Annotated in this window: 52 protein-coding genes and 4 pseudogenes (1 of these 56 running past the window's edge); 23 read left to right on the plus strand and 33 right to left on the minus strand. The window is 62.3% G+C overall.

Features of this window, described 5'->3' with window-relative positions:
- Window positions 1-322, plus strand: a pseudogene (locus BLR03_RS24475) (integrase); the annotation flags it as partial.
- A gap of 742 nt (window positions 323-1064) precedes the next feature.
- Here the strand turns inward: BLR03_RS24475 and BLR03_RS24070 are convergent.
- The 6 genes and pseudogenes from BLR03_RS24070 to BLR03_RS16235 form a co-directional block, all read right to left on the minus strand.
- Window positions 1065-1940, minus strand: a complete 876-nt coding sequence (locus BLR03_RS24070) for a hypothetical protein (protein ID WP_139184577.1) — start codon at window positions 1938-1940, stop codon at window positions 1065-1067.
- A 107-nt stretch (window positions 1941-2047) separates the two neighbouring features.
- Window positions 2048-2488: a site-specific integrase gene (locus tag BLR03_RS16215; RefSeq protein ID WP_175460589.1), complete on the minus strand. Its 441-nt coding sequence runs from the start codon at window positions 2486-2488 to the stop codon at window positions 2048-2050.
- A 38-nt stretch (window positions 2489-2526) separates the two neighbouring features.
- Window positions 2527-3744 carry a competence protein CoiA gene (locus tag BLR03_RS16220; protein ID WP_175460590.1) on the minus strand — a complete coding sequence of 406 codons (1218 nt, stop codon included), beginning with the start codon at window positions 3742-3744 and terminating at the stop codon, window positions 2527-2529.
- 244 nt (window positions 3745-3988) lie between these two features.
- Window positions 3989-4331: pseudogene (locus tag BLR03_RS16225) on the minus strand (DDE-type integrase/transposase/recombinase); the annotation flags it as partial.
- A gap of 64 nt (window positions 4332-4395) precedes the next feature.
- Window positions 4396-5304, minus strand: a complete 909-nt coding sequence (locus BLR03_RS16230; protein WP_091254630.1) for a toll/interleukin-1 receptor domain-containing protein — start codon at window positions 5302-5304, stop codon at window positions 4396-4398.
- 52 nt (window positions 5305-5356) lie between these two features.
- Window positions 5357-6085 (minus strand): hypothetical protein, encoded by a 729-nt coding sequence (locus tag BLR03_RS16235; RefSeq protein WP_139184578.1) that lies wholly within the window; start codon window positions 6083-6085, stop codon window positions 5357-5359.
- Window positions 6086-7731: 1646 nt separating this feature from the next.
- On the opposite strand from BLR03_RS16235, the pseudogene BLR03_RS16240 reads away from it, so the two are divergent.
- Window positions 7732-8372: pseudogene (locus tag BLR03_RS16240) on the plus strand (IS256 family transposase); the annotation flags it as partial.
- Between the two features lie 192 nt (window positions 8373-8564).
- Here the strand turns inward: BLR03_RS16240 and BLR03_RS16245 are convergent.
- From BLR03_RS16245 to BLR03_RS16255, 4 genes are all read right to left on the minus strand, one after another.
- Window positions 8565-9728, minus strand: coding sequence for an MFS transporter (locus tag BLR03_RS16245; RefSeq protein ID WP_091254780.1), 1164 nt, complete (start codon window positions 9726-9728; stop codon window positions 8565-8567).
- Between the two features lie 315 nt (window positions 9729-10043).
- Window positions 10044-10178 carry a hypothetical protein gene (locus BLR03_RS24965; RefSeq protein ID WP_254788547.1) on the minus strand — a complete coding sequence of 45 codons (135 nt, stop codon included), beginning with the start codon at window positions 10176-10178 and terminating at the stop codon, window positions 10044-10046.
- Window positions 10118-10384, minus strand: a complete 267-nt coding sequence (locus tag BLR03_RS24970; RefSeq protein ID WP_254788556.1) for a hypothetical protein — start codon at window positions 10382-10384, stop codon at window positions 10118-10120. The genes BLR03_RS24965 and BLR03_RS24970 overlap by 61 nt, the downstream gene beginning before the upstream one ends.
- A gap of 167 nt (window positions 10385-10551) precedes the next feature.
- Window positions 10552-11436 (minus strand): helix-turn-helix transcriptional regulator, encoded by an 885-nt coding sequence (locus BLR03_RS16255; RefSeq protein WP_091254635.1) that lies wholly within the window; start codon window positions 11434-11436, stop codon window positions 10552-10554.
- A gap of 155 nt (window positions 11437-11591) precedes the next feature.
- Between BLR03_RS16255 and BLR03_RS16260 the strand changes: the two genes are divergently transcribed.
- The 8 genes from BLR03_RS16260 to BLR03_RS16295 all read left to right on the plus strand — a co-directional run bounded on the left by BLR03_RS16260 (window position 11592) and on the right by BLR03_RS16295 (window position 18410).
- Window positions 11592-12830 carry an MFS transporter gene (locus BLR03_RS16260; RefSeq protein WP_091254637.1) on the plus strand — a complete coding sequence of 413 codons (1239 nt, stop codon included), beginning with the start codon at window positions 11592-11594 and terminating at the stop codon, window positions 12828-12830.
- 42 nt (window positions 12831-12872) lie between these two features.
- Window positions 12873-13724 carry an SDR family NAD(P)-dependent oxidoreductase gene (locus BLR03_RS16265; RefSeq protein WP_091254640.1) on the plus strand — a complete coding sequence of 284 codons (852 nt, stop codon included), beginning with the start codon at window positions 12873-12875 and terminating at the stop codon, window positions 13722-13724.
- A 28-nt stretch (window positions 13725-13752) separates the two neighbouring features.
- Complete coding sequence (locus BLR03_RS16270) at window positions 13753-14082, plus strand: carboxymuconolactone decarboxylase family protein (RefSeq protein ID WP_091254642.1); 330 nt, start codon at window positions 13753-13755, stop codon at window positions 14080-14082.
- A 24-nt stretch (window positions 14083-14106) separates the two neighbouring features.
- Window positions 14107-14991 (plus strand): aldo/keto reductase, encoded by an 885-nt coding sequence (locus tag BLR03_RS16275; RefSeq protein WP_091254645.1) that lies wholly within the window; start codon window positions 14107-14109, stop codon window positions 14989-14991.
- A gap of 81 nt (window positions 14992-15072) precedes the next feature.
- The gene (locus BLR03_RS16280) at window positions 15073-15840 is read left to right on the plus strand and encodes an SDR family NAD(P)-dependent oxidoreductase (protein WP_091254647.1); all 768 of its coding nucleotides are present in this window, start codon (window positions 15073-15075) and stop codon (window positions 15838-15840) included.
- A gap of 29 nt (window positions 15841-15869) precedes the next feature.
- Entirely contained in the window at window positions 15870-16634 is a 765-nt protein-coding gene (locus BLR03_RS16285; RefSeq protein WP_091254650.1) for an SDR family oxidoreductase, read from the plus strand.
- Window positions 16635-16712: 78 nt separating this feature from the next.
- A complete protein-coding gene (locus BLR03_RS16290) occupies window positions 16713-17876 on the plus strand; it encodes an FAD-dependent monooxygenase (RefSeq protein WP_217639805.1) in 1164 nt (387 codons plus the stop codon).
- 132 nt (window positions 17877-18008) lie between these two features.
- Window positions 18009-18410 (plus strand): cupin domain-containing protein, encoded by a 402-nt coding sequence (locus tag BLR03_RS16295; RefSeq protein WP_091254653.1) that lies wholly within the window; start codon window positions 18009-18011, stop codon window positions 18408-18410.
- A 196-nt stretch (window positions 18411-18606) separates the two neighbouring features.
- Here the strand turns inward: BLR03_RS16295 and BLR03_RS16300 are convergent, their stop codons facing one another.
- The 3 genes and pseudogenes from BLR03_RS16300 to BLR03_RS16310 all read right to left on the minus strand — a co-directional run bounded on the left by BLR03_RS16300 (window position 18607) and on the right by BLR03_RS16310 (window position 19975).
- On the minus strand, window positions 18607-18804 hold the full coding sequence (locus BLR03_RS16300) for a helix-turn-helix domain-containing protein (protein WP_368086979.1): 198 nt from the start codon (window positions 18802-18804) through the stop codon (window positions 18607-18609).
- 13 nt (window positions 18805-18817) lie between these two features.
- A pseudogene (locus BLR03_RS16305) lies at window positions 18818-19072 on the minus strand (hypothetical protein); the annotation flags it as partial.
- Between the two features lie 51 nt (window positions 19073-19123).
- On the minus strand, window positions 19124-19975 hold the full coding sequence (locus BLR03_RS16310; RefSeq protein WP_091254656.1) for an MBL fold metallo-hydrolase: 852 nt from the start codon (window positions 19973-19975) through the stop codon (window positions 19124-19126).
- Between the two features lie 154 nt (window positions 19976-20129).
- Here BLR03_RS16310 and BLR03_RS16315 point away from each other — a divergent pair, with 154 nt between their 5' ends.
- Entirely contained in the window at window positions 20130-21032 is a 903-nt protein-coding gene (locus tag BLR03_RS16315; protein WP_091254658.1) for a hypothetical protein, read from the plus strand.
- Between the two features lie 167 nt (window positions 21033-21199).
- On the opposite strand, the gene BLR03_RS16320 is transcribed toward BLR03_RS16315, so the two are convergent.
- From BLR03_RS16320 to BLR03_RS16365, 8 genes are all read right to left on the minus strand, one after another.
- Window positions 21200-23167, minus strand: a complete 1968-nt coding sequence (locus BLR03_RS16320) for an SIR2 family protein (RefSeq protein WP_175460591.1) — start codon at window positions 23165-23167, stop codon at window positions 21200-21202.
- Between the two features lie 552 nt (window positions 23168-23719).
- A complete protein-coding gene (locus tag BLR03_RS16330) occupies window positions 23720-25060 on the minus strand; it encodes a NosD domain-containing protein (protein WP_091254665.1) in 1341 nt (446 codons plus the stop codon).
- Window positions 25061-25144: 84 nt separating this feature from the next.
- Window positions 25145-26095: a carbohydrate kinase family protein gene (locus BLR03_RS16335; protein ID WP_091254668.1), complete on the minus strand. Its 951-nt coding sequence runs from the start codon at window positions 26093-26095 to the stop codon at window positions 25145-25147.
- A gap of 154 nt (window positions 26096-26249) precedes the next feature.
- Window positions 26250-27833 carry a glycoside hydrolase family 32 protein gene (locus BLR03_RS16340; protein ID WP_091254671.1) on the minus strand — a complete coding sequence of 528 codons (1584 nt, stop codon included), beginning with the start codon at window positions 27831-27833 and terminating at the stop codon, window positions 26250-26252.
- 39 nt (window positions 27834-27872) lie between these two features.
- Complete coding sequence (locus BLR03_RS16345; RefSeq protein WP_091254674.1) at window positions 27873-28916, minus strand: LacI family DNA-binding transcriptional regulator; 1044 nt, start codon at window positions 28914-28916, stop codon at window positions 27873-27875.
- A gap of 280 nt (window positions 28917-29196) precedes the next feature.
- Window positions 29197-30180, minus strand: a complete 984-nt coding sequence (locus BLR03_RS16355) for a carbohydrate ABC transporter permease (RefSeq protein WP_254788548.1) — start codon at window positions 30178-30180, stop codon at window positions 29197-29199.
- On the minus strand, window positions 30180-31067 hold the full coding sequence (locus BLR03_RS16360) for a carbohydrate ABC transporter permease (protein WP_091254677.1): 888 nt from the start codon (window positions 31065-31067) through the stop codon (window positions 30180-30182). The genes BLR03_RS16355 and BLR03_RS16360 overlap by 1 nt, the downstream gene beginning before the upstream one ends.
- Window positions 31068-31136: 69 nt before the next feature.
- Entirely contained in the window at window positions 31137-32414 is a 1278-nt protein-coding gene (locus BLR03_RS16365) for an extracellular solute-binding protein (RefSeq protein WP_091254680.1), read from the minus strand.
- A 446-nt stretch (window positions 32415-32860) separates the two neighbouring features.
- Between BLR03_RS16365 and BLR03_RS16370 the strand changes: the two genes are divergently transcribed.
- Together BLR03_RS16370 and BLR03_RS24485 are read left to right on the plus strand one after the other, a co-directional pair.
- Entirely contained in the window at window positions 32861-34201 is a 1341-nt protein-coding gene (locus BLR03_RS16370) for a NosD domain-containing protein (RefSeq protein WP_091254683.1), read from the plus strand.
- 112 nt (window positions 34202-34313) lie between these two features.
- Window positions 34314-34571 (plus strand): PfkB family carbohydrate kinase, encoded by a 258-nt coding sequence (locus BLR03_RS24485; RefSeq protein WP_175460588.1) that lies wholly within the window; start codon window positions 34314-34316, stop codon window positions 34569-34571.
- Window positions 34572-34620: 49 nt separating this feature from the next.
- Here BLR03_RS24485 and BLR03_RS24490 read toward each other — a convergent pair whose 3' ends face one another.
- From BLR03_RS24490 to BLR03_RS16415, 8 genes are all read right to left on the minus strand, one after another.
- Complete coding sequence (locus tag BLR03_RS24490) at window positions 34621-34896, minus strand: hypothetical protein (RefSeq protein ID WP_091254690.1); 276 nt, start codon at window positions 34894-34896, stop codon at window positions 34621-34623.
- A gap of 64 nt (window positions 34897-34960) precedes the next feature.
- Entirely contained in the window at window positions 34961-35434 is a 474-nt protein-coding gene (locus BLR03_RS16385) for a PDDEXK nuclease domain-containing protein (protein WP_254788549.1), read from the minus strand.
- Window positions 35435-35642: 208 nt separating this feature from the next.
- Entirely contained in the window at window positions 35643-36392 is a 750-nt protein-coding gene (locus BLR03_RS16390) for an SDR family NAD(P)-dependent oxidoreductase (protein ID WP_091254696.1), read from the minus strand.
- A 215-nt stretch (window positions 36393-36607) separates the two neighbouring features.
- On the minus strand, window positions 36608-37603 hold the full coding sequence (locus tag BLR03_RS16395; protein ID WP_091254698.1) for a Gfo/Idh/MocA family protein: 996 nt from the start codon (window positions 37601-37603) through the stop codon (window positions 36608-36610).
- The gene (locus BLR03_RS16400; protein WP_091254701.1) at window positions 37600-38502 is read right to left on the minus strand and encodes a sugar phosphate isomerase/epimerase family protein; all 903 of its coding nucleotides are present in this window, start codon (window positions 38500-38502) and stop codon (window positions 37600-37602) included. The genes BLR03_RS16395 and BLR03_RS16400 overlap by 4 nt, the downstream gene beginning before the upstream one ends.
- 1 nt (window position 38503) lies before the next feature.
- A complete protein-coding gene (locus BLR03_RS16405) occupies window positions 38504-39073 on the minus strand; it encodes a VOC family protein (protein WP_091254704.1) in 570 nt (189 codons plus the stop codon).
- On the minus strand, window positions 39070-40077 hold the full coding sequence (locus BLR03_RS16410) for a LacI family DNA-binding transcriptional regulator (protein ID WP_091254706.1): 1008 nt from the start codon (window positions 40075-40077) through the stop codon (window positions 39070-39072). Before BLR03_RS16410 ends, BLR03_RS16405 begins: the two co-directional genes overlap by 4 nt.
- Window positions 40064-41053, minus strand: coding sequence for a Gfo/Idh/MocA family protein (locus tag BLR03_RS16415; protein WP_091254709.1), 990 nt, complete (start codon window positions 41051-41053; stop codon window positions 40064-40066). The genes BLR03_RS16410 and BLR03_RS16415 overlap by 14 nt, the downstream gene beginning before the upstream one ends.
- A 175-nt stretch (window positions 41054-41228) precedes the next feature.
- On the opposite strand from BLR03_RS16415, the gene BLR03_RS16420 reads away from it, so the two are divergent.
- From BLR03_RS16420 to BLR03_RS16440, 5 genes are all read left to right on the plus strand, one after another.
- Complete coding sequence (locus BLR03_RS16420) at window positions 41229-41876, plus strand: bifunctional 4-hydroxy-2-oxoglutarate aldolase/2-dehydro-3-deoxy-phosphogluconate aldolase (protein ID WP_091254711.1); 648 nt, start codon at window positions 41229-41231, stop codon at window positions 41874-41876.
- The gene (locus BLR03_RS16425; RefSeq protein WP_091254713.1) at window positions 41873-42421 is read left to right on the plus strand and encodes a P-loop nucleotide/nucleoside kinase family protein; all 549 of its coding nucleotides are present in this window, start codon (window positions 41873-41875) and stop codon (window positions 42419-42421) included. The genes BLR03_RS16420 and BLR03_RS16425 overlap by 4 nt, the downstream gene beginning before the upstream one ends.
- A gap of 501 nt (window positions 42422-42922) precedes the next feature.
- Window positions 42923-44341 carry an MFS transporter gene (locus BLR03_RS16430; protein WP_091254715.1) on the plus strand — a complete coding sequence of 473 codons (1419 nt, stop codon included), beginning with the start codon at window positions 42923-42925 and terminating at the stop codon, window positions 44339-44341.
- Between the two features lie 185 nt (window positions 44342-44526).
- The gene (locus BLR03_RS16435; RefSeq protein ID WP_091254717.1) at window positions 44527-45339 is read left to right on the plus strand and encodes a sugar phosphate isomerase/epimerase family protein; all 813 of its coding nucleotides are present in this window, start codon (window positions 44527-44529) and stop codon (window positions 45337-45339) included.
- 174 nt (window positions 45340-45513) lie between these two features.
- Window positions 45514-46305 (plus strand): SDR family NAD(P)-dependent oxidoreductase, encoded by a 792-nt coding sequence (locus BLR03_RS16440; RefSeq protein ID WP_091254719.1) that lies wholly within the window; start codon window positions 45514-45516, stop codon window positions 46303-46305.
- A 1657-nt stretch (window positions 46306-47962) separates the two neighbouring features.
- Here BLR03_RS16440 and BLR03_RS16445 read toward each other — a convergent pair.
- A complete protein-coding gene (locus tag BLR03_RS16445) occupies window positions 47963-48733 on the minus strand; it encodes an alpha/beta fold hydrolase (protein WP_175460592.1) in 771 nt (256 codons plus the stop codon).
- 687 nt (window positions 48734-49420) lie between these two features.
- On the opposite strand from BLR03_RS16445, the gene BLR03_RS16450 reads away from it, so the two are divergent.
- Entirely contained in the window at window positions 49421-49633 is a 213-nt protein-coding gene (locus BLR03_RS16450; RefSeq protein WP_091254721.1) for a DUF4192 family protein, read from the plus strand.
- Window positions 49634-50435: 802 nt separating this feature from the next.
- Here BLR03_RS16450 and BLR03_RS16455 read toward each other — a convergent pair.
- The 3 genes from BLR03_RS16455 to BLR03_RS24975 form a co-directional block, all read right to left on the minus strand.
- Window positions 50436-50804, minus strand: coding sequence for a type II toxin-antitoxin system death-on-curing family toxin (locus BLR03_RS16455; protein ID WP_091254723.1), 369 nt, complete (start codon window positions 50802-50804; stop codon window positions 50436-50438).
- Window positions 50801-51130, minus strand: a complete 330-nt coding sequence (locus BLR03_RS25350; protein ID WP_368086980.1) for a ribbon-helix-helix protein, CopG family — start codon at window positions 51128-51130, stop codon at window positions 50801-50803. The genes BLR03_RS16455 and BLR03_RS25350 overlap by 4 nt, the downstream gene beginning before the upstream one ends.
- 153 nt (window positions 51131-51283) lie before the next feature.
- Window positions 51284-51634 carry a substrate-binding domain-containing protein gene (locus BLR03_RS24975; RefSeq protein ID WP_091254726.1) on the minus strand — a complete coding sequence of 117 codons (351 nt, stop codon included), beginning with the start codon at window positions 51632-51634 and terminating at the stop codon, window positions 51284-51286.
- Window positions 51635-52433: 799 nt separating this feature from the next.
- Between BLR03_RS24975 and BLR03_RS16470 the strand changes: the two genes are divergently transcribed.
- The 4 genes from BLR03_RS16470 to BLR03_RS16485 form a co-directional block, all read left to right on the plus strand.
- Complete coding sequence (locus tag BLR03_RS16470) at window positions 52434-54485, plus strand: hydantoinase/oxoprolinase family protein (protein WP_091254729.1); 2052 nt, start codon at window positions 52434-52436, stop codon at window positions 54483-54485.
- 10 nt (window positions 54486-54495) lie between these two features.
- On the plus strand, window positions 54496-56169 hold the full coding sequence (locus tag BLR03_RS16475) for a hydantoinase B/oxoprolinase family protein (protein WP_091254731.1): 1674 nt from the start codon (window positions 54496-54498) through the stop codon (window positions 56167-56169).
- Between the two features lie 37 nt (window positions 56170-56206).
- On the plus strand, window positions 56207-57229 hold the full coding sequence (locus BLR03_RS16480) for a sugar ABC transporter substrate-binding protein (RefSeq protein WP_091254733.1): 1023 nt from the start codon (window positions 56207-56209) through the stop codon (window positions 57227-57229).
- A 98-nt stretch (window positions 57230-57327) separates the two neighbouring features.
- Window positions 57328-57671: the 5' end (the start) of a sugar ABC transporter ATP-binding protein gene (locus BLR03_RS16485; RefSeq protein WP_091254738.1), read on the plus strand. It continues 1180 nt past the right edge of the window; only the first 344 of its 1524 coding nucleotides appear in the window; its start codon is at window positions 57328-57330; its stop codon lies beyond the right edge, outside the window.

Below are 57671 nucleotides of genomic sequence, written 5' to 3' on the forward strand. Positions count from 1 at the left end.
ACTGGACAAGCTCAATGAAATCTGGGATCCGGACCGGACCTCCACCAACTACCTGCTGCCCCAGCAGAAACTCCTCGAGAAGCACCGTCACGGGGCAAAAGTCACCAAGAAACACGACGCACCGGCCACCCCGCACCAGCGCGCGGTCCGGCACCAGGCAATGCGCAAACGCCCGGTCATCGCCATGAACGCCGCCTTCAAACGGATCAAACCCGGAGCACTCTCACGCCAGATCCTGGCCCTGACCGGGGAACTGGAAACACTGGCCCTGGCCAAGAAAACCGCGCCCGCCAAACCCGTCAACCGGACCTGGAACGCCTGATCTTCCCGGAGGTTTTCACATGAGGCAACGAATCACTCTTCCCGGAGGTATTGCAATGAGGCAACAGGCCCTCTACGGAAAGCGGCTCTAACCTAACGGGCCCGAGCAAAACGCCAGCAGGCCCGGCGCTCGTAGGCCCGAACCAACACAGTGCCAATGACCGCCGACGGCTGGACTTTCACTGTCATAAAGACTTGAACCGACGATGGACTCATCGCCGCTGCGGGGAGACGGGACCAGGCCGGCTCGCGGAACAGCATCATCGCCCAGGAGTACGTCACGATGGAGTATGAATACTGGGTGTTCGTCGTGGGCCGCAAAGCGGTCAGTGCCGCAGGGTGCATCGAGGAATTCACCGCGCTCGACAACAGCGGTTACGCCTTCGACAACCAGCTGCGCCGTAACCGCCAAGAGAAAGCCCGGTCCACGCCGAGCCGGCGATCGCCGGGATCCTCAGAGGCTTCGCCCGCAACGCCATCGACGCCCTCGGCCTGGAGGTCCCGGAGCTCACCGATTACGTCATCGACGTCGCTCTCAACGCCGACGGCGAGCCGCTCATCGTGGAGCTCAACTCACTGCTCAACTCGGGCCTCTACGCCTCCCGGCCCGAACTGGTGACTGAGGCCAAGCTCGCCTCGTCCCCGGCTTGACGGGTTCGGGGGCCGAATAGGGAATTTCGCGCCGTCGGCAGCAGCGATGCTTGGGGCAGGGCGAATCGTCGCGAGTGCCTGGCTAGCGCATCTCATTTGCACGCGTCTTGGGTGGAGTCGCCGAGCAGCCACGCATCGCTGGCTGGTCGAAAGTGATCACTGTACGTCATACAGTCCACACCGCCGAGGTACGCACTTCGCCAACCCGCGTGCGGCAGTGCAGCCGTTATCCTGAAGGGCACGCCATTATTGTCTATCCGCTGGGTGTGAATGGTGTTCCCGTCGAGGACGGAGATGTCTAACTCGAAGGTGCAAAACGATTTCCGAGCGCCCACGTCAAGCACGAATACAAATTGCTCGCCTTTCGCCAATGAGACTGTATTTGCGACGAAATATGGTTGGGGTTTCGCCGCCGAACCCTCGGGGTTGGAGCCTGTCGTGGCCTGCGGTCGTGGATCGTCCATGGTCATGGACAGAGTGAGTGAAGGCGACCCTCCAGCAGGGGGCGACTCGAAGTATGTCCCGTCCAGCGGGGTTGAACACTTCTTAACGGGAGTCAAGTCCATTATCCGGACACCGCCTTCTCGGTTCCCGGTTACCGTAATCGAAATATTCTCCATTCCGACGAGGGCGCCGCCTTGGGATTCAAACCAAGCCAGCTGATCCGGGGAGTCGGATAAGGATGTTGCATCTTCATCCGCTACCTGAACATCTCGCGGCAGTGCTACGACAAGCCCCCCTGACTGATTCACATGGACGTTGTTCACCGTAACTGGGTCGCCCGTCTGCGCCAGCCCTTCAATGGTTTGTCCGAAGCGCGGCACGAGACTATTCGTGATCGCTACGCCTAGGGCGGCGACAACTATGCCCGAGAGCCAGGCGATCGGTTTCTTCCAAGGCCTGAAATTGCTGGTGCCGCGGCGGCAAATGCGGGCTCCATCCGGGCGGGCTGATTCGTCGTCTTTCATGGTGTATCCCCTAGGACCACGAAACGTGCGGGTCTGACACGCCAAATGATCCTCCTCTGGCTTCTGCAAGTGAAGAGGCATTAGTGGCTTGTATCTCTTGGCATCCATTAGTGGTGCCAGAACAGCTTGTGAACGATCCGCTCCCCTTTTGGCGTCGTGAACAGCAGATCGCTGCTCGGGCGTCCAGCCACCAAAGGAATCAAGAGGTCCACGAGAGCAGGGTTCAGCCCGGTGGTCCGCTTACCGGCACCTGTCTTCGTCGGACCAATGTAGAACTGGTTCTTCCCGCCCCGCTTCCACGCCTTGTTGATGCGGGCCGTGCCCGGCTTGCCCAGCAAATCGATGTCCGCGACGGTCAGCGCCGTGGATTCGCCAAAGCGCGTCCCGGTCATGACCAGGAAGTTGGTGAAGTCTTTGTACTTCTCCCCCATGCTTTCCATGATCAGACAGAACTCAGCATGCATGAGGAACATCATTTCGTTCTCAGCTTTTCCGACGCTCGGCAGAGGCACTCCTCGGCAGGGATTGCGTGTGATGTACCCCAGCATGCGCCCGGGTGCTGGCGGGCGAAGGTGGCCAGCGAGCTCTACCGCCGCCGGGTTGTGGACCTCTCGCCTTTTCGTGGGAGCCGATCCAGGCGGTCTACGAGCAGCTCGGAACTGAAGCCAAAGTAGCTGCCCGTCCCGTCCGGGAACGCCGGGCTGTCAACCGTTGGAGCCTCCTGGCTGCACTGGCCTTTACCTCGATCAATGCACAGATGCAGAGGTCCACGGGCGTCCGCCCGGAACGGAACGGCAAGACGGCGGTGAACAACAAAGGTCCTCCAGCGCGTGCCGCCGTAGGCAATCGGGTTGTCTCCCGAAATGACCCCGCAGTGGGGGCAGCAATAGGCCAGGTAGGTCTTCTCCGCTGTCTTGCTTTTGCGGGTAATCAGCTTCGCTGCGCGGGGAAGATCCACCTGCTCGTGCTCAAGCCACGGCAGGACCTGGTCGGCGATGATGCGTTCAATCCGGTCCTGCAGGAACATCCGGGATTCGAGGCGGTACACCCCTTGGATGGTTCCTTCCAGGCCGCAGCGCGTCTTGACCTGCAGGTCTTCAAGGCGCCACAGCGTGAACCATTTCCCGCAGGCCTCGCGCCAGCACTTCGTCATGGCTACGTCCATGGAATACGCCTGGACGTAGGGTTCACTGTGGAAGCGGTAGTCCCCTCGGAGGATATGCACGACTGCGTCCTCGAAGGGCAGCTCGGTCCTGCTGTAGCAGTCCAGCGTCGTACGCATGGGAATGTGCCATGCGCCGGGGGCTCCCCCGATGGTGTGGGAGGGAACGGTCCCTGCGTTGTCGGAGTTCTTCGGCGCCACGAACCAGATGCATTCGACCCCGTCCGCCTCGTAGCGTTCCTGGCGGCGAACGAAGTCCTCGTTGCCTTGGCGCGACCATTGCACCTCCAAGGCGATCCGGCGCTCCCCTTTGGTGGCCATGACGTCGGCGATCCAGACGCGCTGCGGCGATGGCACCTCCAGTTCAGCCTCCCAGACGGCGGCCTTCGCAGCCTTGACGAGAAGGGATTTCAGTTCGAGATGCTCGGCGGTTTCCCCGCCCTCGTGCATGTCGCAGTCTGCACCCTTCCTGTGGGCAAAGAACTTCAGGCCCCGAGAGGAGACTCTGGCCGATCCCGGCTGGCCGCACGACATCAGCAGGGGCTCGCCGGCGCGGTAGCGCTTCTTGAGGGAGTCCCACTCGTCTTGGCTCAGGTCGATGGAAACGACACGCTGTCCGGCTAATGTAGCGACCAAAGGCATGTGCCCCTCCGTCCTCCCATGCTGATTCACCCATGGAAACACACGGCGGGGCTGAGTCGTCAGAACTTCAAGATAGTGGCGCCATGATGACGCCATCGGTGACGAGGCAGCCGACGGCGCCCACAACGAAGAGGAAGTTCATCCAAGCCGCAAACGGTATCCCCGTCGGTGGCCAGCTCGCCCCAACACTCAACCCCGAGAGTCAACGAGATTCGGGGCAGTCCCTCGGCACACGCACCCACCCGCCCATCGATCCTTTCAACCCGTTGGCCTTCAGCGTCCGCACGAAGGCATTGGAGCGGAATTGGACGGTCACTGTGCACCACGGTGCCTTCCGGATGCCTGAGCCCTATCGCATTGTGGAGGGCCGAGACGGCCAGGGACGCTTTCATCCGGGAATCGATGGAGTAGCCCACGATCCGGTTGGAATAGACGTCTTTGATGGCGCACAGGTAGAGCTTGCCCTCATCGGTCCGGTGCTCGGTGATGTCCGTCAGCCACAGCTCATCGGGCGCTGTCGCGGTGAAGTCCCGTTTGACGTGGTCATCGTGCAACGGCGGGCCGGCTTTGCGGGTCAAGCCGCGTTTATTGCCAGTGGCGTCGGCCTGACGCTCAAAGATCGCGGGGTACTGAAGAGGACCGCCTCACAGATTATTCAGATTCAACCTTAGCCATGTCCAGAACATATGGGTCGTCATCAATCAGCGTCGCCGAAACTATACTGGTGTACTTCAGCGATATTTCAAAGATTTCATTCTTCTGCAGATCATCAAGCGGCCCTACAGTTGTCACATTCAGGGCACCATGTGGCGTGATCGATACCGATCCTGGGTTTCCCAGGCTGTGCAAATAGCGGCTGATCTCATTCATGAGGTGGCTAGTCAGTTCTTGGCGTATGCGATCATCTTCACGCGGACTCAACCCACGAAATGATTCTTCAACACCGCGGCCATATGTTCCCGAGGTCAGCGACACACCTCTGGACTTTCCTTGCTTCTGAATGTCGCGGACGGCATCAAGAATCTCGGCGATCATGGCTTCCGGTGGTCGATTCACTGCCTGGTCATCCGGCGTCTGGGCTGCTGCAGCTTCCAGACCATCTTTAATCATCGTCCACCAGGTATTGGACACCATCTCAAGGTCAGCTTTTTCCCGTTTGACGTCAGAAATGTCGTTGAGAGATGTCGCAATCTTGTTGAACCCGGCCTGTCCCAGCAACACCATGTTGAGGGATGCTGCTGGTTGACTCACCTGCTGAGTGTTATCGAATCCAATCAGGAGGGGGATGACACGACTATCCCCATCCTTTACTTCTTTGGACAACGCGCCCATCTCGAAGTTGATCCACTTGGCATTTTGATTCTCGGGGGTCATGCAGACGATGCCAACGGTGGTGTTCGCCAGTTCCCGCTTGATGCGCTCTGACCAGTTCGTACCAGCCCGGATGTCTTCCTCGCTCATGAAGACCTCAGTCCCCTGAAAGACCTGTCCCACCCATTGCTTGACAAGCTTGGCGACGGCTTGGCTACGTTCTCCAGACCAACTAATAAAGACCTTCAAGACCTACCCCGTGCTCGCTCGGACAACTCACGTAAGGCTACCAATCGGGGCGCTAGTTCAGCTCATCCGCTCGGAATACCTCCCGACCCGAAACGTGTCGCCAGATCACGTGATCAAGCCTCCTCGGCTGAGTTGGGTACAACTCTGCAACTTGCTTGATCAGCTCAGCGGTCTGCATGGGCGTAAGTTGCGTTCCTTCGAGACCCGCATGTTCTTTCACGAAACGGATGACCATCCGATCAGGCTTTACTGATTGGAAACCGGAAAGGATGAGGAAGTAGTTGAATGTGACTCCAGAGGACTGGCTGGGCAGCTTCAACCAGGCGTCCTTCAAGGTAGCCAGAGAGTCGTCCTTGGCGTACGCACCATGGAGTACATCGCGCGTAGTGATGGCAAGATCTTGGCGTTTCAACCTTTCAGCAGCGAGCCGGATCACCTCGGCCTTCAGCGGCGCGTGGGGATGGGTATGGGCCGGCTTGCGGTTATTCACGACTCCATCCGCCCATTCGCGGCTGCCCCCGACCTCCTTGAACGTGGCCAGCAGTTCTTTAGTGCCATCCCGGTCAGCGTCAGCACCCTGGGCTTTTCTATACCCCCGATATGCGTTCACCACGTTGATCACACTCTGGTAGTTAGACCCGGTCGAGAAGATCGAATCAATGATGGCAAGAGCCAGGCTATGCCGATATCCGTCAGCAGTGATCCATCGCGATTCGTCCCCAAAGAGCCCGCGACACACTGCCGTTAGACGGTCGACTTCTGGTTGCAGTTCAAATGTCATGGTCGGAGCCTAACAAGAAGTACCGACGGTAGAACCGCACGCGGCATGCACCGAGAAGGTCCGAATTCTGGGCTAATCTAAGCGCAAGCCACTCGATATATGTGCCGCGGCCATGCTCGACTTGGTATTTGCCTATTCAGACATGGCGCGAGGCCTGATGCATCGTGCCTAGAGGAAGAACGACTTAATTGACCTGGTATCGCACAACTAGCAAGAGCACGGGCACTCGTCGGATGGCGGCAGCACTTCTGTTGCTCCCACTGATTGCTTCCTGCGGCACAACAGCGGCTGCTCCTGCGCCGACCGTCACGGTTACAGTGACTCAGCCGGCCGTCACGGTGACTGCCGCTCCCCCAACGACACCAGTGAGTGCCATGCCGCTCGCCCTCGGGCAGACGGCGACAACTAGCAGTGGTTCAAAGGTGACGGTCTTCGCCCACAAAAAGGGCGTCGAACCACAGGACGGGAATCCGGAGGCCATCGATGTCAAGGTCTGTCTTCCTGCTGAAGCACCCGCTTCGGCCGGAAGCGACAGGCCGCTTATCGGAGACTCGCCGTGGTCGTTGTACGATGCCGAATCGAGAACGTACACGTCCGCGAGCTCTACGTGGGATCACCCGGCAGCTCAGCCGGCATACCCAGTCCAACAAACCGTGAATTGGGGCGACTGCGTCCGTGGATGGGTCATTATCGAGGGCCAAGCAGCAACAGTGATGACCAAGGTCCGGTATACGGTGGATTCCTCGATCCTGGAATGGAAGCTGCCCTAGCTAATCCATTACTTAGTCCCGCACTCGCTTCTCGCTGTGTCGGTACTTGTCTTCTGCGGATTCTATTGGTGGAGCGTCTGCGTCTGGATACGCTCAGCGTGCATGCCCACGCACATAGGGAAGCCACCGGACGCTGGATGACCCGCGTCCCTTTCCTGCTCTCACCAGGCGAGCGATTCGGGTTGAGTCCTGAAGAAGACTTCTGAAAAGTCAAGCTTTGTCAACAGTAAAAAGACAAAAAGCCTCTGACCTGCGAAAACACTGTGCCCGAGGTGGGACTCGAACTGCATACCAGCCCTTGTGAATACTGGGAACCCGCGAAAACATGCCCAATCCGAGGCAGTCCGACGGAGGTACGAGCCGATCTACCGCCAAGAGAGTTGACACTGTCAACACCTCCTGTTTTGGCTTTACACTTGGCTTGCCGGCCGTAGGTCCGGGCAAGTCTCTTGCCTTGACACCTAATTCGTCGTGCCTCGGGGCAGGAGACGCTTTAGGCATCCCTGTCATCTGCAGGCCTCAGAAGTCGAAGGCAGTCTGTTGCGCGTCTGGCCTTGCCCTTTGACTAGCAACCTCAGCATGACCTCCTACACGCAGCCCTGTCAGCCAGGAACTAACCGTAGTGCCACACGGTCAGTTCAACGCGCGCGTGGATGTTGCGGACTGAATCAGTCGGGAGGGCCCAGGCAGAGACTGGGCCCTCCCCCACATAGACCGAACCCAGGCCACGGTCCATACCGTACCGGCTCGTGAAATCCTAGCGCCCAGACCTGCTGCCTGGTATGGCTAGGGATTTAGGGCAGGTCGGTTGTGAGACACCAAGGTTAGGAGCATGACTGGATCTGAGCAGAGGAATGACTGCCCTTCTACGTCGTCCTGGGCGTCACCGTGAACGGCGAACGCGACATCCTCGGAATCTGGGCCGGAGACGGCGGGGAGGGCGCGAAGTACTGGCTCGGGGTTTTGACCGAGATCAAGAACCGCGGCGTGGAGGACGTGTGCATCGCCGTCTGCGACGGGCTGGAGGGCTTGCCCGAGGCGATCACCACGGTCTGGGAGCAGTCCACGGTCCAAACATGCGTGATCCATCTGATCCGCTACGCGCCCCGGCAGCACTGGGACGAGCTCTCCCGGGACCTCAAGCCCGTTTACACCGCCCCGACCGAAGCGGCCGCCCGTGAACAGTTCGGGGAATTCGAGGCCAAGTGGGCCACGAAGTACCCGGCGATCGGCCGGCTCTGGCGCAACGCCTGGGCCGAGTTCACCCCGTTCCTTGACTGTGACGCCGAGATCCGCCGGTTATCTGTTCGACCAACACGATCGAATCCCTCAACGCCCGCTACCGACGCGCGGTGCGGGCACGCGGCCATTTCCCGAACGATGCCGCGGCGCTGAAATGCCTCTACCTAGTGACCCATTCCCCTGACCCCACCGGGCAGGGCCCGGCACGATGGGCCGCGAGGTGGAAGCCGGCCTTGAACGCGTTCGCGACCGCATTCGAGAACAGAATCAACTAACCACAAGCCAGGCCAGACCCGCCGTTAATCTGACAGACCCCGGCGTTCATTCCGCCCGGGCGGAGTGCCGTGTGGAGGAACAGTTCGTGCCCGTCGTGAAGAAGGACGATGCGGCTCCACCCCCGTCCTTCAGACGATCCGGTGAAGGAGAGCGCACATAGCCGAGGACCCTTTTCCTTGTGGTCGGCGGTGTCAGATCTGGTCGGTGAGTGCGCGGCGGGTAAATAGCCAGACGAGGAGCGCACCCGCGACCATGGCCAAGCCGGTGAGGGTGATGGTGGTCCAGCCACCGGCGGTCCAGAGCGGTCCCGCGAGAGCGGAGCCGATCGCGCCGCCGAGGAAGTTACTGACGATGAATGCTGTGTTCAGACGGCTCCGGTTCTGACCGGGCAGGGACAAAAGCCGGGTTTGGCCAAGCACCAGGGTGGCCTGGGCGGCGAGGTCTAACGCAATGACGACCACGACCAGGGCGACCACGGACGACTGTGCCAGCCAGGCACCAAGGAGGGAGACTGCCAGGATGCCGAGTGCAACTCCGGAGACGGGCACTGACAAGCCGCGGTCGTGGAACGAGCCGGCGCGCCGTGCCGCGAGTGCACCCGCGAGGCCTGCGAGGCCGAACAGGCCGATCTGTCCGACAGTGAAGGAGAATGTCGGGCCGGCCAGCAGGTATGTCAGTGAGGTCCAAAACAGGGAAAAGACGGAGAAGACGATGGCGCTGATGAGGACTGTGGGCGCGGCGGCGCGGTGCTGGGCGACGGTGGTGAACACAGATCCGAGCAATCGGAAGTAGTTCGTGGCGGGGCGTTTTTCCAGCCGGGGAATTATGAACGAGAGCACGACGGCGAGAGTCACCGCGAGGACGGCGGCTAGGACGTAGATGGCTCGCCAGCCGATGAATTCAGCGACGGCTCCGCTGATGGTGCGGGACAGAAGCACTCCAATGAGGGCTCCTGAGGCGATCGTGCCCAGCACCCGCCCGCGCTGTTCTGGCGCCGCCAGCTCGCTGGCCAGGGGGGTGAGCAACTGCGCGGAAACGGTGGTCAGTCCCACTCCGCCGAGCGCGGCGAGTAGTAGCGAGAAAGTCGGGGAAACAGCCGCGCTGATCAGGGCGATCGCGGACAGTCCGAGCATGAGGGGGATCATCTTCCTGCGGTTGAGGACATCGCCCAGGGGGACGATGAGGAAGATCCCGAGTGCGTAACCGATCTGGGTGACGGTTACCAGCGAGGCAGCGGCAGCGGCGGACACGTCGAGTGAGCGAGCGATCTCCTGGATGAGTGGCTGCGCCCAGTAGAGATTTCCGACGGCGAGGCCGCCGGCGACTGCGAAGGTAGTGGTCCGGAGTCGTGTCATGCCGCTAATGCGTGTCGTGCCACTGGTGGTGGAGGTTGTCATCATTTCTTTCCTGATGTTTGTGTGAAATTTGCCCGCGGTTGAGCGAAGGTATTCAGCCCAGCCAGCCTCCATCAGCGGCATAGGCGCCGCCAGTGAGGAAGCTGGCTTCGTCACTGGCCAGGAAAAGCACCACGCGCCGATCGGCGCGGTCACCACGGGGTTGTTCAAGACCCAAGCCAGAGCAACGTGTGCCCATGGGGATTCCCCGTGCTTCAGCGATTTTTTGGACAGCGTCGGCTATGGGTTTGTCAGCGTCGCTGAAGCTGCGCTCGGCTACGGGATCGTTGGCTGACCGCGCGGTTTTGCCGCCCCACGGTCGGGCGAGTCGCCGTCGTGCATTTTGAGCATCACTTTGGTGGCGAGGACGACGTCCTCGCGTCGGGTGTACTTCGTGATGGCCCGGCCCATGGTTTCCTCGGCGGTGCCGAAGCCATAAATGTTTGCGGTGCCCAGAACGTGATGCCCAGCTCGACCGCCTGCCGGAAAATCGGCTCGGCCGCATCGTCGTCCAACGCCCAGTCGGTGAATCCGCGGGATGAATCACCAAAACTCATACCTCCGAGGGCTATGCGGCTGACTTTCAGGCCGGACCGGCCCAAACGTGTGTATTCCATGAAGTTTCCTTTCAAGGGCGCAGGAGACCCGGGACGGGGCTCGGTGCAATCGGTGTACGGGGTTGAGGAGGTGCGGTACCGACATCGCGGAGTCAGGCCAGCGGTTCTGGTGGGCTACTGACCACTAGAACTTTGACCGCCTCGCCCCGGCATGGTGTTGCGGGCTGCTATGGGCTTTGTGGTGCTGCCGCCGTGGATTCGGTGTTCTGCTGGGTCGCGGCCCAGCTGGAGAGCAGTTGCAGGGCGTCGTGGGACGGTGATCCTGATTCGGCGCTGAACGTGATGAGCATCAGGCCTGGATCGGCCGTGAGTTCGAGGACTTCGAAGTCCAAGGTGAGTTCCCCAACGCTGGGGAGATGGATGCGTTTTGATCCGCTCTTGTGCTGGTGGACGTTGTGGGCTGCCCACCGCAGCCGAAATTCATCGCTTCGGGTAGAGAGCTCACCGACGAGGTCCGAGAGCTGGCGGTCGTGCGGATCGCGTCCGGCCGCTGCCCGCAGCATGGCGACGCATTCATTTGCGGCGCGGTCCCAGTTGGGGGCGAAGTCCCGTCCGCGGGGGTCCAGGAAGATGAACCGGGCCTGGTTCGGCGGAAGGATGGTCGTGTCGAACTGGGCGGCGTAGAGTGCCCGGCCCATCCGGTTGGCCGCGATGATATCGAGCCGGCCGTTCTGAACGATCGCCGGCAGATCGGTCATCGCATCGAGCATCCGCTGTACGGTCGGGCGGACGCGTTGCTCAGGGGTGCGGTTGCGCCGGGGCCGGGCGGTGTTTTCGGACGCGCGGATCAAGTCCCGCAGGTGCCGCTCCTCGACGTCGTTCAGGCGCAGCGCCTGGACCAGCGACTCGAGGATGCTTTCGGAGACGCCGCTGAGGTTTCCGCGTTCGAGCCGGCTGTAGTACTCGACGCTGACTTGGGCGAGCATCGCGACTTCTTCGCGGCGCAGTCCCGGTACCCGCCGCCGGCCATAGGACTGCAGGCCGACCTGCTCGGGCGTCAGCCTGGCCCGGCGGGAGGTCAGAAACTCCTGGATGTCATCTCGGGTGCTCATGGCTTCAACGGTATGCCCGAAGGCCGGAGCCTAGCCATGCCCTCTCAGTACATGGCTTAGGCGGGTCTGTTTAGGCAGGTTTGGTCCGTGGTCTCGTAGATATAGACGGCGATCAAGCGCCGACCAAATCCCCCAACAAAGTGAAAGTTCACCTCATGCCCTCCACCACCAAGAAGGCCAAGTTGCCGATCGTCGTGCTGCTGCTGGCCATCGGCACGTTCCTGATGAGCACCACCGAGTTCGTCATCGCGGGTCTGCTGCCCAACATGGCATCAGACCTCGGTGTCAGTGTCTCGCAGGCCGGGTTGCTGATTACCGCGTTTGCTATCGGCATGATCGTCGGCGCTCCCACCATTTCCGTCGCCACCATGCGTCTGCCCAAACGCCTCACCCTCGTTATGTCCCTGCTGCTGTTCGCGGTCGGCCACATTGTTGCAGCGCTGAGCCCGGCGTTCGAGATCGTTCTGATCGCCCGCGTCATCACTGCCCTTGCCACCGGCGCTTTCCTGTCCATCGCCGCCGTCGTAGCCACCTCAGCAGCCGGCCCCGCGAACGCTTCCCGCGCCATGGGCGTGATGATGAGCGGGATGGGCCTGGCCATCGTCGCAGGTGTCCCCCTGGGCTCCTTTATCGGCCAGGCCATCGGGTGGCGCGGTATCTTCTGGGCACTGGCCATCCTCGCGGCCATCGCCGCCGTCGTCATCGGCAAGTTCGCTCCTGCCGATGAACACCAGGAAGTCATCACCCTCCGCTCCCAGCTCGGCGTCCTGCGGGAGGGCAAGCTGTGGCTCGTCCTGGCAACCACCGCGCTGGTCTCCGGAGGATTCCTCGCCGCCTACAGCTACATCTCCCCCCTCCTGACTGAACGCACCGGCATCTCGGAAGCGGCCGTGCCGCTGCTGCTTGTTGGCTTCGGCATCGGCGCCCTGCTCGGCACGGTTGTGGCCGGACGAACCGGGGACCGCAAGCCGTTGGCCACATACTTCGCAATCGGCGGCGGCTCAGCCCTGGTACTCCTGATGCTGATCCCGCTCTCCACGTTCGTCGTCCCGACCATCGTGCTGGTCATCCTGCTCGGCTTCACTGGCATGGGTGTCACCGCCATCGCCACTCCTCTGGCCGTCCGCTTCGGACACTCCGGCCCCTCACTGGCCGCCGCCCTGACGGTTTCCGCGTTCAACGTCGGCATCGCCGCCGCTACGTGGCTCGCCGGCGTTGCCCTCGACTCCGCCCTCGGCACGACCGGCCCGGCAACCGTCGGAGCCGCCATGGCCATCCTCGGCCTGATCCCGCTCATCGTGCTGGCCCTCATGCGCGCCACCCGAAACCCGGTATCCACGAGGGCCGAACACACAACCGAGATGACGACGCTCGAACGGGACCTGCTCGTCTGAACAGGTCCCCCACCAACCATCCCGAGAACCAAAGGAATACCTATGAGTGAAACTACACAGGTCTGGATGATCACCGGCGCCGGCCGCGGCATGGGCGTCGACATCGCAAAAGCCGCCCTCGCCGCAGGCCACCGGGTTGTCGCAACCGGCCGAAACACCGACGCCGTAGCGAAGGCACTCGGCGCATCGGAGAACCTACTGATCGTGCCGCTGGACCTCACAAAAACCGGCGACGCCGAAGCGGCTGCGGCCGCGGCGACCGAACGGTTCGGCCGCATTGATGTCCTGGTAAACAACGCCGCGAACTTCTACGCCGGCTACTTCGAAGAAACCAGCGACGCCCAGGTCCGTGCACAGCTCGAAACCAACCTGTTCGGACCCATGAACGTCACCCGCGCCGTCCTGCCCGTCATGCGCAAACAGCGTGCCGGCCACATCATCACAATCTCCTCACAGGCAGGCATCGTCGGCGGAGAGTTCATCGCAGCCTACGCGACCAGCAAATTCGCCGTCGAAGGATGGATGGAATCGCTGCGCTACGACCTGGAACCCTACGGAATCCGAACCACCATCGTGGAACCCGGTTTCTTCCGCACCGAGCTGCTCGTCGAGGACGCCTCGACCATCTGGGCCGACCTTTCCATCGATGACTACGCCGACCGCACCGCAGCCACCATCCCGGGATGGCGGGCCATGAACGGCCAGCAGGCCGGTGACCCCGCGAAGCTCGGCACCGCCCTCGTCAGGATCGCCGGCGAGGAGCACCCACCGCTGCGGTGGGTTGCCGGAGCCGACGCCGTAGCCGTCATCGAACAGAAAGCCCGCGACATCCTCGAGGAGATCGACGCCCACCGCGAGCTTTCCTGCTCGCTCGCTCACGACGACACCCTCTAAACACCACCCCACCGGAAAAGGACACCTCATGACCACCGAGAACACGCAATCCGACATGGCGAAAATGTTCGGCGACTTCGCCCCGAAGCTCGTCTCCCTCACCGACGACGTCCTCTTCGGGGACGTCTGGGAACGCGAGGGACTGTCCCCCCGGGACCGGAGCCTCGCCACGATCACCGGCCTCATCGCGGCCGGAAACATCGACCAACTCAACTGGCACATCCCCTATGGCATCCAGAACGGTCTCACCGAGACCGAGATCAAGGAAGCCATCATCCACCTGGCGTTCTACGCCGGCTGGCCCAAGGCCGTCTCGGCCATGGCCGTCGCCAAACGCATCTTCGACAACCAGCCCTAGAACCTTCGACGGAAGAGAAAAATCATGACCGGAACCTACCCGCACGTCACCCTGAACAACGGCATCAGCATGCCTGCCCTTGGGCTCGGCGTCTACCAGTCCAAGCCGGAGGAGACCATGGGTGCCGTCGCCACCGCGCTCAACACCGGCTACCGCCACCTCGACACTGCAGCTGCGTACTTCAACGAAGCCGAGGTCGGCGAAGGTATCCGCCAGTCCGGCATCGACCGCTCGGAGATCTTTATCGAGACCAAACTCTGGATCAGCGACTACGGCTACGACGAAGCGCTGCATGGCTTCGAGAAGAGCTCCCGCAAGCTCGGCGTCGACACCATCGACCTGCTGCTGCTGCACCAGCCCCTCCCGGCCCACTTCGATAAGACCATGGCCGCCTACAAGGCACTGGAAACGCTCCTGGCCGACGGCAGGGTGCGCGCCATCGGCGTCTCCAACCAGAGTCCCGAAGAGCTCGAACGCCTGATCGCCGAGACCGACGTCGTCCCTGCCGTGAACCAGATCCAGGTCCACCCCTACTACACACAGCCGGAATGGCGTGCGGCCAATGAGAAGCACGGCATCCTGACCCAGTGCTGGTCTCCGATCGCCGGCGCCTACACCTACAACGGCAACGAGAAGAACCCCTTCACGGAACCCACGCTGGTGGATCTGGGTAAGAAGTACTCCAAGACCCCTGCGCAGGTCATGCTCCGCTGGCACCTCGACCACGGATTCTCGGCCATCCCGAAGTCGGTAAAGCCCGAGCGCATCGCCGAGAACTTCGACGTCTTTGATTTCAGCCTCACAGCCGACGACATCGCCGCCATCGACGCTCTCAACACCGGCGTCAGCGGCTCCATCGACCCTGACTCGATCACGCTCGAAGAACGTGGCATGCCGATCCCCGAGTAAGACGACCGCCGACGGACCCGGGCGGGACGGTTCCAGCGCCCCGCCCGGCCGCCACCTCACTGCAAGGAAAGGACCATCGCCATGGCCCGCATCTTCATCACAGGTTCCACTGACGGGCTCGGCCTCGCCAACGCCCGCACACTCTTGGACACCGGCCACGAGGTCCTGCTGCACGCCCGCACCCTTGACCGCGCCAACACCTTCGGCGACCTCGCTCAGCAAGCGGCCGGGATAGTGATCGGTGACCTCAGCAGCGCCCCTGAAACCCACAGCGTGGCCCGGCAGGTCAATGAGTACGGGCGGATGGACTCCATCATCCACAACGCCGGCGTCTACCTTTCGCCGCAGCGTGTTGCCACCCCCGAGGGGCACTCACGGACTCTGGCAGTCAACGTGTTCGCCCCTTACATCCTGACCGCCCTGATTGAACGGCCGGACCGGTTGATCTACGTCAGCAGCGGCATGCACCTCGGTGCCGCCGCAGACCTAACGGACATCGACTGGACCAAACGGGGCTGGAGCGCCAGCGCCGCTTACTCCGAAAGTAAGCTCCACGTCTCGGCGCTCTCCGCAGCGTTGGCCCGCCATTGGGCCTCCGTACTCAGCAACTCCGTGGACCCGGGATGGGTGCCGACCAAAATGGGGGGCCCCGGCGCCACAGATGATCTGGCCATGGGACACGACACGCAAAGCTGGCTCGCCGCCAGCTCCGATTCCGCCGCCCTGGTGTCCGGCAAGTATTGGCACCACCGCCGCCAGCGGACGCCCGCACCGGAAGTCACCGACCCAGGCTTCCAGGACAGGCTCACCGACAAACTCGCCGAACTCACCGGCATCACCCTCTTCTAAAGAACAAACCGACCCAGAAGGACCACAGCATGCAGTTGGAAGGCAAAATCGCCCTCGTCACCGGCGCAGGCACAGGCACAGGAAGGGGAACAGCCCGCCGCCTCGCCGAGGAAGGCGCGTTCGTCTACGTCACGGGCCGGAACCTTGAACCCCTCGAGAAAGTCGCCGCAGACATTGGCGGACGTGCCCGCGCCGTCCGCGCGGACGTCACCAACAAAGCCGAAATGGACCAGCTCGCAGACCTCATCCGCCAGGAACACGGCGGACTGGACACCATCTTCGCCAACGCCGGCGGGGGCCACCCCATCCCCCTGGAGCAAATCACCGCCGAAGACTTCGACCGGCAGTTCGGCGTCAACGTCAAAGGCGTCCTGTTCACCGTCCAGTCCATGCTGCCCGTGCTGCGCGACGGGAGCTCCATCATCATCAACACCTCCATCACCGCGGACATGGGGCTCAAGGACTTCAGCGTCTACGCCGCCACCAAAGCCGCAATACGGTCCTTTGCCAAGAGCTGGACAACAGACCTCAAGCACCGCCGGATCCGTGTCAACGGTGTAAGCCCGGGCGTCGTCCCCACCGAGGCCTACACCACCGAACTCGGCATGACCGAAGCCCAGGTTCAGGAATACATCGACCTCGTCACCCCCGAGGTCCCCGCCGGCCGGGTCGGCACCGCCGAAGGCATCGGCGACGCCGTGACCTTCCTTGCCTCCGACGCCAGCAGCTACATCACCGGCATCGACCTCGTCGTCGACGGCGGCATGACCGCCGTCTACGCAGGCAAAGCCTGAACACCACCCCGCTCTGTGGCCCGCCCTCACGGCGGGCCGCAGCACCCCTACCCCCTCGACGCTAGATAGGAGACCGGCGTGGCCGCCGACCGCACCAGCACTACCGCTCACAATTCACCAGGCACGGCCCTCGTCGTCGGGGCATCCCTCGCCGGACTCATGACCGCTCTGACGCTCTCCAGGATCGGTGTCCACGTCACCCTGCTCGAACGCTCCGACGACACCGGACGCACTGGAGCTGCTCTCCACGTCCAAGACGGTCTCCTCGAACGCATCACCGGCCTCCCAACCTCGCACGTGCCCCAGCCCCTCGCACCAGGGATCCAAACCTGGTTCGCCGTCCACGGCGCACTTCGTGCCGCAATAGCCGCCAGTCCCCTCATCGACCTGCGGCAAAACACTGCCGTTCGCAAGGTCGGCCAGGACGCACAATCTGCCTGGGTCAGCACCTCAGAAAGGGAAAGGGTCACCGCGGACATCGTGGTCGGGGCCGACGGCCACCGCAGCACCGTCCGCCGGCACATCGCGCCGGAACACGCAGACGCCACCTTCGCGGGGTACGTCCTATGGATCGGCATTGCCGAAGAATCAGCCATCGGAGCACGTCGTTGGCCGCGAGATGTCGCGTTCCTCGGCGACAATGACAACACGCTGCTCGGCTACCCACTCCCGGGCGCCGACGGTACCCTCGCCCCGGGATCACGGCGTCTCGGCTGGGCCTGGTACGACTCCAGCAGAAACGGCCTGCTCCGCGCCACCGGCAGCGTCGACGGCTCCGTGGTACGCCACTCGCTCATGCCCGCCGGGATCCCAAACGCAACCTATCGGGAACTCGCCTCACAGGCCCGCGAACTGTTTCCAACGCCCTGGAACAACGCGATCCTCGACAGCATCAAACGACGGGCCGTCATCGGCACACCCATCGCTGAATACGTACCCACACGACTGGCCCAAGGCAGAGTCGCCATCGTCGGAGACGCCGCACACGTACCGACCCCAATGACAGGCAGTGGCTTCGCCGAATCCCTCTACGACGCCGAAGCCCTCGCCGACGCCGTCGCAGAAGCCGGCTGTACCGCCACAGCACTAATCGACTACGAAGGCGGCCAGACTCCGCAGCGCCCGGAACCTGGTCCAATCCGGACAAGGCTTCAGCCGCTCATTCGCCCGCCGCGCAGCGTAAGGTCCACCCAGCCATCTCGCTCCGACAGCAAGGGACCGGGATGCAACTGGCGGCACTGACCGTCAATGCAACACAGAACAACTGCCCTCCCGGCTCCGCCGCCCCAGAACCTTCCACGCCGGCTGGCCCAGGAGCATACCCGCCACCGGCGTCACCAAGAATGTCGGTAACACGCAACAGATAGGCAAAACATGAACATCGAACCCCTGGTGCCGACCACCAAGAACCCGCCGGCCCAGTTCGCCGGTGACGTCTGGCTTGACCCGATCACCCTTCCCCACGAAGACGACCAGACGATGGTGGTCGCGACCGTCCGCTTCGCCCCCAGACCACGCACGGCCTGGCACTCCCACCAACACGGTCAATATCTGCGCGTCACCCAAGGTGTCGGGCGCTTCGGTACCAGAGACGGAAAGATCATCGAAGTCCACCCCGGCCAGACGCTCTACACCCCACCCGGCGAAGAGCACTGGCACGCCGCCGCCCCGGGCTGCTTCATGGAACACATCGCCATGCTCCAAAACGGCGACGACCCCTCCAAAACCAACACCTGGGGCGACCACATCACCGACGACGAGTACAACGGCCGCTAACCTCAGCACGCAAATCACCGGCCAAGAGAAGTTGGCGGTGACCAGTGTGGGGCCGTCCTGGTACTGCACCGCCAGCAAAAGGGCAGCCTCGCACTTAATGCGTCAGGCTTCGTCGGCGACGTTGTTCTCGGGTAGCTGGCCAGTGGCAATGCGCTCTGCGGTTTTGGCGAAAGCCTCCTCGATGTATGCGGCGACGTCACTCTCGCGGACCCCTCCAAATGCCGCGGCCACCGAATTGGCCAGCGGGAAGTTCACCGCTCCGGACCAAGGCGTAGACGAGGCTGCTTTTGACGTTCAGGATGTCCTGGACCTGCTCCAGCGTCAGCATCCTGGACAGCCCCGCGGCCGCCGGGTCGCGGGGCGCCTGGGACACCTCGTCCGTTCGTTTCGCCATGACCTACTGCCCCCTCGCTGCGGTGTCGGAGTTCGTCTTTGGTGCGCTGTCCTCTGCGCAAGGATCCAGGCGGCGCCGGGTCCCACTTCGTTCCCTGGTTGTATTTGCGCTGCAGGCGCTTCACTTCCCGCATGGTTGCCCGGACAATGAAGTCCGAAACGCTCGCATCCCCCTCGGCCTGGCCGGCGGCCAGGAACGCGGCACGGACCTGGCCCGCCTCCCCCTCGGTGAAGTACGGCGTGAACGCCGCGGTCTTTTTAGCCGGCATAGGTCTCTTGATCGTGGCTGCGCGGGCGACCGCAGATCAGTGGTATCCGCGTCACATCGCGGCGGGTCGCGGGACTGGGACCGATTCCCCCAGGCCGGCGTAGAGGTAGCGGTCGCCGAACGCCTCGCTCAGTGTCAGGAAGGCAGGTTCACCCGTGCAGTGCCCCGGGGCGATGGTCTGCACGTGCCAATTGTCGCGAAGTGCGTGCGCGACGCGACGCACCTCGGGCTCGTCGGCGAGGACGAGATGGAGGCCGCCGACGATGCAGTAGACACGGTCGTCGATCGCGGCAGCGGCCTCCAGGATCCGCTCGATCCCCGGGTGGGAGCATCCCACCACGAGCACTAGTCCCTGCGAAGTCGACAGCGCGAGGGTGATCTCGCGCAGCTCACGCGTTCCCGGCACCTCCGAGACGACGGGGATTAGCCACGCGTTGCTCCCTAATGGGGTCAATTCCTCGACCCAGCTGAATCGTGCGCCGGGCCACGGCGTGCCGTGGTGGATGACGTCGGGAGGTTCGCCGTCGTAGTACTGCATGGACCTTGGCAGCGACGGACGGCGCGGGTAAAAGTGGCCGGGCAGGCGCGAGCCGAACACGCCGTACAACTCGGCCGGGGCGTAGACGGGGACGTCGGGGTTTATGTGTAGGAGGTGACCGAGCCCGGAGGTGTGGTCGCCGTGCCGATGCGAGACCACAACAAGGTCGATCGCGCGCAGGTCGACACCGAGGGCGTCGGCGTTGGCGGCAAGCGTCGACGAGTCGTTTCCGGTGTCGAAAAGGATCCGACGCCCCTCGAACTCGACGAGTGCGGCAAATCCCCAGTCCTTGATCAGGCCGGGTCGGTTCCCGAACGCGTCGTGGAGGACCGTGATCCGGTTGGTCGTGCCGTCCCAACGCTCCATTCCCTAACCTGACCACACCACACGGCGTACGTCCAGCGGGGCGGAGGGGTGCCGTGCCCGCGGATCCATGGGACCTCGTTCGTCAGGGCGGCTGGCTAGCGACCGGGTCCTCGGGAGCCACCGATGACCCCTACCGGATGTCCGAAGAGCCGGTTTGACCGAGAACATAACCGGCGACGTCATCGTTCGAATTCCTGTGATTCCACCGGAGCGGCTCGAGACGTCCCGCCTCAGTGCGACCATCCGCGCGCTCGGGCGCGCCTCCTCGTCCAGCGCCTGCGTCGCGGAGATCGCCCAACAGCACCTGAAAACGCTCCTGAAGGCACAGGCACACGCCATGGTCACCCAGGAGCTTTCCGAAGACGGCTACCTTGTTGACGACCGCGGCGCCCAGACCATTTCCGCGGCCCGGGCACTGCTGCACATCCAGTCGCGCGCGGACGCAGTCGACGACCTGCTGTTTGAGTACGTCACGGCCCTTGCCCCCGCCAGCCACGTGTTCAGCGCGTTCCTGCGGGACTTGGCAGCGGTCGGAGCGGAGACCCAAGAGCTCGCTGAGGCGGCGAGAGAAGTTTGGCCGACCCTATTCGCACACGTCCTCGACCAGGTAGAAGCGAACAGGGCCATCTACGACCAGGCAGTTGGCTTCAATGACTACGCATTGAGCCACCTTCTTCCGAATCATCCCGGGACTATCCAGTCACTGCACGATGAGCTCGGCCACCATGCCTTGGAGTGGATGAAACCCGACGATCTCTTGGACTTTATTCCTCAGTGGCTCCCATACGCGGCTGGCAGATCCTCATGCCTGCTCGAGCTCATCCGGTTCCTGCGCCAACTCCCAATCGACACGCAGTTGAGCAAAGGTCTGAGCTGGCTTGACGCACTGTGCCTTTCGCGGACGGACCGACAGCTCGTCTCCTATGCGCCGATGGACGAGTGGCTGGCGGAGATCAAGCCCGAGGCCGACGCACGAGGAGTTGGAAACAACTGGCTCAACCTCGTCGACCGTCTGGTGTACGCAGGCAACAGGACTCTCGCAGAATACTCACGCTGAACGGACGAAAAAGTAACTCAGCTCAGGCAAGCCAGGCGAGCGATCTTGCGCTATACCGGGTTGCAGAAGCCGTGCCCGCAGATTCCAGGCTTCACCTCGGCTGGATCCAACTGCTACAACTCCAAGGTGACACTATGAGCGGCCGTGAGATCGTCCAAGGGCCGCGTCTACAGATCCCCGATGCGGAAGTGATCCGGAACGATGCCGCCGCCGCGCGGGAGACTGGCAAAGGCAGCCTCGTGCCCCACTCGACCAATTGCCACATCGACCGCCTGGCACGTGGAAATCAACAGCTCAAGATCACCTCCGCCAAAACCCGCGATCAAAATTGGCGATGATTGGCCCTCATTTTCCAACTGTCCAAGGATTCTTCCTCCCACGACCGAACGATGTGCCATTCCCCGAGGAGCGTGCTGGACCCGTAGGTAGGGGCGGAAAACTGGAATCATGTCAGCGTACTGTCCAAGCGCCCGGTCGGCAGCCTGCATCGCCAACCGGAGCGCCGAGGACGCCTCGTCGTGTTCGTCGGCATCGTTAGAAGCATTGGCCGCGGCCATTCGCTCCTTGGCGGCCGCAAAGGCGGCGTTGGACGCTCGGAGCCTGTCCGCGGCCTCCTGCGAACCGGCGCGTTGCAGTATCACTTCTACGATTCTCAGAAAATCAAAGGCCTCCCACGAATCGTCGAACTGCTGCTTTCCGGTGGCCAGATGTTCAACGAAAATTGGCTCAATGCGCTGAAACAGCAGCTTGGCCGGCGAGCCTGAACTCGAAACTATGGTTTCAGGTGTCAGCGCGTCTCCAGCCAGCGTGACCCCTTCATAGGGGGCTGGAACCGGCATGCGAATGAGTGATCGCGCGAGTTCGTATCGTCCGGCGGCAATTGCGGCCACGCCTGCGGAGTATAGAAACTGGCCTGCGCAAATCATCTGGAGGCGAAGAACATCTGTCAGTCCACTTCCTCTGGCTTGCCCGGCGAATCTGGGAATTTCCGGAATCCACCAGCGGTCCGTGGACTCGCTCCCCCAGTAGGCTGCAGTGGCCAGCAAAGCCGTCGGCACGAAGGTTGCTTCCTCCACGCGGGCGACCATCGCGCGGTATCCGCCGTCGGGCGACTCTTCACCCGTATGACTCAGGAGGAGATCGTTCTGCTTTCTTAGCCGATCAAGCTCCTGCTTGATGAGGTCGTGAAGCCCGATAGCGGTGGTTCTGCCGGAAAGATAGCGTTTGGCAGTGCCTACCGCGGCAGCTACGGCGAGGGGGTGCCGCGCAGCCCGCTCCCCCAACGAGTCAACGGCGTCAGCCAAATTCCCAAGAGCAGCGTCCGCCGTCGAGGAAACCTTGACAGCGCCGAGTGCAGATCGCAGGCCCTGAGCCAATTCGCTGAGGTCTCTCGGCTCAATCCAATACGGCGTGTAAATGCGACGAGGGCTGCGACTCAGAGCACGAACGAGTGCCGGATCGTACGTTGCCGACCAGCCGACCAGCACCAGCCCGTAGTCGAAAGTGATCCGATCCAGAAACTGATCCACGTGCAATTCGTAACCGGCCAGTTCCTGCTGCGTGTTTCGCATCGCGGTCGGATTCAGGTAATCACCATGCAGGTGGACAACGAGAGCGCCGAGGGTGTGGAGCGGCGGCAACCCGTGAATGTCAGAGGGATGGCTAACGACGACGGGTTCGATGCCTTCGTCGCGGAGAGCTGCCTCCATCAATCTGTCGAAATTGAGGGTCAGGACAATTTGAACCTTCCCGGACCGAACAAGCCTGGCTATCGCTCGATGACCTTGGGTAGGTCGCTTCAGAGCTTGTTCACGCTCTTCCTCGTCCGGCTCGAAGAAACGACGAAGAAGCTTCTGACGTTCAACTTGCGTTGGCCCCAGCTTCTCCAACAATGACTCGTACGACGGTTCAACGCCAAACCGCTGGGAGTACCATTCGAACGGATCCGTCGGCGATTCGTTCTCCACGGCTGCAACCTTTTGGATCAGCTCTTCTTGGACACCCCACGCAGAGGGAACTCCGCTCGGTACTGAAATCCCCGCCCCAAGCACAAACGCGTAGGATCCGGGTGATGAGTGCATCGAGAAGGCCAAGCCGAGTAGCTGATCAAGCTCTGCGGTATCGGTCAAAGGCATGTGAGTTCTCCTGGGAAGTTGCCGGAATAAACCCACTGTAGCCATCGGCACTGACAACGAACCAAGCATGCCAGCAGGAATGCCGGCATAAAGACCCCACCAGGAATGAGACCTGCCTCGCACTTCCAAAGGGGATTATCGCTACGCCGCAGGCTTACACATGTCAAGCTTTGTCAACAGAAAAAAGACAAAAAGCCTCTGACCTGCGGAAACACTGTGCCCGAGGTGGGACTCGAACTGCATTCCAATCCTTGCAAACACTAGGTGCCCGCGGAAACACGCGGAAACCGGAGCAGTCCGGTGGGTGTACGAGCCAGACCGAAGCGAGAAGTGTGGACATTGTCCACACTTCTCTAGTTGCTTTCTAGCGCTTGCACACGACTGCCGCGCTCCCCCATCGAGGAACGCAGCAGTGTTGCGTTCGTGGCCACATATACGTTGCTCATGTGCTGCCGCACCGCGACCTCGAGTTCCTCAACCAATGGCAATAGCTTGCAACCGATATCCGACACTAGCGCCTCTATGTAGTCCTCCAGAGGCCAGTGCGCGAGCCTAGAAACCGACCGTGGGTGTGGCCCTAACGGCGTTAACGGCCCTGTCTGCGATGACTTGGGCGTCACTTCCGGAATCAAGGATCGTATTTCGCGCTGATTCGGAATCAACCATGACGGCCGTAACGGCGAGGCCGTCCGAAGCCTCGGTCGTCAGCAGAGCGTCCACCTGAGCCGAGAAGCAGGAGTCACTTGACTTGGAGTGAACGTCCAGCGCCACTACGTGGTTGTTGGAGACGAAGTTGCCAACGCCCGCCGTCAGCCGGATGATGACAGGCGTCGCACCTGTGGGCCGGATGCTCTGTGAGTCGATGACCTCGGAGAAGTGGTTGCCGATGACGGAGTTATTGTTGCCGCTGACGCAGAGAAGTCCGCAGAGATCGTCCAGTCCATTGTGGACTCCCAGGAAGGGTGTCCAGGGCTCATGGTCACGCAGGAAGTGGTTGGTGGCCACCAGGTTTTCCGAACTGTCCGCTGCCAGCACCACCATCCCTGGGTAGAACGAGTGCAAACGGTTGTTGGTGACGCTTGAACGCGTGACGCCGTTGAAATGGACGCTGCTGGCACCCCGGGGGAAGACGTTGTTCGCAGTCACCAGGAGCCCGCCGTGGTTCTCGGCGTAGATCGAGTGGCCCTTGAAGCCTGCTCCGATCAGGTTGTCGGTGATCTTTGACGCCTGTCCCCACCCGCGCAGCTCGATGCAGCTTCCGCATTCAGCGATGAAGTTGTCGTGAACGGAAAGCGCGTCCGCTTTGTAGATGGTGAGGGCGTGCTCGAGGTAGATGAATCCCATGCCGTTCACGCGGAAGGAGTCATTGGCGTCTGCAACATAGACACCGGTCTTGCCGTTGACGTAGGTGTTCTCCGGAGGCATCCCCGCACCATCCGAGTTGAAGTGCAACCCGTCGATGCAGAAGTTCGAGAATTCGACCGAGCTGATCCGCGGACTTCCGCTTCGCGCAACGTAGAAGGCCGCTCCCTTGGATTCCTCCATGTCTCCGCTAACGGGAATGTCGACCAGGATGCGGCTCCCCCCGGGCCACAGCTCATGCAGGTCGGGCCATTCGTCTTCGGGCACGTTGAAGCGGATGCTCGACGACGCAAAGCCGTGTCCCGACCCCTGGATTCGAAGAAAGCTGACGTCGATCAGCACTTGCGTACGGAGGTGGTAGTCCCCCGGTGGAATGTAGATCACCGCTCCCGGCTTTCCGCCACTGTTGGCATCGGTGGCGGTCTGCCGGTCTTTGATGTCGGCGATGATGCTGTTGATTACTTCACCGACGTCCTCTAACGGATTGCCGACAGGCCAGGCCGTCACGTCGTAGTAGTTCTTGCTTGACATAGGTTCTTCCCTTTGTGTTTTGCGTCCCCGGCCCTTGAGGGCGCCGGAAGTCGGGCCAACTGGCGATGTGGTGGCTGTGGAGGGTTACGGTGCCACCGGTTGATGCTCCGGGAGTTCGGCCTGCAGTTCCTCTGACGTTGGGGGCTGGGCACCTGCACGGCGTACCGTGATGGCCGCTGCTTTGGATGCCATGCGGCCCAGCGACTCCAGCACCGATGGTGCCAGCCCATCCGCTCCTCGCAGGAGGAGTCCGTAGATCAGGGCAGACATATACGAGTCCCCTGCCCCAATGGTGTCCACCACGGCAGACTGAACCGAGGGGACGGCTACCCGCGTGCCTGCCGTGGTGAGCAGGGATCCCTCACCTCCCATGGTGACGGCGACGAGTCCGGCCCCCAGTTCGAGGACACGGTTGGCGATGTCGTCCAGGGATAGCCGCGGATAGAGCCACCGCGCGTCCTCGTCGCTGAGCTTGACTACCTCAGTGAATGGGACGAGTTCCTCGAAGAGGGTTTTGGCCTCGAAGTGGCTGCCGAGCAGTGCAGGGCGGATGTTGGGATCGTAGGTGACGACACAGCGCTCATGGGATTGCTCGAGAAGCTCCTTCACTACTGCCGCCCCCGGCGCCAGGAAGGTGGCTATCGAGCCGGTGTGCAGGATCTTGGGCAGGGTCGCCGGAGCGGTCCGCGGGAGGTCCCATCGGATGTCGAAGTCATACTGTGCTGAACCGTCGGAGGCCAGGACCGCGGTGGCCGTAGCGGTTCGTCCACGCCCCCTGGAGCCGTGCAGGAGTTGAACACCGGCGCTTCGAAGGTGCTTCTCGATGGCGGCGGCACGGTGGTCGTCGCCGATCGAGGTCAACAATGCGGTGTCCGCACCCAGCCGTCCGAGCCCGTAGGCAACGTTGGCGGGTGATCCACCGGGGTGCTCCACGGTGCCTCGGGGAGAGACAACTATGTCCACGAGGGCCTCGCCGATAACAATGACATCAATGCTCGGTTTGGGGTCATCGTCGGTGTGCTGGACTGCTGGCATTTCTGGACCTTTCATGGAGTCACCCAAGTTCGATTCAGCCCGAAGCGCGAAAGGCGCACGTCTACGTGGCATCGGGGTGAGGTGGATATTGGTTTGCGGGTATGAGGAAGATTCCCGGGAGGCTCATCGCTCCGCCGTTACCTCCAGCCTGCGGTTAGGTGAGTGTTGAGACCGCGAGCTTCAGTATTGTTGCTGGGCCTCCTTCAGCCGATAGCCAGTTCTCCGGGTTTTCGGTTTCGGGGAAGATGAGATCAGTCAGGACGACCTTGCCGCCCTGGACGAATACTTCCACCGAGCAGTGGTCCACGACGATGAGTAATTTGAGCACACCGTTTTCAAGGTCAACGGGTGCTGACTCGACTGAAGCGAATTTCCCGTGGAAGCTGGTGTTTCCTGATTGTCTGCGGTCAAGGATGAGTTGGGCGCTGGTTGTGTTGTAGCTAAGAATGGTGCCCTTGCTCCCGTCGCTGCTTCCGAAGAGTCGGAAATCAAAACGTTCGGCGCTTCCGGGCAGTATCTCCGCCTCGATGATTTGGGCGCTACCGGGTACCGCATCCGGCAACCGGAGGGCTGAATCCTGCAGCTCAAAGGCGTCTGCGTTCATTTGGTCCTTGGCACCAGGCAGCTCTTCTCCTGCGCAGGGTCCGGCCAGGACCGGCTGCTGGATCAGACGGGCGGAGCCGTTGACTGCTGTGAGGCGCACGTCGCGGGCGAGGGTCATCGAGGACCGCCAGGGGGCGGTGGGCAGCTCGTTGGCGTAGTCCCAGTTGTTCATCCAGCCGATGATGATGCGCCGGTCATTCGGGGCGTTGCTAAAGGATACTGAGGCGTAGCAGTCGCGTCCCCAGTCCAGCCACAGGCATTGTTGCAAGGCTGCAGAGCGCGCCTTGGGGTCAGTGAGGGCGGCCAGTCCTGCTGGCGCCGCGAGTGAACCGGCGTCCGGGGTGAACCGGGCGCCGTCGAAGTGCCCGATGAAGTACTGGCCGCCGGAACCGCCTGCCACTGCGCCGGGGTTAACGTTTACGATCAGGACCCATTTGATGTTGTCCGGGTCCCCGTCCACCGCCAGGGGAAAGAGATCGGGGCACTCCCATTCGCCGGCGTCGGCGTTGGCCGGCCCGAAGTCGCTCAGGAAGTCCCAGGATTTGAGGTCTTCCGAACGATAGAAGACCACCTTTTGGTGCTGCGCTTCGACGGCGGCCATGACCCAGCAGGCACCTTGGTCCCCTTGATAGCGGAAGACTTTGGGATCGCGGAAGTTCGCGGAGTTTCTGGTGAGGACAGGGTTTCCTTCATATTTTTGCCATGTCATTCCCGCGTCGGTGCTGTAGGCCAGGGACTGGGCCTGCGTGCCGCTGTGTTCGGACGCGGCTTTGTAGGCACTGGTGTAAATGGCTACCAGGGCGGGTGCTTCCGCCGTGCCGAAACCGGAGGTGTTGCCGTGGTCGACTACGACACTCCCCGAGAAGATGTCCTCTGCCTCGTCGCAGACAATGGCAACAGGGTGTTCCGTCCAGTGCAGCAAATCACGGGAGGTGGCGTGGCCCCAGGACATGTTGCCCCAGACGTTGCCGTCGGGGTTGTTCTGGAAGAAGAGGTGGTACACGCCGTCGTATAAAACCAGGCCATTGGGATCGTTCAGCCAGGTGTCCTTCGCTGTGAAGTGGATGGCGGGCCGGAAGCGGGTGGTTCCGGCCTGGGCTGTTTCCGGGTGTGCGGCATCAAGGCAACTGGTCATGTCTGGCGTTCCTCTTGGGAAGTGGAAGGGGCTGGCTGCCTATTGACGGGGAGCCGCGACGGAGTCGCGGCGCACGAGGGGGCAGCTCAGAATGGTCGGGTGAAGGGCCATGAGGGTAAGGTCGGTCTTCCCCTTGACGGCGTCAATCAGGTGCTCGGCGGCCCAGGCACCCATCTCGTAGTGCGGCAGGGCCACGGTGGTGAGGCCCGGGTGAAGGTTGGCGGCGATCAGTTCCTGGTCATCGAAGCCGACGACCGAAAGGTCAGCGGGGATGGCAAGTCCCAATTCCGCAGCGGCGCGGTAGGCTCCCATCGCCATCCGGTCGTTGTAGCAGAACAAGCCGGTGGGCCGGTCCTCGCGTGCCAGGATCCGCCGGGCCGCTTCATAACCGCCTTGCACCTCGGAGACTTCGGACTCGACAGGTGCCGCGTCGCCGTCGAGCCCTGCTTCAGTCAGGGTGGCCCGGAAGGCCTTGAGCCGCTGACGGGTCGCGGGGACATCATCGGTGTTGTTGACGAAGCCGACCCGGGTGTGGCCTGCTTCGAGGAGCGCGCCGACGGCGGCGCGTGCACCACCTTCTTCGTCCGGGATCACGGCTGTGATGCTTCCGCCGGTGGCCACCGAGTCGACCAGGACGGAGGGCACGCTGCCGAGGCTGGCCGGCAGCTCCACTTCGCGGTGGTACATGGTGGCGTAAAGGATTCCGTCCACCCGGCGTTCCAGGAGAGCCTCGACGTCGGCCTGCCGGGATTCGAGGCTGGCTGAGCCGGAGGTGTTGATGATCATGAGGTTATACCCCCGGGCTTTGGCGGCCTCCTCAGCGCCCAGGATGATCCGGCCTGCGTGGGGCGTCGTGGCGATATCCTCGCTGACCAGACCCAGCATGCCGGTCCTCTGGGTGCGAAGGGCCTGGGCAAGGCGGTTGGGGCCATAGCCAAGTTGCTCCGCAGTCGTCCTGACCTTGTCCCTGGTCTCGGGGCTGATCCGGGCGTAGGAAACCTCGTTGAGGACGTGGGACACAGTTGTCACCGAGACGCCGGCGGCGATTGCCACGTCCTTGATACCGATGTTCCTGTTGCTCATGTGTCTCCCACGTCCTTATGGTTGATGTTGCTCTTGAGGGGCCGGGTTCCCTCGTCCCAGGGGCCGGGTTCGGGCCAGCGACGAGGAAGCCGTTCCTCGACCGGAGGCAACTCTTCGTGATGCGCGTGCTTGCCGGTCTGATACCAGTAGGCTACCGAGGAATAGTCGCTGTCCTGGTGCCAACCCGTTGTGCGGGCTATTTGGCTGCCAAAATTCCATGGTCTCTCGCGCACCTTTCGATTTTCGCGTGCGGCTTGTTGTTCGTTTCGTTGTTGGTTGTCTAGCCCTTGACGGCGCCCAGCGTCATGCCTGCGACGATCTTGCGCTGCAAGAGAAGGGTGAGAAGAATGACCGGGATGGAGAAGACGGCGGCGAGGGCCGTCATGGACCCCCAGTCCAGGCCGAACTGGGTCTGAAAGTTTGCGATGACCACCGGCGTGGTCTGGGAGCGGATGGCTGTCATCAGGAGCGCGTAGAGGAACTCGTTCCACGAGGCGAGGAAGGCGAAGATCGCGGTAACGGCGATGCCTCCGGACACGACGGGAATTACTACCCGCCAGAGAGCGCCGAGCCTGCTGCAGCCATCGACGGTCGCGGCCTCTTCCAGGTCCTGGGGAACGGCTTCGAAGAAGCTGGACATGAGCCAGATGGACAGCGGCAGCGAGATCGTCGCGTGCGCTATGGCCAGTGCGATCGGGGTATCGGCCAGACCGACACCGGCCATCATCGACGCGAGCGGGATGCCGATGGCTACCGGCGGCACCATCCGGGTTACGAGCGCTGCCATGATGAAGACGCGCCCGCTCGGGGTCTTGTAGCGGGTGATGCCATACGCTGCGGGAACGGCCAGCGCCAGAGACAGCAGAGTGCTGATCACCGCTGTCTGGACGCTGTTGATGATGGAGGGCAGCACTCCGCTGCGGCCGAGCGCCGACGCGTAGTTGTCCAACGTCCATTCCTTCGGCAGGACGGTGGGCGGGACGGCGATCGTATCAATGGGCGTCTTGAACGATGTCAGCATCAGGTAGATAAACGGGAACCCGTAGAGGACCAGAGCGGCAGCGAGGAGAACCCACAGCAGTGTGCGTGTGCTGCGCTTTCCGGCTTCAAGTCCCTCCCTGTTGTGGCTCTTGCGACGTACGGTCCGTTGTTCGGGAGCTTGAAGGGGCTGGCGCGTCACGGCGGCGACAAAGCGGGAGTGCCGGGGGCCGGGGCTCTGCGGCGCCTGCCGGCTGCCGGGATCGTGTGTCTCGACGGTGCTCATCAGATGTCCTTTCCTGGGCGCCAGATGATGGCCACGGCGAAGAATGCAATGGCGAGCATGGCCAGCAGGTAAATGGTGCCCATGGCGCTGGCCAGTCCGGGATCGCCGAAGCGAATCATGGTCCGGTAGATCAGCAGGCTCATGGTTTCGGAGGCGGAGTCGGGTCCGCCGTTGGTCTGGATCAGGATGGTGTCAAAAGCCCTCGCAGCGTCGATCCCGCGGACCACAAGTGCCACGGCGATCACCGGCCGGAGCAGCGGCAGGATGATGCGGAACAGCAGCGCGGGTGCCTTGGCACCGTCGAGCCGGGCCGCCTCGATGAGGTCGCCCGGAATGTTCTGGAGGCCGGCGAAAAGCACCAGGCACATGAACGATGTCGTCAACCAGATGTCCGGGATGGCCACGGAGAACAGGACAATGTCCGGGTTCGAGAGCCAGCCGATCTGGTTCGGGTTCTGCAGGATGCCCGCCTGGTACAGCAGTGTTCCGACAAGACCGAAGTTATCGGCCATCAGGAACTTCCAGAGCAGTCCGGCAACGATCGGGGCGATCATCAGGGGATAGAGGAAAACGGTCCGCCAGATCTGCGACCGTTTGCCCAGCATCGTGAACAGCAGGGCCATGCCGAGCCCCAGGGAGAACTCGAGCGTGACGACGATGGTGGTGTAGGCGAGGGTCCGCCATCCGGCGCCAGTGAAGGCTTCGGAGCTGAAAGCTTCAACGTAATTGGCCAGGCCGATGAATTCGCGGGTGCCGCCAACGTTGGGGGAAATTTTGTAGAAGCTGTCGGTGATGAGCCGGATGAGCGGGTAGGCCACAAACACCGCCAGGAAAACGGCGGCAGGGGTCATCAGGAACAGCGCGAAACGGCGATCAGGGATACGCACGGGATTCTCTTCTGTTTGGTGGGTCTTCGCGGCCGGCACCGCTACTTGCAGGTGCCGGCCGCGAAGGGCTTACTTGATCAGGTCCTGGACCTTTTTCTTGGCTTCGGAGAGCAACGCTGCGGTGTCCCCGCCGGCGACTGCCTTCTGCAGGGTCGGCACCAGGACGGTGTCGACGATCTGCTGCCACTTTGTCGTAGCGGGACGGGTGGCTGTGGCCGGTGCGTTGAGGGTGGCGATCAGCGGCTTAAAGCTCTCGTAACCGGGCTGGTCCTGGTACTTCTCGAACGCGGAAATCCGTGAGGCCAGTCCGAGCGAGGATTGAATGCCAAGGTCGTTGTGGTCATAGGCGCATTTGATGAACTTCTTGGCGTTCTCGGCGTTCTTGCTTGCCTTCGGAACGGACAGGTACCACGGGCCCGGGACCCCGGCCACGCCGGCGGAGCCGCCGATCATGGCCGCGGTTCCGACCTTGCCGTAGACGGGAGAGTCTTTGGGGATCTGCCGGTAAGCGTGGGCCCAGAAGCGGGTCATGGCGGTCTTGCCCTGGTTGAAGAGGTTCTGGGCTGCGGCCCAGTCCACCTGGGCGGCACCCGGAGGGGCTGACCTGGTCAGGCTCACGTAGAAGTCCAATGCCTCCTTGTGGGCCGCGTTGTCGATCACGACGTTGTTGTTCGCGTCCAGGACCATGGGCGATCCGGCTTGCAGTACGTGCGCCATCCATTCTGTTTCCACGGCGCCCTTGACATCTGTGCCGTACATCCCGTCCTTTGTGAAGAACTCCGAAATGTCCTGGTACTGCTTCCAGGTGGTGGGGGCCGCGAGATCATAGCCGTACTTGGCCTTGAAATCGGCCTTGTTCTTGGCATCCTCGAACAGGTCCTTGCGGTAGAGGATGATCTCGGCATTGGTCCACGCCGGCATCCCGATGAAATGTCCATCGACATTCGCTTCCTTCACCAGCGACGGAAAGATGTCCTTCTTGACATCGTCAGTGAAGAGCTCGTCGAGCGGCTGGACAGCGTCCTTGAAGTTGGGCAGCCACACCGAGTCAAGGGCCGCGACATCGAAGGAGACGCTGCCGGAGGAGAACTCACTCGAGAGCCGGTTGAAGAGACCGTCGTAAGGGAGCTCGACAAAATTGGCGCTGACCCCGGTTTCCTGCCTGCACTTTTCGGCTATCGCGGTCAGCTCGGCGTGACCGCCAGCCTCCACGAGCACGTTGACGGAGCCGGAAGCGCCGCCGGACGCGGCGGGGCCCCCGGCCCCGCAGGCGGTGGCGGCCAGCAGCACCGCGGCGGACAGGCTGCCCGCGGCGGCGAGCCGGGAGATTGTTTTTCGAGAAGACATCGCTGTCGACTCCCTTTCTCTGGGAACGGAAAAACCTAAAGACTGGATGATCAGTGAAAAACCGTTTTGCCAAAACGACTTGGCATTAACCATAAAACCTTGCTGAACGGCGTGTCAACTGTCACACCGGAGCAGCCTCGCCTCCGGACGGCTTATGGAGATCGGCCCGTATTGCGCCAAACACTCGAGCCGAGATTTTGGCGTTGACAGGGCATTGGTCGTCCCCCTACCTTTGTCCAGGGCCTGAAGAATCGTTTTGGCAACGTTTGGCATCGATCGATTTTTCGAGAAGGGCCCAGCCTCTACAGAACAACGGTGCAAGGCCGACACGCGAGCAGCGGAACGGACCGCACGATACAAAGCTCAGCAGGCCCCACGGCGCCTGAAGATCCCAACGAAGCAATCTTTGACTGCATGGAGGACAATCGGTGGAACGATCGAATGAAATGAATCTCAGCACGGCGAATCCAAGCCGCCGCCGCATGATCGGAGCCGGTGCCGCAGGCACCCTGGCGGCGGTCCTGACACTGGGAATCGCACAGAACGCGAATGCTGACGAAGAGGGCAAAGGGGCACTGTTCGACTCGCCCAACGCCTACGATGTGACCGCCTGGAAGATCAAGGGACATCCCGAAATCACAGCTCAGTCCGATGTCGGTGCCATCATCAACGACATCATTGCCGACATCAAGCGGCGACAGACGCGCCCCGACGGGAAACCCGGAGCAGTCATCTTCATCCCGCCGGGCGACTATGACCTTCGCACTCAAGTCGTCGTCGACATCAGCTTTCTGACCATCGCGGGCTTCGGCCACGGTTTCTTCTCCCGCAGCATCGCCTACAACGAGGACACCACGGGGTGGCTGGACCTCCAGCCCGGAGGCAGCCACATCCGCGTCCTCACCCCTGCGGCAACCCCCCAGGCATTCCTCGTGCGTCGAGCCGGCAGCCCGCGCCTGTCCGGAATCGTGTTCCGAGACTTTTGCCTTGACGGGGTGGCCTTCGCACCCGACGAGAACAGCTACCACAACGGCCGGACCGGAATTGAAGTGGCCTCGGACAACGACTCACTGCACATCACGGGAATGGGATTCGTCTACCTGGAGAACGCACTGATCGTCCGCGGCGCCGACGCCTTGCGTGTGCATGACAACATGATCGCCGAATGCGGAAACTGCGTTGAACTCACGGGGTCGGGCCAGGCGACGACAGTGAGCGACAACCTTATGGGCGCTGGCCCGGACGGTGTCACGATCCGTGCAGAGAACCATGAGGGACTGCTCGTCACCGGCAATAACCTGTTTCCCCGAGGACGGAGCCTGATCGAGTTCACGGGAAGCAACAGGTGTTCGGTGACATCCAATCGCCTGCAGGGCTTCTACCCCGGCATGATGCGATTGCTCGATGGCTGCAAGGAGAACCTTGTCTCGTCCAATCACTTCAGGCGGGGAACCGAGGGGTTCCCGCCATTCCTCGGCAAGTCGAATGGACTCGACGACCTCTACGGGGTTCTCCATGTGAACGGAGACAACAACCTCATCTCCAACAACGTCTTCGCCTACGACGTCCCTCCCGCCCACGTCATTCCCCAAAACGTCCAGCCCACCATCATTCTCATCGCCGGTGGGGACAGTAACGTCGTCGCGCTCAACCACGTCATCGCCAACGTCCCCGCCCAGCACGTGGTTCTTGACTCGTCAACGACCCATTCGAAGGTATTGGACAGTGGCGCCGCCTCGACGATCACTTCCTATAGCCCGGATACCGCGATCCGGCCAACCCCCTGACGAAACGGTATATGCGATGCCAGTCGGATCCCGTCACAGGTACTCACGCCCGTGACGGGATCCGACCGGGCTTCCTCAGACTGTCCGACGCGGACCAATAAGAATGAACGACGTGAACGTCCGCCCTTCCGAGCCCAGCCTGATACTGGACGTCATCGTCGCCGGGGAAGCGCTCATCGACATCGCTATCACCACGGCCCGCACGGTCGAACACCCCGGCGGGTCGCCGGCGAATGTCGCGTACCGGCTCGGCCGGCTCGACGTCGGCACCGGCTTTCTGACCGCAATTGGCGAGGACGGGCCCGGGGAACTCATCGGGGATCATCTGAAAAACGCCGGGTGCAACTGCCGCCTGGATCGACCTCCGTGAGCAGGACGGCAACAGCCACTGCCACACTCGCCCCGGACGGGTCCGCTCGCTACGAATTCGCCATCCACCGGGAACCGCCTCCGATCACGCCGAAATTCCTGCCGAAGATCTTCCACGCCGGCTCCATCGCGACCTTACTCTCGCCCGGAGCCGCTACAGCCCGGTCAATGATGCTCAATGCAAAGACTCCTGCCTGGTCACTGATGACCCCAACATCCGACCGGCGCTCCTGGGCAGCCACCACGAAGCCAAAACCATTTTCGAAGAACTCGTCCCGTTCACCGACGTCGTCAAACTTAGCGACGACGACGCACACTGACTGCATCCTGGGACTCCACTGGAAGATACCGCAGCGCGGATACTCGAACTCGGCGCCGAACTGGCCGTCATCACCACCGGGCCCCAGGCTCCCTGCTGGCCACCGCCAGAGCGCAGTCAAGTGCAACGGCAAGGTGTTGTTCGTCGGGGAGAAGGAGGTCGACGAAGTAGTCGTCGCCGTCCACGTCGAAGTGAACCTGCCGTCCCACGAAAGCGAAGCCGGGGCCCAGCTCCCGGAGCGTTTCTGTGATCCTTGCGGTGAGGGCATTTCCGAGGTCCCGTTCGGCAACTTCTTCGGAGAGGCCCAGGAATTCGAAGTTGTAGGGGTCCTTGGCGATCTGCTGGGCGGGCACTGAATCCTGCGCAACAAGCTGTTGCGCAAAGTTCGACGGAGCGGCCCCGGTCCGCTCCAGGGACTTATTCATGATCGTGTTCGGCAGGACGTTCCGGGGCCACCCGTATTGGGTCGCAGCGGCGGCGTATGCTTCCCGTCTTTCCTGGCCGGCGATGTTGTCCAGGAGGATGGTGACGTGTCCCCACGACAATTGCGAAACCAGCCTGTGGCATATTTGCAGGGGGCCACCGCTGGTAACGGTCAGGCTGACGGCATTTACCTTATCTGTGTCTGGCGTCCATCAAGGCCTGAGCCAAAACCTCGGCGGATCGGAGACGCTCGACTGTCTCGGCGTGAAGTTTGAAGCACCCACCCCGCGCAAAACGGTTCTCCCGTGAAACATGGAAGCCTCGCTGCTCTCAGGTCCCCATACCGAGGTGCGCGCCACCTGCTACATCGAGGGACACGCCTGTGATGTAGCGGTTGTCCGGGTCGGCGAGGAAAAGGATGGCGCGGGCGACTTCGTCTGGTTCGGCGAACCGGCGCATGGGAAGTTCTGAGGCGCGCTTGGCCCGGTTGGCGGTTGCGTCCGGTCCTGAGTCTTTTGCGAATTGTGCCCACATGGGAGTGTTTACCGGGCCAGGCGCGATGGCGTTGACCGATATGCCGTTGGGGCCGAGCAGCTGGGCGAAGGACCACATGATGTGAAGTACCGCGAGTTTGCTTGCGTTGTAGGGCAGGTAGTTGAGGCGGGCTTCTTTGGCTGCCACGGAGGAGAGGATGATGATGGCACCTCGAGTTCCGGTCCCAATCATTGATTGTGCGGTTTCCCGGACCATGGAGAACGTGCCGGAGCCGTTGATCCGCATGATGGAGTCGAATTCTTCGGTCGTTGTTTTCATGATGTCCGGCGTGGGGCCCAGGACCCCGGCTGCGTGGACGAGGGCGTCGATGCGCCCGTACTTCGCTGTGGTGTCGCGGACGACTGTGGCGCATTGTTCTTCGGAGGTGATGTCAAGCGGGAAGAAGCCCGCCAGCACCTGGCCCTCCTTCGGGGCGCGGTCGGCGCCTATGACGAGGGCCCCTTCGGCTGTGAGGGCGTCGACGACTGCATCGCCGATACCGCCGCTTGATCCGGTTACCAGAACGATTTGGTCCTTGAGGCTCATCTGGTAACTCCTTTTGTCCGTTGCTGCCCTGCGGTTGGTTTGTGGGCTGCTTGTTTCATCTTTCGAGGTCCTTACGTGAGGTGTTGTCGAAGGGTTTGCCCTCGCTGCGGGGCCGCGGCAGCTTTAGCGGGCGTCGCTCCGCGCCCTGCTGCTGCGCTGTTGAAGCCTGGGTTGTCTGCCATCCCAGTCCGGGGTGGAGCACGTGCCCGTGCTGTTTAGCTGTTGTCGCTGGTGGCGTGGCTTGCCCATTGCCGGCCTTCTTGTTCTTCTGTGGGCAGTCCGGAGGAGGCGAGGATCCGGTCGAGCAGGCGCTGGGTGTGGACGGCTTCGCGACCGGACGTGAGCGGCTGTGCCCTGTCTGCGACGCGGTCGAGGAAGTGGTGGACGGCGGCGGAGAATCCGAGTGTGTCGGTCGCTGTTGCCCAGCCGTAGGCTTCGGAGCTGAGCTCGCGCGATGTGGTGACTCCCTTGACGGTGGTCGATACTGTTTCGGGTGCCCTGACCTCTACGGTCTTGCCGTCGCCGTAGGCGTCGAGTTTTTCGTTCCAGGCGCCTGCGGTTCGGGCCGCCAGGAGTACCCCGGTGTTGCCGGTGCTGAAGCGGATGATGGCTGCGGTGCCGTCTTCTTCCCAGGGATCGTTACCGGCTGCGTGGGCGGCCACGTCCACGGGTTCGCCGCCGCAGTACCAGCGGAGCAGGTCGACCATGTGGATGGCGTTCTCGAACGTTGCGCGGTATTCCGATCCGGGGCGGTTCTTTTGGGCGACGCAGAAGGTAGCGCCTTTCGCGCCGAACGCCTCGCGGCCGGCGGTGTAGACGGGTGCGTAGCGGCGGTTGAAGTCGACCATTAGGATGCGGCCGCGATCGTCGGCGAGGTCCGCCAAACGCTCGGCTTCTTCCGTGGCCGGGGCAAGGGGTTTTTCGCAGAACACGTCGACGTCATTGTTAAGGCACAGCTGGACCGCGTGGGCGTGTTCGGACCGGGGTGTGAGGACGAAGACTGCGTCCAGATCCCGAGCATCCAGCATCTCCTCCACTGACCGGTAGGCGGCGCCGAAACCCCAGCGCCGGACCAGGTTTCCCGGGTCCTCGCGCCGGGATACCAGGGCTGCCAAGTCGACATCATCGCGCTGGACGAGTGTGGGCAGTTGGGCGATGGTGGCGATATTCCCCGCGCCGATGACGCCGACGCGGAGGCGCTGCCCGCTCATCGGGCGTTCTCCATTTCTGCGAGTTCAGTGAGCATTCCGCGCAGTGCGGCCGCGGATTCCCGGAATCCGTCCTCGGGGGTTGGGAGGTCTTGCGGGTGCCAGCGGTACTCGTACTCGATGCTCAGCAGGTCGTCGTAGCCGTGGCGCAGCAGCGCCGCGAGGATCTGGGGCCAGGGAAGGACGCCGGTGCCGATGACCCGTGACCGTACCGAGCGCTCGGACGCGTCGACCCGGGCTGTTTCCGTGGCGCGGAAGGCCGCGGAGGGGTCGGTGAACACGAGGTCCTTCACATGGACGTGACCGATCAGGTCCCCCTGGACAGCAAAGGCCTCCTCGAACGATTCGTCATGGGTGAAAGTGAGGTTGGCCTGGTCGTAGAGAACACGAACGGCCGGGTGCGCAACCTCCCGGACGAGAGCGGCGGTTTCTGCCGCCGTCTGGGTCATGGTGCCGAAATGGTTCTCCACGCACAGACGCACGCCGGCCTGTTCCGCCTCAGGTGCCAGGGTCTGCAGGGCCTCCCGCAGTCTCGCCCATCGCCCGGCATGATCGGTGTCGCCCGGATGCCAGGATCCCGCGTACACGCGCACCCGGTCGGCCCCGAGCAGATGCGCGGTCTCAATCGCGCCACGGAATTCATCCACTCCCCCCCGCCATTCACTCTCGTCCAGGGCGTTGATGGCCGTGGTGTAGGGCGTAAGGCCAATGATGGGCAGGCCCTCGCCCTCGGCCGCCCTCAATGCCTCCAGGGCGGCGCGCCGGTCCCCCTGGGGGAGGCCCGAGGTGTAGCCATCCTGGTAGATGACTTCTGCGGCATCGAGCCCTGCGGCCCGAAAAAGCCTGATTGCCTGGGGGACCGTATGGTTCGGAGTGCCTAGTGTGTGGCCTGCCAGTCGCATTCTAAATGTCCTTCCTGAAAGTGTTTTGAGTTGCTGCCCAGTCCGCGGGACCGACCAGCCGTGGTGGGGCTGCGACGCGGGATCGGTCGACGATTTCCATCAGCAGCCCCCACGGGGTCATGAAGTAGGTCCAGCGGTTGCCGGCCACGCGGGGGCTGTCGCCGGCGACTTCCTTGCGCTCCCCGAGCACGCGCACTCCCGGGGTTCCCTGCAGCACGGCGACCGCTTCGTCCACGTCGTCCACAACGAAGCACAGGTGGTGCCCGCCTGCGTCGCAATGCCGTGGCGGGGTTTCCCGCCGTTCGGCGCTGCTCCATTCGAAAAGCTCGATGTTCAGGTTCGGAGGCAGCCGCAGCATGGCGAGGGTGAGCCGGGCATCAGCAGGGACATCGAAGTTCGTGGGCATGAACTCCGGGTCCGGTCCGCGGTCGGAGCGGTACAGCTCCTCGGCGCCGAGGACCTCGACGAAGAACCTGATGGCGTCCTCGAGGTTCGGAACTGTCAGACCGACGTGGTCGGTGTGCCGGAGCCCGGGCAGCCGGCGCAGCGTCCTTGCGTTGGCCCCGGTCATTTGCGCGGCCCTGAGCGCGGCCCTGAGGTGGAGGCGCGCACCAGAAGTTCAGGTTCCAGAACGACGTGGTCTACCGATCCGTTCAGGTTCTGCTTTTCTGCCAGCTCGATCGCGATGTTTCCCATGTCGGCGATCGGCTGCCGCACTGTGGTCAGGGGAGGGTTGAACCGGGCGCCCAATGCCAGGCCGTCAAAGCCCATGACCGATACGTCCTCCGGCACGCGAATACCGCTTTGGCCAAGGGCCGAGATCACCGCGAAGGCGACCATGTCATTGGCGGCGATAATCGCCGTCGGGGGATTTTCCATCTCAAGAAAGTGCTTTGCCGCGCGCGCCCCTGCGTCCGGATCGGAGCCGCTGTCGAGGACAAGGGGCGTGCTGCCGCCTTCCGCTGACAGCTCCAGATACGCGTCCATCCGGTCCTGCGCGGTGTGGGTCCCGGAGATACCGGAAACGTAGCCGATCGAGGTGTGCCCCAGGGAACGCAGGTGCTCCAGGGCGAGGACGATTCCGCGGCGGCTGTCGACGGTGACCGTTGGAACCGAGGAGTCGCCTTCCACGCGGTCGATCACTACCACCCGGTGGCCAAAATCGAAGCGCTTGAGGGCCTCGGTATCGACTTTCGTCGAGGGCGCGACGATTCCGAAAGGGGCGTACATGGCCTGCATCGCGGTGAAGTACCCCTCGGTCTTGGCAGAGTCCCCGTTCGTGACACACAGCAGCAGCTGGTAGCCGCGGTCATCAGCGGCCTGCGTCATGGTCTTGGCAAGTTCTGCAAAGAACGGGTTGGTGATGTCAGGCACGATCAGCGGGACGAACGTGCTGGTCTTGGTCCGAAGAGCCTGGGCGAGTGGACTCATCGTGTAGCCGAGCCCCTCGGCGACACGGAGAATATGCTCCCGGGTTTCACTTTTCACCGCCTCCGGCCGGGAGAATGCCCGGGAAACCGTAGAGCGGTGGACGCCGGCCGCCTTCGCGACAACGTCAATACTAAGGTCGGCCATCTTCTCTTCCTCCGTGGTCGTCATATGCCTGCCAAATCGGGCGCATCGCATCTTCAAGCTGGGCCAGTGTTGGCAGGCCCCGGAATGCATCTTCCAGCGTCCGGGCGACGCGTCGTACGAACAGATCGTAAAGAGGGTCGCTATCGACATTGATCGTGTCGACCTCCGTGGTGCCGTCCAGCGCCGTGAACGTAGCTGTGCCGTCCGAATCAACGGAGGCGAATCCTGCCTCACCGACCGAGGTAAAGCTGCAGTAGCGCTTAAGCGGCGAGCCAGGGAAGGCGTAGCCAACCTCCACAATGGCTTCGCGTCCTTCCGGGGTTGTGATGATGAGGCTGGCGTGATCCTCAACAGCCTGGTTGTGAAGAACCGAGGCGAGCCGGGAGTCCACATGCGCTGCTGACTCACCGCTGCCGCGAAGGAACAGATCGACAAAATGTGGGCCCAGATTGGCCAGGCAACCCCCGCCCGCCTTGACCGGATCGAGCATCCAGGGATTGGCATTGTCGAGATACCGGGATGGTGGACCCGCTATGAATGATGTCCGCTGGTAGGTGGGCCGGCCCGCCTTGGCAAGCCATTGCTCTGTGGGTCCGCCGCGCTGGACCAGGGGGACGGTGGCAGGCACACCAGCTGCTTCGGCGGCCCGACGCACTGCGGAAAGCTCGTCAAGGGAAGTGCCCAACGGCTTTTCCACGACGAACGGAATACCGCGCTCGATCAGGGCCAGACACTTTTCGGCCATACCGTCATGGGGACCGAAGACATATGCGAGTCCGACCTCGGGGAGGTCAACCAGCTTGCGCCAGTCGGCTTCAAGCGGCGCCCCCCAGCCTTCGGCCAGCTCCTGCACCTGCACGCGGGATACGTCGTCGTCACCGACTCCAATCACCTCGTGCTCTTCGGCAATGGCCCGCGCACAGAGCGGGACGTGCCAGTGCGAAGCACCAAGAATGATCGCGCGGGTTTTGCTCACCCTGCCAGCCCCTTTGCTAAGTCTGAGATCCAGAATCGACCCATTGTGAGATCGATTGCTGAGATCGGTTGCAATAACACTATGGATGGTGGGAGAGTTTGTCAACGACACTTCAACAGCGGCCCAGGGACGCTCCGGAATGAGCCGACCGGCTGGGCCAGAAGAAAGGCCAGCAATGTACAAAAAACTTCGCACCCTCGAGACCATCGACCAGTCCGGCGCCGTCCTCATCGTGCGCCTGGAAAGCGCAGAGCTCGCGGAACAGGTGGCGGAAGCGGCGATCGCCGGAGGTTTCCGGGCCCTGGAAATCACGCTCTCGATCCCGGGCGCCGTGGACGTCATCCGCCAACTTTCCGCCAAGCATGGGCCCAATGGAGTCGCGGTCGGAGCCGGAACGGTTCTGGACGAGCACTCAGCCTACGAGTGCATCCGCGCCGGCGCCGAGTTCCTGGTCAGTCCCCAGCTGAACCCCGCGATGATCCGGATGGCCAACCGGTACCAGGTGCCGACAATCAGCGGCGCGTACACCCCGACGGAGCTTGTTGAGTCCGCCGAAGCCGGCGCTGACATCCTCAAGCTCTTCCCCACCGAAGCCGGCGGCATCCCCTACGCAAAATCGGTCCTCGCCCCCCTGGCACACCTGCCCGTCATGCCGGCAGGCGGGGTAACCCCCGGGAATGTCGCCGAATGGTTCGCCGCCGGCGTCGCCTGCGTGGGCGTCGGCAGCGCCGTGACAAAAGCATGGCAGCCGGACGGCGACTTCTCCCGCGTCACCCGGGCCGCCTCAGAGTTCCTTTCAGCAGTGGCAAAGGCCCGCCAATGACAACCCCGAAAGTCTTCATTGTCATCGGCCCTGCCGGATCCGGAAAGACGACTATCGCCCAGCAAACAGCGCAGGAGCATGACGCGGCCTATCTGGACAAGGACCGGATCTGTGGCCGGTTTGTCGAGTTCGCTCTGAAGGCGGCCGGACACGACCCCAGCGACCGGGAATCCAACGGGTTTTACCGGGAGAATGTTCTGCCCCTGGAGTACGAGACGCTCATGGATGTCGCCGGAGCGAATCTGCGGCTGGGACGATCGGTCGTGCTCGATGCACCCTTCGGTGCATACTTCGCCGTACCGGACTACCTGACGCGCGCCGCGGAAGAATTCCACTGGCCTCCCTCGGAGATCATCGTTGTGCGGGTACACGTCCCCCAAACCCTTCTCCGAGAACGACTCACCCGGCGGGGCCTGGAGAGGGACCGGTGGAAACTTGCTCATTGGGATGAGTACTGGGCAGCGCATGGCAGCTTGGACTGCGCCTGGTCGGGGGTCCGTTTCCTTGATCTCAACAATGAGAAGTCCCTGCCAACCGAAGGATGACGCCTTAGCCCAGGACGTGCGACCCGGTTGCCTTCCGCACCACCCTGAGGGCAGGTCCTGCGCGGCGGCTGCAGGCGGCACGTTTCGCTGCAGCGTGATACCGCGGCGCCGCAAGGTTGCCAAAGCACCTCTGCGAGGTTCCCGCCTCGGCAGCTGATCTCCCCTGCCCGTCAGGGACGGGCCGGTCCACACCTCCGACGTCGTACTCACCAGCCGGCGGCCGCTCCTCCTTATCAGGCTGCCGGCACCAACCGATACATGCATCCCCACCCGGAAAAGATCGTTGACAGAGCCCCCCACACTCCGTATCGTTACCTGCAACCGATCTCAGCAACCGATCTCAGTGATGACATTACTGCAACCGATCTCATGCGAGGGCCTGCAGCAATGGCCCGGCCCCTATGCTCTTGGCCGTCAGGGACACCTTCGACAAGGTGCAGGCGGCCAGGGTCCGCACACGTATACCCCCTCCCCAGCAAACGTGAAAATATGGAGAGTTCAATGAAGACCTCAAAACAAGCCGTCGGCAGCCCGGATCTTTCGGAGCTTTCCGAAGTGTCCGAGCGCCCTCACCGCCGCATCAACATGGTGGCAGGTACGATCGGCCACTTCGTGGAGTGGTACGACTGGTACGTTTACGGGCTGCTGGCAGCGGTGTTCTCAGCACAGATATTTCCAAGCGATTCCCCGTTTGCCTCCCTTATCGCAGCACTGCTCACCTACGCCCTCGGGTTTGTTGTACGCCCGCTCAGCGGCATCATCATCTCTCCACTGGCCGACCGCTTCGGACGACGGCTGATCCTGACGCTGTCCATCTCCGGCATGGCGCTCGGTGCGCTGATCATCGCCCTCACACCGTCATTTGCGACCATCGGCTACGCAGCGCCCGTTCTCTTTCTGGTTGCACGCATCCTCCAGGGAATCTCGGCCGGCAGTGAGGGACAGAGCGCCATCGCATTCATGGTTGAACACGCTCCCGCGAACCGCAGGGGCCTGTTCGGTTCGTTCACCAACATGGCAAGCGGCTTCGCGACCCTTGCTGCGACCGCCGCCGCAGCAATGGTGACGGCATCCTTTGCTCCGGCCGACCTCGCCGCCTGGGGCTGGCGCATCCCGTTCCTCGTAGGTGGCGTCCTCGGCATTGTCGGCCTTGTCATGCGGGTCCGCTCGGACGAGACTCCTGAGTTTGAGGCAAGCGCCCTCGTCGATCACAAGTCCGCCGCGGCCCGCCTGGGAGACCTGCTTCGCGAACACCCGAAGGCGCTGCTGCAGGCAGCAGCCCTCTCTGCCCCGGCCGTGGCCTACTACACCTGGGCCACCTTCCTTCCCACCTACGCCAAGCTGACCACCGGACGGGACCTGGCCTCCACCCTGGCCGGAAACGTTATCGGGCTGGCCTTGCTCGTTGTCATCGTGCCGGTCTGCGGCGCGCTCTCTGATCGACTCGGCCGGCGCAAAATCTTCCCCATCATCGGTGCCATCGGCATGATCGTCCTCTTCTACCCCATGCTCCTGCTGCTGAACCAGCCGGGCTTCGGTGTTTACGTTCTGGTATCGGCGTCCGGGTGGGTGGTTCTGGGTATCTGGCAGGCGGTGTACCCGACGATCCAGGCCGAACTGTTCCCGGCATCCGTCCGTGTATCGGGCATCGGGTTCGCACACCAGATCGTGATTGCCGTCTTCGGTGGTACCGCGCCCCTGATCGCCGCCGCATTCGTCGCCGCCGGACAGCCGATGCTTGTCGCGGTCTACATGATCGCCATTGTCGCCCTCTGCCTCATCGTCTACTTCACGCTGCCGGAGACCGGCAGCCGGACCGGCCGTGTCACCGTCGCTCCGATCGACCCCGAGGTACTGGAGGGCGAGCACCTGGTCTTGAGCACTTCGTCGGCCATCGACGAGGCGAAGCGTTCCCAGTAGGCACGCTTGTCCTTAGGAAGCCACGGCGGCTCGACCGGGCAAGAAGGGGCGTGTCTGCCCCGGGTCTTCTCGAGCCGCCTGGCCCGCAAGGGGGGATTTTGCCCCAGCATGCAGGATTGAAATCCACCTTGCCTTATAAACGATGCAAGTTTTCTCCATTGGCACAGAACTGAGAGACGTTCCAGATGATTATCAACACCTTTTCCTATCTTTGGTCAGCTTCGGCAATTGATGCGATTGCCGAGTTGGTGGTCAACGGATATGAGACTTTTGAAGTTCCGGTCAGCTCTCCACATTGTTGGCCTGACGATTTAACCGCCGCGGAGCGCTCAGCAATTTATGCCCGACTGACTGAGTACGGTGCGAAAATCAGGTCGCTTAATGCCGGCGGATATGACATCAATCTGGCGAGCCCAGGCGCTAATATGCGCCGCAAGAGTGTCGAGCACATCAAAGCGGTGATTGACCTGGCTGAAGCTTGGGGAGTCCCCGAGGTTGTCATATCCCCCGGTACAAGGCGTCCGATGATTTCTCCTCCACTCGAAAATGTTTATGGGTGGATGTACGAGAGTCTGGAGACTCTAATTCCGTTGGCCAAACAGGCTGGCACACGACTGCTCTTCGAAAACACCCCCTACTGCTTCACCCCTACCATTGAGGACCTGGCAGGGGTCGTAAGCACTATTAACGACGATGCAGTCAAGATCGTGTACGACGTCGCCAACGCTGCCTACATAGGAGAGGATCCCGTAGAGAGTTTGCTCTCCAACCACGAATCAATTGGACTCGTGCATATTTCTGATACGGGCACGGAAACCTGGGGCCACGATCCAATCGGCACTGGAGTGATCGACTGGAATGGATTAGGCAATGCCGTGAAAGCAACCTGTGGAGTTAACAATGTTGCTCTTGAGATCATTCGCGAAGAGAACCCCGTGCAGGAATTCAAGAAGGCGATGCAGGATCTCAAAAATCAAGGATGGGAACTGGGAAGTTAGCCCAGCATTCGAGATCGCGGACCGTCAGTCGATGTTATATTAAGAAATACTGAAATCTGCCTAAATGGTGAATGGACTTGCAAAGTCAACCGGTTTTACGGTCCATGATTTTCTATCATATTTTGGTAGTCAAAATGATTTTTATGTGAACCCCTATTAAAAGGAATGCGTACGATGAGAGCTTTGGTTAGTGGCGGAACCAGCGGCATAGGAGCGTCCGCCTGCGTAAGAATCGCAGAGGCGGCTCTGGCTCGGGGCGTCCACCCGATGATTGCCGTGGCAGGATACGAAACGAACAGCAGTCAAGAGCAAGTTGTTCGTTCCATCCAGTCAATGGGAGGTACCGCCATCGCATTGGCGGGCGACCTCGGTGACCCCGACGTGCCAAGTCAACTGGTAGGAGCTGCGGTAGCCGAATTCGGTGGCCTGGACGCGTTGGTAGCGAACGCCGGAATCGCCAGCCCCGGTGCCATCTGTGACCTGTCCCTTGAGGACTGGGACAGCATGTTCTCCGTCAACCTTCGTGGCGCCTGGCTTCTTGCCAAAGCAAGCTACCCGCACTTGAGGAAGAGCCGCGGCTCCGCCTGTTTTACCTCTTCAATGTCTGGCCAGCTACCACATGCCGGATCAGGCGCTTACAGCCCCAGCAAGGCCGCATTGACGATGCTGGCCCAAACACTCGCGCTGGAATGGGCACCTGACGGAATTCGTGTAAATGTGGTATCCCCAGGTATGACCCATACACGGATGACTGAAAAGATGTATGCCGATCCCCAAATCAAGAAGGCAAGGGAAGATATTATTCCTTTGGCAAGAATTGGAGATCCCATGGACATAGCGAACGTGATCGAATTTCTTATAGGCCCGCTATCGGGTTACGTCACCGGCCAAGACATCTGCGTTGATGGTGGCTTCTCCAAGTCTATTCTTAGCCATATTCCTGGTCGTCCCAGCTCTAAATCCTGACACCCGATCCGTACCGGCACCCCGGGAAGTGGCGTAGCCGTCGCCCCGGAACAGCGGCAGCCCCGCCACCGCAGCGCTCACCACCGGAGACGCCATACCCAGGCATTTGCCCTGGCCCGCGGTGGCGGGCAGAGCACCGTTGCGCTTAGGGGCGGTCCCGCTCGGCTGTCCCGTCATCGGGCCGGAAGCCTACGAGTGTCCTCCCGGCACTGCCGCTCTTCCGACCGCCTAACGCCCCCCATTTTTGGGGATGCCCTCGACAGGCCCCGGTCGAGGGCATTCCTGCATCCTGCCACTCGAACCACGATGCAGCAGCCCTTTCCAGATGGAAACGACGTCGTCTCGGTAGGCCTTGCCCATGGCCAAGAAGCGTCCACTTGCACAGTGCTATGTCATAGGCACTTGGGTTACTCCATTCCAATTAAGCTTGCCCAAAACGCCGGCCCCGAAGCCGATCCACTGACCGGATAGCCGCCTAAGCAGCATCCACAGGACGTCAATGGCGGAATCATGCCATCGACTGATGAATTCCCGGCGGCATCCCTCGTGCTGTGCACGCCGAACTCAGCGAGGACGCCGGCCCGCACGGCGCGGCTAACGCTGTTGATCGAAAGGCACTGCCCTAGGCAACTGCGAGAGCAAGAGAGCCCGCACTCCGAAAACCCTCAAGGCAGCTGGAACGGTTCCGCGGGCGGCAAGGAAGTACCGACGTTTGGCCAGACGCGCAGTAATGAAGGAGCAGCGGGCCGTGAGATTGGTTCTATGCCTGACCGATAAAAGAGAATGGAAAATCGAAGAATTCAGCGCTCTTGGAAAATCTGAAATCCGAGGCCGACGGCCCCATCTGATATGCATCGCCTGCGGAGGCAAAGCGTTCTTTCGCAAGTCCGGCCGCAACGCACTTCCCAGTTTCGGAGCCCGCCACGTAGCAGGCTGCAAAGTCATCACCCCGAAGTGGAGCGCGTTCAGGTACGTCCAATAACCTACCCCCGGCCTGGTTACTGCACCGGTCACCCGTAGTCCTGCCCCAGCCCAGGCACAACACCGTTAGAACATCTCGAACAGAACTTCGATACCGCAAGGCTAGTACTTCCCGCCACGAATACACCGCCATCAACTAGCTCACGACGGGCCGCAAGCATCTTCCATTAGCGATAGGCAGTTACTGCCGCAGCCGTTGCGCGGGGCATTCTCCTCCGGCTCCGTCTGTTTGAACTACACCCCAACCTGACGTCAGGTGGGCCACTCCGGGCTGTCAGGCTAGGCCTAGATTCTGCTTTCTCTGACACTGACTCGAGCAACTTAGAGCACAGCCTGACACTTCTGATCTGCCCGAAGGCAGCGCAGCGGGTTCCTATCGCGCTGACCCAAATCGGGCCCGACTTCAGTTGCATCCGGCGGTCTTCCAACGTGACGCCTTAGACCCGGGTCCATGTCTTCAGGATTCCGCCTGAATATCCCGCACTGAGCATCGCGCGGACCGCACCCGCCAGTTCCCAGCGCGACCTGAGGATTTTCAGGCGCAGCGAAGGGTCAACGTCAGGCTTTCATCGATGTCCATCCGGGCGGCAGCGGGACAAGTGGTGGTGACCTATGCCAACGAGGCAAAAACCACCACCTGTGTCGCCTGGCGAATTTGGGGAAAGGTGTGCCCGCTCTAACTGAAGAATCGAATCAGAGCCGGGGCCACGACGTCGGGCGCCACACCGTGATCCTGGCCTTCCAGACGTTCCTGGGTGGCATTCGGGATGGCTGCTGCGACCCCTTCGATCGATGCCCGCGCCCACGGAAGGCTCGCCCCACCGTATATAGCCAGCGTCGGGGCACTGACTTTCGCCAGGCGATCTGCCGGGACGATGCCGTCTCCGGTCACCGTAAGGTCGTAGGGGAGGGTATGGGCCACGCCAATGAGCCCAGGCCACCACGGCTGGTCCTTGATACGTTCGTCGAAGCCGGCGCCGGTGTGGCGGATGAACATCTCGACGGCGGCTGCGCGGTCGCCGACGTCCAGTGCCGCCTGCACCCGGTCCCGAAAAACCGTCCAGGGCTCGGCGTCGGGGCTCTGGGTCAGGTACGGCGGTTCGTAGGCCACGAGCTTGGTGATGGGAGCTCCGGCGGCTGCCGCCTCCAAAGCCAGAATGGCACCGGACGAGTGGCCATAGGCGTAGGCCCTTCCCCCGGCCGCATTGATCAGGGCTTCCAGATCCTCGACTTCGCGGTCGGGGCTATACGGGGATGTGTCCGTGCTGTCGCCACGGCCGCGCCGGTCGTATGTATAAACCGTGAAATGCGCCGAGAGCAGAGGCACGAGCGGGCCCGCGGAGTAGCGGTTGTTCAGGGCTCCGCCAATGATGATCAGCGCGGGCCCGTCGCCGGACCGTTCGTAGGCAATCTTCGTTTCGTCCTGTGAGCGCTGATACTCGATCATCTGCAAAACCCTGTTCTGTCGGGACGTGCCGCCGCCTAATCCGAGACGAGGCTATCCGCTAATGTGCGCTCTGACCAGAGCTCCGTCCCTCGGGGCAGCATCGGCAGGTGGGCCGGCTTGGTCAGGGAGGCCTGCTCCCCTGCAGATGTCAGTGACGATACCGCGGAGAGGCCGATCAGCCCGTTGACCCTCTTAGGAGAACTCGGTCGCCCTCAGCGCTCGACTCCTCCGCGTTCCAGAGTCTTTCCCTTGCCGCCCTGTTTCGCCAGCTCTTTTTTGATGTCCTGGCCAGTGAAGGGATCTGCCAGACGGCTGCCGTTGGCGACGTGCCTTGTTCCAGCGCACAGCTAACGGAATAGGCTCCCACTGCCCGAGAGGGGCGATGGCGTCATGCCGTGGCGCCCAAAAGCAACCATGAATGAGCAGAAGCTTCTTCGCTGTTTGTCATTCTGATCCCCATCATCGCTGGGCGGGTCCTCCGCGCAACCAGGGCGCTACGCGCCGCTCACGACCCAAAATTTCGTTCGGCGCTCCTCCTTCGCTTACTTCCTCGCGAAGTCTTGGGCCGCTCCCGGTTCCCCAAGTTGCACTCCGGCCCCTCCAACCCAGCGGCGGCTACCCTATCAGAACGAAGCCCAAATCCGACGGGCGCACACTCGGCCCGCCAGCCGCAGAAGGAGAAGGACCATGGAAAAGCTCACCATCCAAACCCCCGCCGACGTTCTCGGCGTCATCGGCCACACCCCGGGGTTTTGGCCCCGCGAAAGTCTGGTCTGCATCACTCGGGCCGAAAACCAGACCGGGGCCACACTCCGCGTTGACCTGCCGAAACCTGGCGACGAAACCAAGTACGCGCAGTCGGTCGCCGGCTATCTGGCCCACGACAAAAAGCAGACTTAAGTGTGGACAATGTACACACCCGCTTTGGCCGGACAAACAGATCCGGGGGCGACCCCGCCAACGACAAAAGGGCCTCAAGGAAGAGCCAGTCGTCCGTGTCGCGCCCAGTCATGTTGTTGCCGTAACGGTGAACCATGAACAGGTGTAGGCCACCCCGGGCCCAACCCGACAGAACCGGAACGAGGAACCCCATAACCCCAGCACAGAGCAGGCGGAGCGCCCACCAGCCAGGGCACTGAGCCCCGTCACCCACACACCTGAACAGGCCACCGCGGCAGCCAGGCCAAAGCCCGCGAACCCAGCGTCAGAGGGACGCCACCACAAGCTTTGTACACACGTTAAAGCAAAACCCCTCTGACGAGGGAAAACACGTGCCCGAGGTGGGACTCGAACCGGTTTCCAGCCCCTGCAAACACTGGGATCCCCCGGAAACATGCGGAATCCGGCCCGATCCGACCCCAGTACGACCCAGTCCGAAGACCAAAGTGTGGACAATGTACACACGCGAATTTCATCGTTCCAATGCACTGCACCAGCGCACCGCATCCCACTTCAGAGGGATGCGGTTCTTCTTTGTCATGACGCATTTTGCTCAGCCGGAAGAACTTCTGCGCCTTCAGACTCCGAGAATGTCGGGACGCCACAAAAGGGACACACACCGGTCCAACCTCGCGGCCAGCTTCCCGGATCTTCATGGCCGCCGCCACCTCCTGTTAGTCATTTCATCACCCCGACCGGCACAGACTCACATGACGTGGGCAGAAATCCACCCAACCGGCAAGCCCACGAACCCGGCGTCTAGCTAGCGCCTGACCAGATGCGTGGCAATCAGCCCGGCGCTGATCTCAAGTGAGACATCGCCCGCGGCCACCCCCACGACGAGATCAAATGCCGCATCAGTGGTGAAGTCATGCCGGTAGCCATTGATCCAGAGCATCAGAACCATGAGCGTCCACGCCGTGCGCTTGTTACCGTCGATCAGCGGGTGGAACCGCGCCACCGACTCCAACAGGGCTGCTGCCTTCATCGACAGCTGCGGATAGGCTTCCGTGCCCAAGACCGTTGTTGCCGGCCGCGCCAAAGCCGAGGCCAAGAGCCCGATGTCACGGATATGGAACCCGTACCGGTCAACCACCTGCAGCGCATCTTCGATTTCGAGGTACGCGGTCACGCATCCTCAAGGCGGGTGAGGAGCTCCGCATCATGGCTCATGACGAAATCCAGGCCCTCGCCGATGTCACGGCTGCGCCTGTGACGCTGCAGCACAAGCTCTGCACCCTGGAGCAGCAACGCAGACTTGGATGTATGCTCCTCGGCAGCGAGCTGATCTAGACGCCGATCCAAGTCTTCGGGAACACGCAGATTCATAGCCATACACCCATGGTACCAAATCAGTACCATCCTACCCTTGGCAATCAAGTCACTCTGCAAAGCACTGAACTGCGGACTGCCCGCCGGACAAGACTTCCGTCCCGACGCTCCCAGTGCCGCCAGCATCGAAAGCGTCACATGGAAGATGGGCAAAACGCCCGGCCCCACTCCCCTGCACGTCAGCCCGGCGCACCTTCACCTGGCTCTGCCAAGAACTGATAGAGCCTATTACCTAAAACTGAAATCCGAACGGGGTACCCTCCGGGCCCGGTGGGCCTATCAGGTTGACACAGTCAACTGGGGCGCTGCCGGTGTCTTCCGCGCAACCAATGTTGGCCGCACCACGGTATTCACTGCCTCGCTTCGGCCACCAATTCGCTCCAACAGAAGGCGTCCTGCCGCAGCGCCCATGTCGAGGCCTGATTGATCGACCGTGGTGATGGAGATCGGCGCCAGCGATGTCGTGAAAATGTTGTCGAAGCCGGCCACCGAGAGTTCGTCCGGAACACGGATGCCTGCGTTCCATAATGCGGTGAGCCCACATACGACCCAAACCGAAGCCCAAAATGTGCACAATGTACACACCTTGAAGGTGGCCAGTTCACAGCCTGGCAGCCTCCAGGCGCACACGAGAGCTGAACTGGTCCCCGAATGTCAGAACTGAATTCCCAACTATCGGGGAACCTGCGCAAATGGTGTGCTGGCGGTTCGCCATCCGATACAAGCAACTGATAGCGGACGTTACGCAAACCTAGGACTCAGAAGGGGCTCCCGGGGTCGAGTGCGAACCCGGTCGTGCTTCGCCAGGGCAAGCAGGAATGGGACTCCAGACGATAAGTTAAGTTCCCGATTGATTGTCTTAGGCAATTACCTTGGTCAAGGTTCTTTGCGGCCGGGTTGTCCCGATGGTGTCTCGACAATGTGGACCGGAGCGTCGGCACGTCGGAACGTACACGAATGACAGCCGCCATGTTGGATTGTCGGGATCCGACCCTGCTACAGGGGACGTTGATCACTAGCAATCGGTACTCGGTGTGGGTGTTATGGCCTCCTAGCGGCACTTTAGCCGGACTCAATGCGGTCAACCCCAGGAGTTATCGAGATCTCCGGTACTAGCGTTTGGTGGGAAAGAAGTCGCCTTCAGCATGGTGTCCCCCGCCAGCGCACTTCGCGGGCACGGTCCGGGGCGGCGGTGCTGCGCTAGGGTCCTTTCCATCAGCGCGAGCAATCTCTGTCAATCTTCCGGGCCCACGATGTTCAAATTTTTGGAACCAAAATGGCCGTCTAACGCGGGGCCGTTTTGATGCTCGAGTGCACCTTGCCCGGTGGGGCCTGTCAGGATCGTGCAATTCGCACCCCGGCGCGCGGAGCCGCATGTATATCGTGATTTTCCACACAGCGGATCTAGTAGAGCTATGAGGAGAAACACATGCCGAACTACAGGGTGTCGATGGACATTGGGGGAACGTTCACGGACATTGTGGCGTACGACCAGCAGTCCGGAACTTATGAGGCCACGAAGGCATCCACCACGCCGGGCAACCTGAGCGCCGGTGTCATCGCCGGACTCGAATCGATTGTCACCGACCTGTCCGACATCGAGTTCCTGGTCCACGGCACGACCCAAGGCCTGAACGCGTTCCTTGAACGCCGCGGTGTGCCCGTACTGCTGCTGGCCACCGCAGGAGTGGAGGACACTTACCACATCGCCCGCGGCCCCCGGCTGGAGCTCTACAACGCTCAGTACCGCAAGCCGGAGCCGCTGGTTGAGCGGAAAGATGTCATCGGAGTCGGAGGTCGGCTCGACGGCCAGGGCAACGAGATCCGGCCGCTCGACGAGGTGGCCGTCCGGCAGGCGGCGCGCCGCGCAGTGGACGAGGGATACGGCGCCGTTGCCGTCGCTTTCCTCTTCAGCTACAAGAACCCCACGCACGAACTCCGTGCCCGCGAAATCCTGCTCGAGGAACTGGGTGAAGACTTTACCGTCTCCCTGTCACACGAAGCAGCCAAGGAATGGCGCGAATACGAGCGAACCTCGTCGGCCGTCGTCGAGGCCTACACCGGCCCGGTGGTCCGCAACTACCTCCTGGATCTGGAAGAGAAACTAGCGGACCGCGGCGTAGAGGCCCCGCTGCACATCATGCAGTCCTCCGGCGGCGTCCTCACAGCCGAGTCGGCCCGCAAGCGCCCGCTGCAGACCCTGCTCTCCGGCCCCGTCGGCGGCGCAATGGGTGACGTCGAACTGGCCGGCGTCTCCGGTAACCGCAACCTCATCGGCGTGGATATGGGGGGGACCTCCTTCGACGTCTCCCTGGTGGTTGACGGCAAGCCCGACGTCTCCACGGAGGCGCACCTCGAAGGCCTGCCGATGCTCATGAGCGTCGTCAACATCCACACCGTGGGCGCCGGCGGCGGCTCGGTGGCCTGGCTCGAAGCCGGCGGGCTCCGTGTCGGTCCGCGCTCGGCCGGAGCCACCCCGGGACCCGCTTGTTACGGCCGCGGCGGCACCGAGCCTACCGTCACCGACGCCAACCTCGTGCTGGGCCGTGTCGACCCCGACTGGTTTGCCGGCGGCCAGGTCGCCCTGGACCGGGAGGCGGCCATCACCGCGCTGAAGACGGTGGGCGACCAGCTTGGCCTGGACCCCATCGCCATGGCCGAAGGCATCTGCGACGTCGCCAACTCCCAGATGGCGCAGGCCATCCGCACCATCACCATCTCCCGGGGCATCGAACCCCGCGACTTCGCCCTCGTGGCCTTCGGCGGCGCCGGCCCCATGCACGCTGTTTTTCTTGCCAAGGAACTGGGCATCCCGGAAACCGTCGTTCCCCGGTTCCCCGGCGCATTCTCGGCCTGGGGGATGCTGCAAACCAACATCCGCAAGGACTTTTCCGAGCCGTATTTCTACCTTGACGAGGACATCGATCCGGCAGACATGGCCCGCGTCCTGCGGTCCATGGAAGTCGAAGGCCTCAGCTCGTTGGTCTCGGAGGGCGTTCCGGAGGAAAGCCGCCGTACCACCGCCTCGGTAGACGTCCGCTACCAGTCGCAGGAATTCTCGCTGAATGTACCACTGACCTCTGCCGAGGAACCGGAGTCCCCTGATTTTGTCGCCAACCTCGCGGTCCGCTTCTCGGCCATGTACCACGAACGCTACGGCCACTCCAACCACGGCGCGCCCATCGAGATCGTCGCGCTGCGGACGCAGGCCGTCGGGGACCTGGGCCGGCTGGAAGCGCCGCTCTTCGCCCCGGCCCTGAGCTCAGAATTCAAGCACGAAATCCGCCGAGTGGTCTTCGACCACGTCGAACACGACACCACGGTGGTCCGCCGAGACGACCTGGCCGCCGGCCACAAGTTCGAAGGTCCGGCCATCATCGTGGAGCAAACCGCCACGACCGTGGTGCCACCAGGGTTCGACGTCACAGTCGACGAATTCGGCTCACTGGTCATCCGCACCCAAGACGTCGAAGGAAACTGAGGTACCGATCATGACAATCGAAGCAGTCAAAACCCTTGATCCCGTGACCGTGGAAATCATCCGCAACGCGCTCACCAGCGCCGCGGACGACATGAACGCCACGCTGATCCGCTCGGCTTATTCCCCCATCCTCTACGAAGGGGGGGACTGTGTGGTGGCCCTTCTGGACACCGAGCACCGCGTGCTGGGACAGTCCGCCGGCCTGCCGCTGTTCCTGGGCAACCTGGAAACCTGCTCCATTGCCGTGGAGGAGCTTTACGGCCGGGAGGTCTGGAAGGAGGGGGACGTGTGGATCCTCAATGATTCCTACTTGGGCGGAACCCACCTGAACGACGTCACCATTTTCGCTCCGATTTTCGACGCCGGCACGGTAGTCGGCTTCGCCGCTACCCGTGCGCACTGGATGGACATGGGATCCAAGGACGTAGGCGGCTCCATGGATGCCACCGACATCTTCCAGGAAGGCTTCCGCATGGGCCCGGTCAAGCTGATGGAGGCCGGGGTCGAAACGTCCGTCGTGGACCTGATCCGCACCAATGTGCGCTTCCCCTACCAGACCATCGGAGACATGCACGCGATGATCGCCGCCCTTCGGATGGGAACCACCCGGATGAAGGAGCTTGTGGGCCGATACGGCATGGACCAGTTGGACGCAGCCCGTGACGAAATCTTCCGCCAGACCGAGGAAATCGAGCGCGAAACCGTCCGAGCCATCCCCGACGGCGTCTACGAAGCCGAGGGAGTGCTGGACAACGACGGGATCAACCTGGACTCCCCCATTCCCATCAAGCTGAAGATCACCGTCGACGGCGACACCGTCGACTTCGACGTCACCGAATCGGCGGACCAGACCATGGGACCCGTCAACTGCGGCGCAGCCCAGGCCGTCTCGGCCCTGCGGGTGGGCTACAAGCTGCTGATCAGCCCGGACTCCAACTCCAACGGCGGATCCTTCCGGCCCATGACTACGCAGGTGCGCTCCGGTTCAGTTCTTGGCGCCGTCGCACCGGCACCCTGCCAGTGGTACTTCTCCCACCTTGGCCTGCTGATCGACCTTGTCTCCAAGGCCATGGCCCCTGCGATGCCCGAACGCGTTGCAAGCGCCAGCCACGGTGACTCGATGATCATCACAGCGGCCGGCTTCGACCCCCGCTTCGGCCGGAACTTCGTCAGCATGGAGGCCACCCTCGGCGGCTGGGGCGCCTGGCAGGGCACCGACGGCGAGTCCGCCATGATCAACAACGTCAATGGCTCCCTCAAGGACCTGCCCATCGAGATGATGGAAACCCGCTACCCGCTCCGCATCAACGAATACTCCATCCGCCCCAACTCCGGCGGCCCCGGCCAGTGGCGCGGCGGCAACGGCGTGGTGCGTGAATACGAGTTCCTGGCCGACTGCGTCGTCGGGCTCTGGTTCGAAAGGTCAAAGACCCCGGCGTGGGGTCTCTTCGGCGGTTCGGATGCGCAGGGCCCCGAAGTTGTCATCAACCCCGGCCGTAGCGACGAAGTCCGCACCTTGAAGGCCAATGCCCGGAAGGTCAAGGCCGGCGACATAGTTCGCCTCGCCGTCGGAGGCGGTGGCGGCTTCGGAGATGTCTCCAAGCGCTCCCGCGAGGACATCACCAACGACATCGTCAACGGTTTCATCACCGAGGACTTTGCCAGGACGCACTACGGATACTAAGCACCCACCACCAGATTCCCAACAAAAAGGATTGCCCGTGAAATACCTCAAGCGATCAGCCACAGCTGTCACTCTCGCTAGCCTCGCCCTGCTGACCTCAGCCTGCACCCCGCCCACGCAAGCCGCCTCAGGACCAACGTCCGCTGCCGATGCCAGCAAGCAGCTCAAGGTAGGGTTCTTCGGTTTCGCCAAATCCAACGGCTTCGCCCAGGGGACCTTCCTCGGCGTCGAGCAGGCGGCGAAGGCCAACAATGCCACGGCCACCTTTGTTGACCCCAACTTCAACGCACAGACCCAGGTCCAGCAGATTCAGGACGCCGTCACCTCCAAGCAGTTCGAGGTGATCGTGGTCCAGGCCAACGACAACCAGGCGCTCATCGCGCCCCTGCAGCAGGCCGTACAGGCCGGCATCACGGTCGTTGTGGAGTTCTCGGTCATCGGACCGAAGTTCGACACCATCCAGCCGCAGATTCCTGGTGCCATCAGCATCGTCGACCTCCCGACCAGTAACGGAAAAATCTTGGGCGAGATGGGCAAGGAAGCCTGCGCCACCGTTCCCGGGGACACCTGCAAGGTTGCCTACCTGGAGGGATTCAAGTCCCTCCCGCTGGATAACGCCCGGACCGATGCCGTGAAGGCGGAGCTGGCCACGGATCCCAGGATCAAGCTGGTGGCCAGTGTGGAAGGCGGCTACACCCAGGACAGCGGCCGCCAAGCGTTCCAGAACGTTTCCCAGGCCAACCCCGATGTCGACGTCGTAATCGGCGCGTCCCAGGCGATCACCGGGGCGGCGGCTGCGGCCGGCGGCAGCGACATTAAGTTCATCGGCAACGGCTCGTCCAAATCCAACGTTGAGGCCGTCCGGTCCGGCAAATGGTTCTCCATTTACGTCAGCGACGTCGTGGCCAATGGTGCCAAGGCCACCGAGCTCGGCCTCGCCAAAGCCCGGGGAGAGCAGTTCGAGACGGCAGTGGACGAGGCGGCCCTGGCTCCGAACCAGGGCAAGGGAACCAAGCAGGCGCTGGACGCCGCTAACTACGTCTCGAAGTACTCCGACTAGGCCCTGCCTGGCACACCCATGGGACCCCGGGCCGGAGCGCTCCTGCTCCGGCCCGGGAAACCCCGTACGAAAGTCCCCTTCCATCCCCGGAGGTCACGATGGCTACACAGCAGTTGGAAACACCAGAGCATGTCCGTGCGGACAGGGCCCCGGAGATCACAGTCTCCGGCATCGGCAAGCGGTACGGTTCCAGCACCGTCTTGCAGGACGTCACCCTGTCCGTTGCCCCGGGGGAAATCCACGGCATCATGGGGGAAAACGGCGCCGGGAAGAGCACGCTGCTGAAAATCCTTGGCGGGGCCATCGTGGCCGATGCCGGCACCGTGTCGTTGAACGGGCGCCCGGCCAGGATCACCGCCCCGCGGGACTCGATCGCCCACGGCATTTCCCTGATCTCCCAGGAACTGGCGCTCATTCCGGGGCTCTCAGTGCTGGAAAATGT

Source organism: Arthrobacter sp. ok909 (assembly GCF_900104405.1).
GTDB lineage: Bacteria > Actinomycetota > Actinomycetes > Actinomycetales > Micrococcaceae > Arthrobacter > Arthrobacter humicola.

Bases quoted from the DNA above. Each gene is read 5' to 3' on its own strand.
- BLR03_RS24070 (WP_139184577.1), bottom strand. From the start codon at position 1,940: ATGAAAGACGACGAATCAGCCCGCCCGGATGGAGCCCGCATTTGCCGC.
- BLR03_RS16215 (WP_175460589.1), bottom strand. From the start codon at position 2,488: ATGCTGGGGTACATCACACGCAATCCCTGCCGAGGAGTGCCTCTGCCG.
- BLR03_RS16220 (WP_175460590.1), bottom strand. From the start codon at position 3,744: ATGCCTTTGGTCGCTACATTAGCCGGACAGCGTGTCGTTTCCATCGAC.
- BLR03_RS16235 (WP_139184578.1), bottom strand. From the start codon at position 6,085: ATGACATTTGAACTGCAACCAGAAGTCGACCGTCTAACGGCAGTGTGT.
- BLR03_RS16245 (WP_091254780.1), bottom strand. From the start codon at position 9,728: ATGACACGACTCCGGACCACTACCTTCGCAGTCGCCGGCGGCCTCGCC.
- BLR03_RS24965 (WP_254788547.1), bottom strand. From the start codon at position 10,178: ATGGGCCGGGCCATCACGAAGTACACCCGACGCGAGGACGTCGTCCTC.
- BLR03_RS24970 (WP_254788556.1), bottom strand. From the start codon at position 10,384: ATGGAATACACACGTTTGGGCCGGTCCGGCCTGAAAGTCAGCCGCATA.
- BLR03_RS16255 (WP_091254635.1), bottom strand. From the start codon at position 11,436: ATGAGCACCCGAGATGACATCCAGGAGTTTCTGACCTCCCGCCGGGCC.
- BLR03_RS16260 (WP_091254637.1), top strand. From the start codon at position 11,592: ATGCCCTCCACCACCAAGAAGGCCAAGTTGCCGATCGTCGTGCTGCTG.
- BLR03_RS16265 (WP_091254640.1), top strand. From the start codon at position 12,873: ATGAGTGAAACTACACAGGTCTGGATGATCACCGGCGCCGGCCGCGGC.
- BLR03_RS16270 (WP_091254642.1), top strand. From the start codon at position 13,753: ATGACCACCGAGAACACGCAATCCGACATGGCGAAAATGTTCGGCGAC.
- BLR03_RS16275 (WP_091254645.1), top strand. From the start codon at position 14,107: ATGACCGGAACCTACCCGCACGTCACCCTGAACAACGGCATCAGCATG.
- BLR03_RS16280 (WP_091254647.1), top strand. From the start codon at position 15,073: ATGGCCCGCATCTTCATCACAGGTTCCACTGACGGGCTCGGCCTCGCC.
- BLR03_RS16285 (WP_091254650.1), top strand. From the start codon at position 15,870: ATGCAGTTGGAAGGCAAAATCGCCCTCGTCACCGGCGCAGGCACAGGC.
- BLR03_RS16295 (WP_091254653.1), top strand. From the start codon at position 18,009: ATGAACATCGAACCCCTGGTGCCGACCACCAAGAACCCGCCGGCCCAG.
- BLR03_RS16300 (WP_368086979.1), bottom strand. From the start codon at position 18,804: ATGGCGAAACGAACGGACGAGGTGTCCCAGGCGCCCCGCGACCCGGCG.
- BLR03_RS16310 (WP_091254656.1), bottom strand. From the start codon at position 19,975: ATGGAGCGTTGGGACGGCACGACCAACCGGATCACGGTCCTCCACGAC.
- BLR03_RS16320 (WP_175460591.1), bottom strand. From the start codon at position 23,167: ATGCCTTTGACCGATACCGCAGAGCTTGATCAGCTACTCGGCTTGGCC.
- BLR03_RS16330 (WP_091254665.1), bottom strand. From the start codon at position 25,060: ATGTCAAGCAAGAACTACTACGACGTGACGGCCTGGCCTGTCGGCAAT.
- BLR03_RS16335 (WP_091254668.1), bottom strand. From the start codon at position 26,095: ATGCCAGCAGTCCAGCACACCGACGATGACCCCAAACCGAGCATTGAT.
- BLR03_RS16340 (WP_091254671.1), bottom strand. From the start codon at position 27,833: ATGACCAGTTGCCTTGATGCCGCACACCCGGAAACAGCCCAGGCCGGA.
- BLR03_RS16345 (WP_091254674.1), bottom strand. From the start codon at position 28,916: ATGAGCAACAGGAACATCGGTATCAAGGACGTGGCAATCGCCGCCGGC.
- BLR03_RS16355 (WP_254788548.1), bottom strand. From the start codon at position 30,180: ATGAGCACCGTCGAGACACACGATCCCGGCAGCCGGCAGGCGCCGCAG.
- BLR03_RS16365 (WP_091254680.1), bottom strand. From the start codon at position 32,414: ATGTCTTCTCGAAAAACAATCTCCCGGCTCGCCGCCGCGGGCAGCCTG.
- BLR03_RS16370 (WP_091254683.1), top strand. From the start codon at position 32,861: ATGAATCTCAGCACGGCGAATCCAAGCCGCCGCCGCATGATCGGAGCC.
- BLR03_RS24490 (WP_091254690.1), bottom strand. From the start codon at position 34,896: ATGCAGTCAGTGTGCGTCGTCGTCGCTAAGTTTGACGACGTCGGTGAA.
- BLR03_RS16390 (WP_091254696.1), bottom strand. From the start codon at position 36,392: ATGAGCCTCAAGGACCAAATCGTTCTGGTAACCGGATCAAGCGGCGGT.
- BLR03_RS16395 (WP_091254698.1), bottom strand. From the start codon at position 37,603: ATGAGCGGGCAGCGCCTCCGCGTCGGCGTCATCGGCGCGGGGAATATC.
- BLR03_RS16400 (WP_091254701.1), bottom strand. From the start codon at position 38,502: ATGCGACTGGCAGGCCACACACTAGGCACTCCGAACCATACGGTCCCC.
- BLR03_RS16405 (WP_091254704.1), bottom strand. From the start codon at position 39,073: ATGACCGGGGCCAACGCAAGGACGCTGCGCCGGCTGCCCGGGCTCCGG.
- BLR03_RS16410 (WP_091254706.1), bottom strand. From the start codon at position 40,077: ATGGCCGACCTTAGTATTGACGTTGTCGCGAAGGCGGCCGGCGTCCAC.
- BLR03_RS16420 (WP_091254711.1), top strand. From the start codon at position 41,229: ATGTACAAAAAACTTCGCACCCTCGAGACCATCGACCAGTCCGGCGCC.
- BLR03_RS16425 (WP_091254713.1), top strand. From the start codon at position 41,873: ATGACAACCCCGAAAGTCTTCATTGTCATCGGCCCTGCCGGATCCGGA.
- BLR03_RS16430 (WP_091254715.1), top strand. From the start codon at position 42,923: ATGAAGACCTCAAAACAAGCCGTCGGCAGCCCGGATCTTTCGGAGCTT.
- BLR03_RS16435 (WP_091254717.1), top strand. From the start codon at position 44,527: ATGATTATCAACACCTTTTCCTATCTTTGGTCAGCTTCGGCAATTGAT.
- BLR03_RS16440 (WP_091254719.1), top strand. From the start codon at position 45,514: ATGAGAGCTTTGGTTAGTGGCGGAACCAGCGGCATAGGAGCGTCCGCC.
- BLR03_RS16445 (WP_175460592.1), bottom strand. From the start codon at position 48,733: ATGATCGAGTATCAGCGCTCACAGGACGAAACGAAGATTGCCTACGAA.
- BLR03_RS16450 (WP_091254721.1), top strand. From the start codon at position 49,421: ATGGAAAAGCTCACCATCCAAACCCCCGCCGACGTTCTCGGCGTCATC.
- BLR03_RS25350 (WP_368086980.1), bottom strand. From the start codon at position 51,130: ATGCTGGCGGCACTGGGAGCGTCGGGACGGAAGTCTTGTCCGGCGGGC.
- BLR03_RS16470 (WP_091254729.1), top strand. From the start codon at position 52,434: ATGCCGAACTACAGGGTGTCGATGGACATTGGGGGAACGTTCACGGAC.
- BLR03_RS16475 (WP_091254731.1), top strand. From the start codon at position 54,496: ATGACAATCGAAGCAGTCAAAACCCTTGATCCCGTGACCGTGGAAATC.